58 protein-coding genes and 1 rRNA gene (1 of these 59 running past the window's edge) are annotated in these 55,274 nt (G+C 60.1%); 37 read left to right on the top strand and 22 right to left on the bottom strand.

Translation table 11 applies throughout. The annotated features are described in order from the left end of the window. Together QZ522_RS00680 and QZ522_RS00675 are read left to right on the top strand one after the other, a co-directional pair. Positions 1-151, top strand: the end of a protein-coding gene (locus QZ522_RS00680; RefSeq protein ID WP_294606433.1) for a methyltransferase. Its footprint begins 623 nt before the window's first position; 151 of the gene's 774 nt are visible here — the last part of the coding sequence; the start codon falls outside the window, past its left edge; the stop codon is at positions 149-151. Between the two features lie 114 nt (positions 152-265). Then, entirely contained in the window at positions 266-436 is a 171-nt protein-coding gene (locus QZ522_RS00675) for a DUF465 domain-containing protein (RefSeq protein WP_294606431.1), read from the top strand. A 178-nt stretch (positions 437-614) separates the two neighbouring features. On the opposite strand, the gene phbB is transcribed toward QZ522_RS00675, so the two are convergent. The 3 genes from phbB to QZ522_RS00660 all read right to left on the bottom strand — a co-directional run bounded on the left by phbB (position 615) and on the right by QZ522_RS00660 (position 3,675). After that, positions 615-1,337 (bottom strand): acetoacetyl-CoA reductase, encoded by a 723-nt coding sequence (gene phbB / locus QZ522_RS00670; RefSeq protein ID WP_294606429.1) that lies wholly within the window; start codon positions 1,335-1,337, stop codon positions 615-617. 186 nt (positions 1,338-1,523) lie between these two features. After that, complete coding sequence (locus tag QZ522_RS00665) at positions 1,524-2,699, bottom strand: acetyl-CoA C-acetyltransferase (RefSeq protein ID WP_294606427.1); 1,176 nt, start codon at positions 2,697-2,699, stop codon at positions 1,524-1,526. Between the two features lie 139 nt (positions 2,700-2,838). Further along, positions 2,839-3,675, bottom strand: a complete 837-nt coding sequence (locus tag QZ522_RS00660; RefSeq protein WP_294606425.1) for an EAL domain-containing protein — start codon at positions 3,673-3,675, stop codon at positions 2,839-2,841. A gap of 112 nt (positions 3,676-3,787) precedes the next feature. Here QZ522_RS00660 and QZ522_RS00655 point away from each other — a divergent pair, with 112 nt between their 5' ends. The 5 genes from QZ522_RS00655 (at position 3,788) to QZ522_RS00635 (ending at position 7,697) form a co-directional block, all read left to right on the top strand. Beyond that, a complete protein-coding gene (locus QZ522_RS00655; RefSeq protein ID WP_294606423.1) occupies positions 3,788-4,369 on the top strand; it encodes a DNA-3-methyladenine glycosylase I in 582 nt (193 codons plus the stop codon). Positions 4,370-4,472: 103 nt separating this feature from the next. Further along, positions 4,473-5,654 carry a 23S rRNA (adenine(2503)-C(2))-methyltransferase RlmN gene (rlmN, locus tag QZ522_RS00650; protein WP_294606421.1) on the top strand — a complete coding sequence of 394 codons (1,182 nt, stop codon included), beginning with the start codon at positions 4,473-4,475 and terminating at the stop codon, positions 5,652-5,654. A gap of 78 nt (positions 5,655-5,732) precedes the next feature. Next, on the top strand, positions 5,733-6,692 hold the full coding sequence (locus QZ522_RS00645; protein WP_294606419.1) for an amidoligase family protein: 960 nt from the start codon (positions 5,733-5,735) through the stop codon (positions 6,690-6,692). Further along, positions 6,689-7,405: a gamma-glutamyl-gamma-aminobutyrate hydrolase family protein gene (locus QZ522_RS00640; protein WP_294606417.1), complete on the top strand. Its 717-nt coding sequence runs from the start codon at positions 6,689-6,691 to the stop codon at positions 7,403-7,405. The genes QZ522_RS00645 and QZ522_RS00640 overlap by 4 nt, the downstream gene beginning before the upstream one ends. A gap of 103 nt (positions 7,406-7,508) precedes the next feature. After that, positions 7,509-7,697, top strand: coding sequence for a hypothetical protein (locus tag QZ522_RS00635; RefSeq protein ID WP_294606415.1), 189 nt, complete (start codon positions 7,509-7,511; stop codon positions 7,695-7,697). Between the two features lie 223 nt (positions 7,698-7,920). Here QZ522_RS00635 and rpsU read toward each other — a convergent pair whose 3' ends face one another. After that, positions 7,921-8,127, bottom strand: a complete 207-nt coding sequence (gene rpsU, locus QZ522_RS00630) for a 30S ribosomal protein S21 (protein WP_092835189.1) — start codon at positions 8,125-8,127, stop codon at positions 7,921-7,923. Positions 8,128-8,236: 109 nt separating this feature from the next. On the opposite strand from rpsU, the gene QZ522_RS00625 reads away from it, so the two are divergent. From QZ522_RS00625 to QZ522_RS00610, 4 genes are read left to right on the top strand one after another with little or no spacing between them, the layout of a single operon-like run. Next, the gene (locus QZ522_RS00625) at positions 8,237-8,926 is read left to right on the top strand and encodes a COQ9 family protein (protein WP_294606412.1); all 690 of its coding nucleotides are present in this window, start codon (positions 8,237-8,239) and stop codon (positions 8,924-8,926) included. 18 nt (positions 8,927-8,944) lie between these two features. Further along, positions 8,945-9,928, top strand: coding sequence for an NAD(P)H-quinone oxidoreductase (locus QZ522_RS00620; RefSeq protein ID WP_294606410.1), 984 nt, complete (start codon positions 8,945-8,947; stop codon positions 9,926-9,928). A 1-nt stretch (position 9,929) separates the two neighbouring features. Then, positions 9,930-11,045 (top strand): exo-alpha-sialidase, encoded by a 1,116-nt coding sequence (locus tag QZ522_RS00615; RefSeq protein WP_294606408.1) that lies wholly within the window; start codon positions 9,930-9,932, stop codon positions 11,043-11,045. A gap of 8 nt (positions 11,046-11,053) precedes the next feature. Beyond that, positions 11,054-11,590 carry a hypothetical protein gene (locus tag QZ522_RS00610; protein ID WP_294606406.1) on the top strand — a complete coding sequence of 179 codons (537 nt, stop codon included), beginning with the start codon at positions 11,054-11,056 and terminating at the stop codon, positions 11,588-11,590. 66 nt (positions 11,591-11,656) lie between these two features. On the opposite strand, the gene QZ522_RS00605 is transcribed toward QZ522_RS00610, so the two are convergent. Further along, a complete protein-coding gene (locus tag QZ522_RS00605) occupies positions 11,657-12,292 on the bottom strand; it encodes a ribonuclease T2 (RefSeq protein ID WP_294606405.1) in 636 nt (211 codons plus the stop codon). A gap of 131 nt (positions 12,293-12,423) precedes the next feature. Here QZ522_RS00605 and QZ522_RS00600 point away from each other — a divergent pair, with 131 nt between their 5' ends. Both QZ522_RS00600 and QZ522_RS00595 read left to right on the top strand, forming a co-directional pair. Beyond that, entirely contained in the window at positions 12,424-13,182 is a 759-nt protein-coding gene (locus tag QZ522_RS00600) for a cell cycle transcriptional regulator TrcR (protein WP_294606403.1), read from the top strand. A 125-nt stretch (positions 13,183-13,307) separates the two neighbouring features. Further along, positions 13,308-13,898, top strand: a complete 591-nt coding sequence (locus QZ522_RS00595) for a LysE family transporter (RefSeq protein ID WP_294606401.1) — start codon at positions 13,308-13,310, stop codon at positions 13,896-13,898. Positions 13,899-14,082: 184 nt separating this feature from the next. On the opposite strand, the gene QZ522_RS00590 is transcribed toward QZ522_RS00595, so the two are convergent. Beyond that, positions 14,083-15,480, bottom strand: coding sequence for an aminotransferase class III-fold pyridoxal phosphate-dependent enzyme (locus QZ522_RS00590; RefSeq protein ID WP_294606399.1), 1,398 nt, complete (start codon positions 15,478-15,480; stop codon positions 14,083-14,085). 427 nt (positions 15,481-15,907) lie between these two features. On the opposite strand from QZ522_RS00590, the gene QZ522_RS00585 reads away from it, so the two are divergent. The 3 genes from QZ522_RS00585 to QZ522_RS00575 all read left to right on the top strand — a co-directional run bounded on the left by QZ522_RS00585 (position 15,908) and on the right by QZ522_RS00575 (position 19,065). Further along, positions 15,908-16,906: an ABC transporter substrate-binding protein gene (locus QZ522_RS00585; RefSeq protein ID WP_294606397.1), complete on the top strand. Its 999-nt coding sequence runs from the start codon at positions 15,908-15,910 to the stop codon at positions 16,904-16,906. 87 nt (positions 16,907-16,993) lie between these two features. Then, on the top strand, positions 16,994-17,803 hold the full coding sequence (locus QZ522_RS00580) for an ABC transporter ATP-binding protein (RefSeq protein ID WP_294606396.1): 810 nt from the start codon (positions 16,994-16,996) through the stop codon (positions 17,801-17,803). Further along, entirely contained in the window at positions 17,800-19,065 is a 1,266-nt protein-coding gene (locus QZ522_RS00575) for an ABC transporter permease subunit (RefSeq protein WP_294606394.1), read from the top strand. The genes QZ522_RS00580 and QZ522_RS00575 overlap by 4 nt, the downstream gene beginning before the upstream one ends. Positions 19,066-19,189: 124 nt before the next feature. Here QZ522_RS00575 and dapA read toward each other — a convergent pair whose 3' ends face one another. After that, positions 19,190-20,065, bottom strand: coding sequence for a 4-hydroxy-tetrahydrodipicolinate synthase (dapA, locus tag QZ522_RS00570; protein WP_294606392.1), 876 nt, complete (start codon positions 20,063-20,065; stop codon positions 19,190-19,192). A 110-nt stretch (positions 20,066-20,175) separates the two neighbouring features. On the opposite strand from dapA, the gene QZ522_RS00565 reads away from it, so the two are divergent. Beyond that, on the top strand, positions 20,176-22,173 hold the full coding sequence (locus QZ522_RS00565; RefSeq protein WP_294606389.1) for a lytic transglycosylase domain-containing protein: 1,998 nt from the start codon (positions 20,176-20,178) through the stop codon (positions 22,171-22,173). An 18-nt stretch (positions 22,174-22,191) separates the two neighbouring features. Here QZ522_RS00565 and QZ522_RS00560 read toward each other — a convergent pair whose 3' ends face one another. From QZ522_RS00560 to mnmD, 4 genes are all read right to left on the bottom strand, one after another. Beyond that, positions 22,192-23,331: a transporter gene (locus QZ522_RS00560; protein ID WP_294606387.1), complete on the bottom strand. Its 1,140-nt coding sequence runs from the start codon at positions 23,329-23,331 to the stop codon at positions 22,192-22,194. A 75-nt stretch (positions 23,332-23,406) separates the two neighbouring features. Then, positions 23,407-23,808, bottom strand: a complete 402-nt coding sequence (locus QZ522_RS00555) for a hypothetical protein (protein WP_294606385.1) — start codon at positions 23,806-23,808, stop codon at positions 23,407-23,409. A 151-nt stretch (positions 23,809-23,959) separates the two neighbouring features. Then, on the bottom strand, positions 23,960-24,826 hold the full coding sequence (locus tag QZ522_RS00550; protein ID WP_294606383.1) for a DMT family transporter: 867 nt from the start codon (positions 24,824-24,826) through the stop codon (positions 23,960-23,962). Further along, a complete protein-coding gene (gene mnmD / locus QZ522_RS00545) occupies positions 24,823-25,500 on the bottom strand; it encodes a tRNA (5-methylaminomethyl-2-thiouridine)(34)-methyltransferase MnmD (protein WP_294606381.1) in 678 nt (225 codons plus the stop codon). The genes QZ522_RS00550 and mnmD overlap by 4 nt, the downstream gene beginning before the upstream one ends. A gap of 62 nt (positions 25,501-25,562) precedes the next feature. On the opposite strand from mnmD, the gene QZ522_RS00540 reads away from it, so the two are divergent. Further along, positions 25,563-26,591 carry an FAD-dependent oxidoreductase gene (locus tag QZ522_RS00540; protein ID WP_294606379.1) on the top strand — a complete coding sequence of 343 codons (1,029 nt, stop codon included), beginning with the start codon at positions 25,563-25,565 and terminating at the stop codon, positions 26,589-26,591. A gap of 11 nt (positions 26,592-26,602) precedes the next feature. Continuing rightward, on the top strand, positions 26,603-27,007 hold the full coding sequence (locus QZ522_RS00535) for a VOC family protein (RefSeq protein WP_294606377.1): 405 nt from the start codon (positions 26,603-26,605) through the stop codon (positions 27,005-27,007). Between the two features lie 88 nt (positions 27,008-27,095). On the opposite strand, the gene QZ522_RS00530 is transcribed toward QZ522_RS00535, so the two are convergent. The 5 genes from QZ522_RS00530 to dctP form a co-directional block, all read right to left on the bottom strand. Next, entirely contained in the window at positions 27,096-28,613 is a 1,518-nt protein-coding gene (locus QZ522_RS00530) for a malonyl-CoA synthase (protein WP_294606375.1), read from the bottom strand. 16 nt (positions 28,614-28,629) lie between these two features. After that, a complete protein-coding gene (locus QZ522_RS00525; protein ID WP_294606373.1) occupies positions 28,630-29,871 on the bottom strand; it encodes a malonyl-CoA decarboxylase in 1,242 nt (413 codons plus the stop codon). Continuing rightward, a complete protein-coding gene (locus tag QZ522_RS00520; RefSeq protein ID WP_294606372.1) occupies positions 29,868-31,184 on the bottom strand; it encodes a TRAP transporter large permease in 1,317 nt (438 codons plus the stop codon). The genes QZ522_RS00525 and QZ522_RS00520 overlap by 4 nt, the downstream gene beginning before the upstream one ends. A 2-nt stretch (positions 31,185-31,186) precedes the next feature. After that, the gene (locus tag QZ522_RS00515; protein ID WP_294606370.1) at positions 31,187-31,765 is read right to left on the bottom strand and encodes a TRAP transporter small permease; all 579 of its coding nucleotides are present in this window, start codon (positions 31,763-31,765) and stop codon (positions 31,187-31,189) included. 70 nt (positions 31,766-31,835) lie between these two features. Then, positions 31,836-32,822, bottom strand: coding sequence for a TRAP transporter substrate-binding protein DctP (gene dctP, locus QZ522_RS00510; RefSeq protein WP_294606368.1), 987 nt, complete (start codon positions 32,820-32,822; stop codon positions 31,836-31,838). Between the two features lie 139 nt (positions 32,823-32,961). Between dctP and QZ522_RS00505 the strand changes: the two genes are divergently transcribed. The 7 genes from QZ522_RS00505 to QZ522_RS00475 all read left to right on the top strand — a co-directional run bounded on the left by QZ522_RS00505 (position 32,962) and on the right by QZ522_RS00475 (position 38,765). Next, positions 32,962-33,618, top strand: coding sequence for a GntR family transcriptional regulator (locus QZ522_RS00505; protein ID WP_294606366.1), 657 nt, complete (start codon positions 32,962-32,964; stop codon positions 33,616-33,618). Positions 33,619-33,701: 83 nt separating this feature from the next. Then, positions 33,702-34,178, top strand: a complete 477-nt coding sequence (gene smpB, locus QZ522_RS00500) for an SsrA-binding protein SmpB (RefSeq protein ID WP_294606364.1) — start codon at positions 33,702-33,704, stop codon at positions 34,176-34,178. A 27-nt stretch (positions 34,179-34,205) separates the two neighbouring features. Further along, positions 34,206-34,487 (top strand): hypothetical protein, encoded by a 282-nt coding sequence (locus QZ522_RS00495; RefSeq protein WP_294606362.1) that lies wholly within the window; start codon positions 34,206-34,208, stop codon positions 34,485-34,487. Positions 34,488-34,576: 89 nt separating this feature from the next. Further along, entirely contained in the window at positions 34,577-35,434 is an 858-nt protein-coding gene (gene sseA / locus QZ522_RS00490) for a 3-mercaptopyruvate sulfurtransferase (protein WP_294606360.1), read from the top strand. Then, positions 35,434-36,618 (top strand): amino acid aminotransferase, encoded by a 1,185-nt coding sequence (locus tag QZ522_RS00485; protein ID WP_294606358.1) that lies wholly within the window; start codon positions 35,434-35,436, stop codon positions 36,616-36,618. The genes sseA and QZ522_RS00485 overlap by 1 nt, the downstream gene beginning before the upstream one ends. Positions 36,619-36,842: 224 nt before the next feature. Beyond that, a complete protein-coding gene (locus QZ522_RS00480) occupies positions 36,843-37,685 on the top strand; it encodes a hypothetical protein (RefSeq protein ID WP_294606340.1) in 843 nt (280 codons plus the stop codon). Positions 37,686-37,802: 117 nt separating this feature from the next. Then, complete coding sequence (locus tag QZ522_RS00475) at positions 37,803-38,765, top strand: glycosyltransferase family 2 protein (protein ID WP_294606338.1); 963 nt, start codon at positions 37,803-37,805, stop codon at positions 38,763-38,765. A 2-nt stretch (positions 38,766-38,767) separates the two neighbouring features. Here QZ522_RS00475 and QZ522_RS00470 read toward each other — a convergent pair whose 3' ends face one another. Genes QZ522_RS00470 through QZ522_RS00460 form a run of 3 tightly spaced genes read right to left on the bottom strand, consistent with a single transcriptional unit; the run spans position 38,768 to position 42,843 of the window. Then, a complete protein-coding gene (locus QZ522_RS00470) occupies positions 38,768-39,814 on the bottom strand; it encodes a hypothetical protein (RefSeq protein ID WP_294606336.1) in 1,047 nt (348 codons plus the stop codon). Between the two features lie 19 nt (positions 39,815-39,833). Next, positions 39,834-40,859 carry a glycosyltransferase family 2 protein gene (locus QZ522_RS00465; protein ID WP_294606334.1) on the bottom strand — a complete coding sequence of 342 codons (1,026 nt, stop codon included), beginning with the start codon at positions 40,857-40,859 and terminating at the stop codon, positions 39,834-39,836. 4 nt (positions 40,860-40,863) lie between these two features. Beyond that, positions 40,864-42,843 (bottom strand): glycosyltransferase family 2 protein, encoded by a 1,980-nt coding sequence (locus QZ522_RS00460; protein WP_294606332.1) that lies wholly within the window; start codon positions 42,841-42,843, stop codon positions 40,864-40,866. A gap of 151 nt (positions 42,844-42,994) precedes the next feature. Between QZ522_RS00460 and QZ522_RS00455 the strand changes: the two genes are divergently transcribed. Further along, the gene (locus QZ522_RS00455) at positions 42,995-44,947 is read left to right on the top strand and encodes a hypothetical protein (RefSeq protein ID WP_294606330.1); all 1,953 of its coding nucleotides are present in this window, start codon (positions 42,995-42,997) and stop codon (positions 44,945-44,947) included. A gap of 12 nt (positions 44,948-44,959) precedes the next feature. On the opposite strand, the gene QZ522_RS00450 is transcribed toward QZ522_RS00455, so the two are convergent. Beyond that, positions 44,960-45,637 carry a class I SAM-dependent methyltransferase gene (locus QZ522_RS00450; protein WP_294606327.1) on the bottom strand — a complete coding sequence of 226 codons (678 nt, stop codon included), beginning with the start codon at positions 45,635-45,637 and terminating at the stop codon, positions 44,960-44,962. Between the two features lie 304 nt (positions 45,638-45,941). Here QZ522_RS00450 and QZ522_RS00445 point away from each other — a divergent pair, with 304 nt between their 5' ends. The 3 genes from QZ522_RS00445 (at position 45,942) to QZ522_RS00435 (ending at position 48,113) form a co-directional block, all read left to right on the top strand. Then, a complete protein-coding gene (locus tag QZ522_RS00445; protein WP_294606324.1) occupies positions 45,942-46,616 on the top strand; it encodes a class I SAM-dependent methyltransferase in 675 nt (224 codons plus the stop codon). 35 nt (positions 46,617-46,651) lie between these two features. Next, positions 46,652-47,311 carry a class I SAM-dependent methyltransferase gene (locus QZ522_RS00440; protein ID WP_294606322.1) on the top strand — a complete coding sequence of 220 codons (660 nt, stop codon included), beginning with the start codon at positions 46,652-46,654 and terminating at the stop codon, positions 47,309-47,311. An 85-nt stretch (positions 47,312-47,396) separates the two neighbouring features. Further along, the gene (locus QZ522_RS00435) at positions 47,397-48,113 is read left to right on the top strand and encodes an FkbM family methyltransferase (RefSeq protein ID WP_294606320.1); all 717 of its coding nucleotides are present in this window, start codon (positions 47,397-47,399) and stop codon (positions 48,111-48,113) included. Positions 48,114-48,118: 5 nt separating this feature from the next. Here the strand turns inward: QZ522_RS00435 and QZ522_RS00430 are convergent, their stop codons facing one another. Then, the gene (locus tag QZ522_RS00430) at positions 48,119-48,922 is read right to left on the bottom strand and encodes a hypothetical protein (protein ID WP_294606318.1); all 804 of its coding nucleotides are present in this window, start codon (positions 48,920-48,922) and stop codon (positions 48,119-48,121) included. A 122-nt stretch (positions 48,923-49,044) separates the two neighbouring features. On the opposite strand from QZ522_RS00430, the gene QZ522_RS00425 reads away from it, so the two are divergent. Then, positions 49,045-49,782, top strand: coding sequence for a hypothetical protein (locus tag QZ522_RS00425; protein WP_294606317.1), 738 nt, complete (start codon positions 49,045-49,047; stop codon positions 49,780-49,782). A gap of 60 nt (positions 49,783-49,842) precedes the next feature. Here QZ522_RS00425 and QZ522_RS00420 read toward each other — a convergent pair whose 3' ends face one another. After that, positions 49,843-50,322 (bottom strand): fasciclin domain-containing protein, encoded by a 480-nt coding sequence (locus QZ522_RS00420; RefSeq protein ID WP_294606315.1) that lies wholly within the window; start codon positions 50,320-50,322, stop codon positions 49,843-49,845. Positions 50,323-50,709: 387 nt separating this feature from the next. Between QZ522_RS00420 and QZ522_RS00415 the strand changes: the two genes are divergently transcribed. The 6 genes from QZ522_RS00415 to QZ522_RS00390 all read left to right on the top strand — a co-directional run. After that, complete coding sequence (locus tag QZ522_RS00415) at positions 50,710-52,203, top strand: FMN-binding glutamate synthase family protein (protein WP_294606314.1); 1,494 nt, start codon at positions 50,710-50,712, stop codon at positions 52,201-52,203. Positions 52,204-52,280: 77 nt separating this feature from the next. Beyond that, on the top strand, positions 52,281-53,189 hold the full coding sequence (msrP, locus tag QZ522_RS00410) for a protein-methionine-sulfoxide reductase catalytic subunit MsrP (RefSeq protein ID WP_294606311.1): 909 nt from the start codon (positions 52,281-52,283) through the stop codon (positions 53,187-53,189). 2 nt (positions 53,190-53,191) lie between these two features. Next, positions 53,192-53,404 carry a hypothetical protein gene (locus QZ522_RS00405; RefSeq protein ID WP_294606310.1) on the top strand — a complete coding sequence of 71 codons (213 nt, stop codon included), beginning with the start codon at positions 53,192-53,194 and terminating at the stop codon, positions 53,402-53,404. Then, positions 53,389-53,598: a GDCCVxC domain-containing (seleno)protein gene (locus QZ522_RS00400; RefSeq protein ID WP_363319803.1), complete on the top strand. Its 210-nt coding sequence runs from the start codon at positions 53,389-53,391 to the stop codon at positions 53,596-53,598. Before QZ522_RS00405 ends, QZ522_RS00400 begins: the two co-directional genes overlap by 16 nt. Further along, complete coding sequence (gene msrQ / locus QZ522_RS00395; protein WP_294606307.1) at positions 53,595-54,203, top strand: protein-methionine-sulfoxide reductase heme-binding subunit MsrQ; 609 nt, start codon at positions 53,595-53,597, stop codon at positions 54,201-54,203. The genes QZ522_RS00400 and msrQ overlap by 4 nt, the downstream gene beginning before the upstream one ends. A 762-nt stretch (positions 54,204-54,965) precedes the next feature. Beyond that, positions 54,966-55,274, top strand: a 16S ribosomal RNA gene (locus QZ522_RS00390); the annotation flags it as partial.

Raw genomic sequence — 55,274 nt, 5'->3', positions numbered from 1 at the left:
GCGCGGGCGCAAGGGGGGGCGCGCGGGCTTTCGTCTGCATGATGGCTGGCTCTTGCATGAGGGGGCAGAGCACGGGCAGGACGGTGAAAATTACACGGCTGCAACGGCTTCGGTGCTGAGAAACGCTGGGGCCCTGCCTTTCCCCAAATGATTTCGGGAAAATTCTATCGGAAAAATCCCGCTTATTTTGCGTGCGCAGCGTGACAGATTTGTGAAACTGTGATGCAGTGGGGGTGTTCATTTCAAACCGAAGAGGAGACGGCCCATGAGCTTGAGTTCACATATCGAGGAACTGAAGAAAAAACATATGACTCTCTCGGAACAGGTGGAAGCGGCACAACGTGCCCCAGGCACCAGCAATTTGGAAATTGCGGAACTCAAGAAACAAAAACTGCGATTGAAGGAAGAGATCGAAAGGCTGTCTGAGACCGCCTGATCGCCGCGTCGCAACATCGCTTGCCTTGCCCTGCTGTCCGCTATTGGTCGGCAGGGGAGTGAGGAGTATAGCCGATGATCACGCAAGAGCGACGAAACGGGTAATTGCTTTGATGAAAAAGGGCCGGTCGCATGGACCGGCCCTTTTGCATGTTACGTTGCGGTGATCGTCTGGCGTATCAGACGAAGAATTGTGCGCCGTTGGCCGAAATGGTCGACCCGTTGATAAAGCTGGCATCATCCGACGCAAGGAAGGTGACGCACCGTGCGATTTCCTCGGGTTCGCCCAGACGGCCCGCCGGGATGTTGCCAATGATCATGTCACGCACTTTTTCAGGCACGGCCATGACCATTTCGGTCGCGATGTAGCCCGGGCAGACGGCGTTGGCGGTGATGCCTTTGGCCGCGCCTTCCTGGGCCAGGGATTTGACAATGCCAAGATCGCCGGCCTTGGTGGCGGCATAGTTGACCTGGCCGAACTGACCCTTTTGACCGTTGATCGAGGAAATTACCACGATCCGGCCAAAGCCGCGCTCGCGCATGCCCGGCCAAACCGGGTGAACGGTGTTGAAAACGCCGGTCAGATTGGTGTCGATCACCTGTTTCCACTGATCCGGTGTCATTTTGTGGAAGGGTGCATCGCGCGTGATCCCGGCGTTTGCTACAACCACGTCGATCGGGCCAAGTTCGGCTTCGACCTTTTCAATTCCGGCCTTGGAGGCGTCATAATCGGCGACGTCCCATTTGTAGGTCTGAATGCCGGTCTCGGCAGTGAAGGCTGCGGCGGCCTCATCATTTCCGGCATAGGTCGCGGCGACGGTATAGCCTTCGGCCTTGAGCGCTTTTGAAATCGCGGCGCCGATCCCGCGTGATCCGCCGGTGACGAGTGCAGTTCTTGCCATGGTGTCCTCCAATCTGGCTTATGTATCGGTAACTTGATTACTATTGTGCGGTCAGGTGCGCAACATTATTGCGCGATAAAATCTGCGTGATCCGTTGAGCTTCGCTTGGGGGTTGTTTGGGATCTTAAAAAAGGGGCGCCGTTTCAGGCGCCCCGTTCAATGCGAATCGCAAGCCGGACCTGCGGCTCAGGGGCGTTCGACACAGAGCGCGACACCCATGCCGCCGCCGATGCATAGCGTGGCGAGGCCTTTTTTGGCGCCGCGACGCTTCATTTCGAACAGCAGGGTGTTCAGAACCCGACAGCCCGAGGCGCCGATCGGATGGCCAATCGCAATCGCGCCGCCATTGACGTTCACGATCGCCGGATCCCAGCCCATCTCTTTGTTGACGGCGCAGGCCTGTGCGGCAAAGGCTTCGTTGGCTTCGACGAGGTCCAGATCGCCAACCGACCAGCCTGCTTTGTCCAGGGCTTTGCGCGAGGCATGGATCGGGCCCACGCCCATGACCGACGGATCAAGGCCGGCGGTGGCGTAGGACGCGATGCGTGCCAGCGGTTCGATGCCGCGCTTTTCGGCTTCATCCGCACTCATCAACAGGGTGGCGGCGGCGCCGTCATTCAATCCCGACGCATTGGCCGCAGTGACGGACCCGTCCTTGGTAAAGGCCGGACGCATTTTCTGCATCGCTTCCAGAGTGGCGCCGTGGCGGATGTACTCATCCTTGTCGACCACGATGTCGCCCTTGCGGGTCTTGACGGTAAAGGCGATCACCTCTTCGTCGAACTTGCCGGCCTTCTGTGCGGCTTCGGCCTTGTTCTGGCTGCCGACGGCGAATTCGTCCTGCATGTCGCGGGTGATTTGCCACTGATCTGCCACGTTCTCGGCGGTCTGGCCCATGTGATAGCCATTGAAGGCATCCCAAAGCCCGTCGCGAATCATCGTGTCGATATATTTCATGTCGCCCATCTTGTGACCCGCACGCAGGTTGGCGGCATGGGGGCTCAGCGTCATGTTTTCCTGACCACCGGCGCAAACGATGGCGGCATCGCCAAGCTGGATGTGCTGGGCGCCAAGCGCCACGGCGCGCAGGCCTGAACCACAGACCTGATTGATGCCCCAGGCAGAGCTTTCGATCGGCAGGCCAGCATTGACATGCGCCTGACGTGCGGGGTTCTGGCCCTGGGCGGCGGTCAGGACCTGACCAAGAATTGTCTCGGAGACTTCGGATTTGTCGATCCCGGCGCGGGCGACGACGGCCTCAAGAACGGCAGCCCCCAGATCATGCGCGGGTGTGTTGGCGAAAGCGCCGCCAAATGACCCGACAGCGGTACGTGCTGCGGATGCGATTACTACGTTGGTCATGTGTTTCCTCCACCAGGATATGCCAGGGCAGAGGGGGGGCGCGGGACGTCACATCAACTGTGCCGCCCGTAGCTGTCTCTGCCTTTACGCGGCGTCATATCGTAAATGCCGCATTGCGGCAACGGACGGAGTGTCACATTCAAGCGCTGGCCTGGTCAAGGGCACTATCAAGCCAGGGCGGCCTTATCGTGGGGGCGCCAAAGTAATACCCCTGAAGGCAATCAATCCCAAGCGCAGTCAGGTAATCCGCATCGGCCGGTTTCTCGACGCTTTCCGCGACGGTGACCATATCGAATTGCTGACCCACACTGGCCAGGGCGGCGGTCAGCACCTGATTGTCGGCATCATTCGCGATATTGCGGATGAACTGTCCGTCAATCTTGAGAATGTCGAAATAGAAATCCTTGAGATAGCGGAACGATGTGTATCCGGCGCCGAAGTCATCCAGCGCAAAGCTGATTCCCTTGCGCTGCAACTCGTTCATGAAGCCGATCACCAGTTCCGGTATCAGCATCGCCGAGCTTTCGGTGATTTCGAGGATAAGCCGTTCGGCTATTGTCGGATCTTCACCCAGCCGGCGCTTGAGAATACGCATCCAGCGGGAATACCCGATAGAGCGCGCCGACATATTGATCGCCAACCGCAGGTCTGGGTATTCCGTCAGCGTCTTGAGACCCATTTCCAGGGCGAGACAATCGATGATGCGACCGGTTTCTGTCACTTCTATCGCATCAATGAATTCCCGCGCCGGGATGATCCGGCCGGTTTCGTCAAGGACGCGAATCAACCCCTCGTAAAAGGCGGGTTTGCCTTGCCTGCCCGCAGGCACAACCGCCTGATAGGCGAGCATCACCTGTTTGTGCTGTACCGCCTCATTGACCATATCTATGACCGACCGGTCCCGCGTCGTAACGGCATAGGTCAGCGGGTTGTCCTGTCCGATCGGAACGTCAGCCCATTTTTTCTTTTGCCCCATGCTTTTCTCCGAATTAGCGTGCTTCACAAGCTGGGGTATTTCGATTAAATAAAACTTAATGGATTGATTTTAAACGTATTTGCTTGGGTTTCATCAAAGGGGTGTGATCGCGATGGAAAGATGCGGCTGGGTTGGGATGGATGCGCTCTATGAGGCGTATCACGATACCGATTGGGGCGTGCCCGAATATGACAGCCGCGCCCTGTGGGAAAAGCTTATCCTCGACGGGTTTCAGGCGGGATTGAGCTGGATTACCATTCTGCGCAAGCGGGAAAATTTTCGCCTGGCTTTTCAAGGGTTTGATCCGAATGTCATTGCCACCTGGGGCGAGGAGGACGTGCTCCGCCTGCTGGCTGACCCCGGCATCATTCGCCACCGCGGCAAGATCGAGGCAACGATCGGAAATGCCCGCGTCTGGCAACAGATCGAAGCCGAGGGCGGGTTCGACCGCTATCTCTGGGATCATGTCGGCGGCAAGCCTGTTCAGAACGCATGGAAAACCCTGTCAGAGGTCCCTGCGCAGACCGATCTTTCCGTGAAAATTTCGAAAGATTTGAAGAAACGTGGATTCAAATTTTGCGGGCCGACCATCGTCTATGCCTTCATGCAGGCGGTAGGCATGGTCAATGACCATCTGGTCACCTGTCCCTGTCACGCACCGGTGGCGAAGCTTGGAGAGCTGAAGCGCCCCTGATGCGGCACCGGCCGTAATCCGCAGGCGAATCCCCGGAAAGGTGTGTAATTCCCGCGCGAATCCTATATGTGGATGCATCCTCACCCTAATCGCGCGAATGACCATGACCCAGACTGCCCCGATCACACAGGATGTGCTTACCATCCCCCGCAAGCTTCCCGAAGGGCCGAAAAACCTTGTCGGCCTGACCCGCGATCAGATGCGCGAGGTTCTTATCGCGCATGGTACGCCCGAAAAGCAGGCCAAGATGCGCGTCGGCCAGATCTGGCAGTGGATCTATGGCTGGGGCGTGCGTGATTTCAACGAAATGACCAACCTGTCCAAGGCCTTCCGCGCCGAGCTTGCCGAGAGTTTCGTGATCGAAATCCCCGAAGTGGTCAGTAAGCAGGTCAGTGAAGACGGCACCCGCAAATACCTTGTGCGCATTGCGGGCGGTCACGAGGTCGAGGTGGTCTATATCCCAGAGGACAGTCGCGGCACGCTCTGCATTTCCTCGCAGGTCGGCTGTACCCTGACCTGTTCGTTCTGCCACACTGGCACCCAGAAACTGGTGCGGAACCTGACTGCCGGGGAAATCATCGGCCAGGTGATGATGGCGCGCGACGACCTGAACGAGTGGCCCGAGCCGGGCGCGCCCAAGGATGAAACCCGGCTGTTGTCTAATATCGTCCTGATGGGCATGGGTGAGCCGCTTTATAATTTCGAAAACGTTCGTGATGCGATGAAGATCGCGATGGACCCCGAGGGCATACAGCTCTCGCGCCGCCGCATCACCCTGTCGACCTCGGGTGTGGTGCCGGAAATTGCCCGCACAGCGCAGGAAATCGGCTGTCAGTTGGCGATTTCCTTTCACGCCACCACCGATGACGTGCGCGACCGCCTTGTGCCGATCAACAAGAAATGGAACCTCGAGGTTCTGCTTGAGGCGCTGCGCAGCTATCCTAAGGTCAGCAATTCCGAACGGATTACCTTTGAGTACGTCATGCTCAAGGGCGTGAACGACAGTGACGCCGATGCCCACCGCCTTATCCGGCTGATCGACGGTATCCCGGCCAAGATCAACCTTATCCCGTTCAACGAATGGCCCGGCGCTCCCTATGAGAGATCATCCAACAACCGTATCCGCGCCTTTGCCGACATCATCTACAAGGCCGGTTATGCAAGCCCGATCCGCACCCCCCGTGGCGAGGATATCATGGCCGCCTGTGGTCAGCTCAAGTCAGCCACCGAACGCGCCCGCAAATCCCGGCGCGAAATCGAGGCGGAAACAGGCCAAGGCGGCTAGCCAAACTCGGCTCAGTGTCCCAGAGCTTTGGCTGGCCTGTTAGGCCCCTCTCTCGTTATGTGAAAGGTGACACCCTTTATGTCCGATTTTGCCCGTCTGCCCCAGCCGCTGAACGCTAGGGGAAAACCTCGTCTTGTCGGCGTAGAGATCGAGCTTGGCGGCATGGACGAGGCCGACGTTGCCCGCACCTGTGCCGACACATTGGGTGGCAAGGCACATCAGGGCGACGGGCCGTTCTGGACGGTTGAAGATAGCGATGTCGGCCAGATCGAAATCTATCTTGATATCTTTCTGCGCAACGCCCAGCAAAGCAAACTGCGTGATCTGGCACTTGATATCGGCCGCGAGGTGGTCCCGGTTGAAATCGTGACAGAGCCGCTGGATCATGCGGGGCTGTGCCGTCTTGATGACCTTCGGGCCGCTCTGCGCGAGGCGGGTGGATTGGGAAGCGGCGCGGGTTGGTTCTTTGGCTTTGGCCTGCACCTCAATATCGAGATCGCCAGCGAAGAGGACAAAGATATCGTGCACCCGCTTCTGGCCTATGCCCTGATCGAGGATTGGATGCGCAGCGCCAGCCCGATTGATGAGTCGCGCAGGGTGTTGCCCTTCACCGATCCCTACCCGACCGAATTCGTGCGCGCACTTATCGCCGCCGGGCCGGGGGCCAGTCTTGATCAGGCTGTCGGGCTTTATCTCAAACACACGCCAAGCCGCAATCGCGGCCTCGATATGCTGCCGGTCTTTGCGCATTTCTACCCAGACCGGATAGCGGCGGCGATTTCCGACAAGACATCGGCCCGCCCGACCTTTCATTTCCGCCTGCCGGATTGCCGCATCGACGAGGCTGGTTGGTCCATCGCCGACGAATGGAACCGCTGGCTTGTGGTCGAGCGCGTGGCGCAGGACGCTGACCTCCTGACCGAACTGGCAAGGGCCTGGGACGATGACCACGGCCTTGTCACGCTGAGCCGCAAGCGCTGGGCAGAGCGCTGCGGCACGATCCTAGGGGTGGCCGGTCTGGACATCCTCACCGCATGAGCACGCGCAAACCTCTGATCGGGGTGACCACATCGCGTCGCTCGGGATGGCGAATCTATCCGCTGATCGCGCTGAATGTCAGGCTGGCGGGCGGTCGCCCGCTCCGCTGGATGGCCGGGCGTGCGGCGGATATCGATGCTGTGGATGGCATCATCATCGGCGGTGGCGATGATATCTCGCCCGATCTTTATGGCGGGCGGATTGTCACCTCGGCGCGGCTTGACCCGGATCGCGACAGGCTTGAACGCGATATGGTGCTGGCGGCATTCGAGCGCAACAAACCGGTGCTTGGCATTTGCCGCGGCAGCCAGATGCTCAACATCGCGCTTGGCGGATCGCTGCATCAGGATGCCTATGCCACCTACGCCGCAAGCGACCATATACGCACCATCCTGCCGCGCAAAACCGTCTGTCTTGAACCGGGCACGCGACTCGCCGGGGTGGCGGGGGCGGCACCGATGAAGGTGAACGCGCTGCACTCTCAGGCGGTCGACCGGCTTGGCCGTGGTTTGCGGGTGGCGGCGCGCGACACCGGCGGTATGATCCAGGCGATCGAAAGAGTGTCAGAGCCCTTCGCCATAGGCGTCCAATGGCATCCCGAACACCTGTTCTATGCACACCGTCAAATGGGTATTTTCCGCGCTCTGGTGGCCGCCGCCGCCGCACGGCGCGATGCGGCACCGCAATTGCCCGGCGTCGATGCGACCATGTGACCGGCCGCAGGAATACCCTGACTGCGCCACAATTCAGCACAATTGCCGCCACAAGCGTAAACTATCCCTGCATCAAAGGTTAATTGTAACGAGGCAGGAAACGATGGAACATTTGAACACCGAAAACCCGGCAAGCATCCGCGACATGGTCATGCGTGAGCGCCACCTGGCGGTCTCTGAACGCGAATGGAAGCACCGTCTTCGTGGCTATGGTTATGCAATCCGCGACACGGCAGAGGGGCGCTTTGTTACCTCTTTGCTGCGCGGTGCGCCGATCTGCCAGCTGACTTGAGACCGGCCAAAGCCACCTGGTTTCTTCTTGCACCAAATATCCCGGGGGAGTCGCGCCTCGCGCGACGGGGGCAGGGCCCCCGGTGACGTTGGCCCCAAAACGACAAACCCCCGAAGCATAGGCCCGGGGGTCGTCAAAAAGTCTTACGCATCGGATCCGAAAACCGATAATCTTTTTTCGGGATGCAAAAACCCCGTGTCGGCAAAAACTGCCTGCGCGGTACTTAGACCATACCTTCGCGCTGAGCTTTCTTACGCGCCAGCTTACGGGCACGGCGAATCGCTTCAGCTTTCTCGCGCGCTTTTTTCTCGGACGGTTTCTCGAAATGTTGCTTGAGCTTCATTTCGCGGAATACGCCTTCACGCTGCAGCTTTTTCTTCAGGGCACGAAGCGCCTGATCGACATTGTTGTCGCGAACACTAACCTGCATGTGGTGTCACCACCTTCCTAAGTTAAAGTTGCAATAGATTGCAGGAAGGCGCCGTATAGCAAAGCACCCCGGTTTTGTCTAGTGTGCGCTCAGCAAAGAGGAAAAGCCGATGGATGACCCTGATTTGATGACCCGATTGCTCGATGCGGCCAAGATGCATGTGCCGTTTGACGGCTGGAGCGAGGCCACATTGCGGGCCGCCGCGCAGGACGCCGATATTGCACCGGGGCTGGTCGCGGCGATCTGTCCGCGCGGTGCCGTCGATCTTGCGTTGGCTTATCACGAGGCGGGTGATCACGAGATGCTGGCCCGCCTTGAGGCCGCCGATCTTGACGACATGCGGTTTCGCGACCGGATCGCCTTTGCGGTGCGCGCCCGCCTTGAGGCGGGCGAGGACAAAGAGCTCGTGCGCCGGGGCATGACCCTGTTTTCCCTACCGAGCCATGCCGCCGATGGCGCCCGCGCGATCTGGCAGACCTGCGACCGGATCTGGCTGGCGCTCGGCGATAGTTCGGACGACGTGAACTGGTATACCAAGCGCGCGACGCTCTCGGGGGTTTACGGCGCGACGGTGCTCTACTGGCTTGGCGATGACAGCGAAGACAACGCCCGGACCTGGGAGTTTCTGGATCGCCGGATAGAGGATGTGATGACGATCGAGAAAATCAAGGCGCGGGCGCGCGGCAATCGCCTGGTGGCGGGGCTGATGGCCGGCCCGCTTGGCGTTTTGGGCCGTATACGCGCACCGCAGACCGGGGCGGGCACTGGAATGCCGGGCCGTTGGAACGGCCCCACATAACCAAAAGGAATCAAAGACATGAGAAAGACGATGCAGGCGGTTGAGATTACCCGTGCAGGCGGACCCGAGGTATTGGTGCCCACAACCCGGCCCCGCCCCGAACCGGGTGCCGGTGAGGTGGTGATCAAGCTGACCTATGCCGGGGTCAACCGCCCCGATGCGCTTCAGCGTGCCGGGCTTTACGCCCCGCCCGCAACCGCAAGCGATCTGCCGGGGCTTGAGGGCGCGGGCGAGGTGGTGGCCCTTGGTGCCGGTGTAAGCGGGCTTGCCCCTGGCGATCAGGTCTGCGCGCTATTGCCCGGCGGCGGATATGCCGAATACGTCGCCACGCCCGCCGCGCATTGCCTTCCGGTGCCGTCCGGCATGGGCCTCAAAGAGGCGGCTTGCCTGCCCGAAACCTGTTTCACCGTCTGGTCCAACGTGTTCCAGCGCGGCGGCCTCAAGGCCGGTGAGCGTTTCCTCGTCCACGGCGGATCAAGCGGTATCGGCACCACCGCCATTCAGTTGGCGCGCGAATTCGGGGCGCGCGTTTTCACCACAGCCGGGTCGGATGACAAATGCAAGGTCTGCGAGGATCTCGGCGCCGAGCGTGCGATCAATTACCGTAACGAGGATTTCGTCGAGGTGATCCGCGCCGAGGGCGGGGCCGATGTCATCCTGGATATGGTCGGTGGGGATTATCTGCCGCGCAACGTCAAGGCCCTCGCCGATGACGGGCGGCTGGTGCAGATCGCCTTCCTGCAGGGGCCGAAGGTCGAGCTGAACTTTGCCCCGGTGATGATGCGCCGTCTGACGATCACCGGAAGCACCCTGCGCCCGCAAAGCGACCTTGCCAAGGCGCGGATCGCCGAGGCGCTGCGTACCCATGTCTGGCCACTGCTTGAGGCGGGCAAGATCGCGCCGGTGATGGATTCCGAATTTGCGCTGGCCGATGCGGCCAAGGCCCATGCCCGGATGGAAACCAGCGGACATATAGGCAAGATCGTTCTGAAGGTCGGCTAGGGTGACAGCGCCGTCTCTGGCAATTCTGGTGCTCGCGGGCCTGAGCCTGTGCCTGAGCCTCTGGGCAATCCGGCGCGATGTCGCGCTTGACTGGCGGTTCGCCTTGCCAGAGGCCATGCCCGAGGCGGGCGCGCCACGCTTTGAAACGGTATTGGACTACACCGCGCCAGAGGGGCAGGCCCACGCGCCCGCGATCCTACAGGATGCGCACGGCTTTTCGGTGATCTGGTTCCAGGGCTCTGCCGAGGCGCAGCCGGATGTCGACATCTTCGCGGCGCATATGACGCGTGAGGGTGACGGCTGGCAGGTCTCAGATCCCGAACGCCATCTGACCCGAGGCGCGCTTGCGCGGGCGTTCGAGCCGCGCCAGTTGGTGGTGACGCTTGGCAACACCATTCAGAACGATACTGCGCCGGGGCGCCTCTATGCCACTGCTGTTTCGGTCGGAGGCTGGGCCATGGCGGCAATCGCGGATGTCGAAATGGGCCCGCGCGGGCCGGTGCGGGCCAGCAAGCTCAACCTCTCGCCGATTCTCAACCGCTCGTTTCTGGTGAAATCGCCGATGGTGGCCTACGCCGATGGTAGCCACGCCTTGCCTGCCTATTTCGAAATGGGTCCGACCTATGGCGCGCTTGTGCGCTTTGACGCGCGCGGCCGGGTCCGCGATCAGCGCCGGATGGTCGGCACCGGGGTGAAGCCAATTCAGCCGATGATCGTGCCGCTTGATCAGAGCCGCGCAGTCGCCTTTCTGCGCGATTTTGACCGCAGCGGATGCCTCTGGCTTAGCCGGACCAGCGATGGCGGCCAAAGCTGGTCGCGCGCGCAAGCCCTAGAGATCGCCAATCCGAGCGCGCCGGTGGCGGCGCTGGCGCTTGGCGTAGGGCGGATCGTGATGGCAATGAATGACGAGGCCGATCGCTTTGATGCACTGACGCTGGCGCTGAGCGAGGATGAGGGCGAAAGCTGGCGCAGCTTGCACCGGTTCACCGGCGAGGGCGCGCTGCGCTATCCGATGCTGGCGCGGGTCGGGGACGAGATCGCCCTGACCTATTCCACCAATGGCAAGCGCGGCATCCGCGTGCATCTGTTCAACGCGGCCTGGGTGCTGGCGCAATGAGGGCGGTCGTGGAATGGATCGCGCTGGCGCTGGTTATGGCCTGGGTCGGATATGCCCTTGCGGGCCTCTTTGTCACGCCGATGATGGCGCTTGGGGTCGCAGGCCTGTTGGCGGTGGCGGTGCTGGTCTTGCGCGGCTCTTTGCCGGTGGCCGGGATGATGGCGCTTTTGGCCCCTCTGGGGGTGATGTTGCCTGCCTTGGCTCTGCGCCATATGGCGGCGGACCTCGGCATGGCTGTGGTGCCCTTTGGCAACCTTGAACTTTTGCTGTTCCTGCTGGGTTATCTGGTTTTCCTGGCCTCGGCCATGGGATTGGTGACGGTTGATCTTTACCGCCTCGGCTATGCGCCGGTGCCGGTCGCCGTCATGGTGCTGGCGGTCTGCGGGTACGGTGCGCTGAGCGGGACCGTCTTCTTGCCGGTCGTCGCGGTTTTGGGTCAGGCGTTCTGGGTCGTGGGGTGGGGCAGCAGCAACTGGTTTGACCATGTGCTGCATGCGGTTCTGGTTCCGGTGGTGGCCGTGGTGCTGATCCTGGGCCTGTTCTGAGTGGGGCCATGACGGAGTATTGAGTATTTTTGGAAAGATGAAAGACGGCTGTTGCGGCTTTCGGTGTTATCGGATTGGATCAAACAGTGCGTCTTTCATCGCGCAGTCACGGACCACATCGCGCCCGCAGGGCCGCGGGGCAAGATTCTTGGAGAGGCATAGCCGGGCCTCTTGGATACGGCCCGATTTGCAGGTGATGGTCAGCATATCGGGCTCCAGCCCCGGATTGGCCTTGAGAAACGCCTGTTCGACGACCGACGCAGGCAGCTTTACCGGTTTGGAGAGTTTGCGAAAAACCGGCGGGCGGGTGATGCCGTCATAGGCGCGGCGCGCCAGGGCATAGTAATCCGGTCCCGAGAGACCAGTGCAGGCACCGTGCTTTTTCCATTGATACCAGGCCAGAGCGGACGTGCCCATGATATCGGCCATGGCGTTTGCCATCTGGCGGGACGGCGGGCGCGCGGCGCTTTTGCAATGCGAGGGGAACCCGCGGCGATATTGCGGCCAGAGCCCGTGCAGCACCCAGCCATGATCGGCGGTCTCGGCGCATTGCGGCGAGCGGCGGGCATCGCCCACGAGGGCGCACCATGTCGGTGACCAGCTGAGCGAGAGGACGTAATAGTCAAACTCTCCCGGCCGATCCGACTGTGCCCGGGCGGGCGTGCTGAACAGGCTGATCAGGACGAGCAGAAGCACCGGCATTCTTTGGACTTTCATTTTGTATCAGAGGTCACTATATAACGGCCAAGTTCCCCGACAATGGAAACCCGTTCCGGCCAGTCCGGAACCGCCCCTCCAGGCGACGGGAAAGATATGCGTGAAGGAGACCTGAGATGTCCAAACCAATCATGGCCAAGGCCACCGCCGTCTGGCTGGTGGATAACACGACGCTGAATTTCAAGCAGATCGCGGATTTCTGCGGGCTGCACGAGCTTGAAGTGCAGGGCATTGCCGATGGCGATGTGGCCGCAGGGGACAAGGGTTTCGACCCGGTTGCCAACAATCAGCTGACCGAGGAAGAGATCGAGGCGGGCCAGAAGAACCCGCTGCACAAGCTCAAGCTCAAGTTCAACGCTGCGGCACAGGGCGAGGAAAAGCGCCGTGGCCCGCGCTATACTCCGCTGTCCAAGCGGCAGGATCGTCCGGCCTCGATTCTCTGGCTGGTCAAGTTCCACCCGGAACTGGCCGATAGCCAGATTTCGCGCCTTGTCGGCACAACCAAGCCGACCATTCAGGCGATTCGCGAGCGGACCCATTGGAACATTGCCAATATTCAGCCGATCGACCCGGTGGCGCTTGGGTTGTGCAAGCAATCAGAGCTTGATGCCGCCGTGCAAAAGGCCAGTGCCAAGAAGGCGCGCGAAGGTGCCGCGATGAGCGATGACGAGCGTCGCAAACTGCTTAGCACCGAGCAGAGCCTTGGCATGGAGTCAGAGCCCAAGATTCCGACCGCTATCGAGGGCCTTGAGAGCTTTACGCTTGGTCAGGATTACCAGCCTGAAGAGCGTGAAAAGAAATACGATGCCGAGAGCCTCTTCAATCTTCCCGATGCGTCGGACGATGACGATGAGGATGAGGACGACCGCGGCTAAGCCGACAGGCCAAGCGAGCGACGCGACATTGCCCGGGCTTCACGGCCCGGGCTTTTCTTTGCGCAGGAAACGGGTCGCGTGCCGGACAGATCAAGGCAATTGTTGCCGGCAAAAGGAGAGGTGCGATGACCCCCGCCATATTTGCCTTGCTGATCTTTCTGGCGCCGCTGGCCTATAGTCCGGGGCCGGGAAACATGATCTTTGCCGCCATGGGCGCGCGGTTCGGGGTGGCGGCGACCTGGCCCGCGAGCTTTGGCTATCACTTGGCGACATGGGGGGTGACGCTGGCCATCGGGCTGGGCTTTGGCGCTGCAACGCAGGCCGCGCCGGGCGTGGCGCAGGCGGTAAGGATCATCGGTGCGGGCTATGTGATGTGGCTTGCGCTTGGCCTGTGGCGCGCCGGGGCGGTCGAGGACGGTGTTCTTAGGGCGGCGCGGCCAATGGGCTTTGGCGGCGGTATGGTGCTTCTGATCTTCAACCCCAAGGCCTATGTGATCATCGCCCTGATGTTCAGCCAGTTTGCAAATGCGCCGGGGCTTGGCGTGGTCGGCGTTGCGACGGTGTTTACCCTCAACAACATGCTGGCCTTTGCCCTTTGGGCGGCGATCGGCACACGGCTGGCGCGGATATGGTCGCGCCCGGATCAGGCGGCTTTGCTGAACCGGGGATTGGCGGCAATGCTTGGCGCTGTTGCGGTCTGGATGGTGCGGGCCTAGCGCGTGTCGCGTTCATCCGCATTCACGCGCCCCTCACTCACCGATTGGTTTCGCCTATGCGAGAGGCACAAAACAGAGGCCCGCTTTTGTGCAATATGCTCTGGCGCTCCATGCACGGACCATGAAAAAGCCCCGGCGCCAGTTCCGGCGCCGGGGCTGGTCACGCAAAGCGCGAAACCGGAGTCTAGCCGAACACGCGGGTCAGCGCGGCGTCGGTTGCCGAGACGATATGATTGATATCGTCCTTGGTAGCGATCAGGGCAGGCGAATAGCACAGCGTGTTGTTGAAGCCGGGAATCGAGCGGTTGGTCGCCCCGATGATCACGCCCTGCGCCATGCAATCGGCCACGACCGCCTGAACCTGTTTCTCACTGGCGGGCTCTTTGCTGGTGCGGTCGCTGACAAGTTCGGCGCCAAGGAACAGGCCCTTGCCGCGCACCTCGCCGATCACCGCATGCTTGTCCTGAAGCGCGCGCAACTGGTCGAGCATGTAATCGCCCATTGCCACGGTGTTGGCCAACAAGTTCTCTTCCTCGATGATCGACAGGTTTTCCAGTGCCGCCGCCGGGCCGGCCGTACAGCCGCCGAAGGTCGAGATATCGCGGAAATAGCTCATCGGATCGCCGGATTCGTCGCGGAACATTTCGAACACCCGCTCGGAGGTCACGCAACAGGCGATGGCGGCATAGCCCGAGGCGACACCCTTGGCCATGGTCACGAAATCCGGCTCGATGCCGTAATGCTGATAGCCGAACCATGTGCCGGTGCGCCCGACGCCGCAGACGACCTCGTCGATATGCAGCAGGATATCATACTTGCGGCAGATTTCCTGAACGCGGGGCCAATAGCCCTTGGGCGGGACAATCACGCCGCCACCGGCGGTCACCGGTTCGAGGCAGAGCGCGCCAACGGTATCGGGGCCTTCGGCAAGGATCACCTCTTCGATCGCATTGGCGGCGGCGATGCCGTATTCCTCGCCCTCAAGGTCCCATTGCGCGCGATATTCAAGGCAATGCGGGACGCGGACGAAACCGGGGGTATAGGGGCCATATTCCGCGTTGCGCTCGTCCTGGCCGCCGGCCGAAAGACAGGCGATGGTGGTGCCGTGGTAATCACGCTCGCGATAGAGAATCTTGTGCTTCTTGCCGCCAAAGCGCTTGTGGGCGATCTGGCGCACCATCTTGAAGGCTTTCTCGTTCGCCTCGGATCCCGAGTTTGTAAAGTAAACCCGCGTCATGCCCGGCATTTTTGAGATCAGCCGCTCGGAAAACTGCGCGCCGGGAATCGAGCCGGCGGACCCTGCGAAATACGGCAGCTTGATCAGCTGGTCGCGCACGGCATTGGCAATCCGCTCGCGGCCATAACCGACATTGACGGTCCAGACCCCGCCCGAGACGGCATCAAGATGCTCTTTGCCCTTTTGATCCCAGACCCGCATGCCGCGACCCTCGACGATAATGCGCGGGTCGCCTTTGGGGGCTTCGCCGGTCCAGGCGGCGTGTTGGATAAGGTGATGCCAGACGTGGGCGCGGTCGGCCTCGACCACGTGGCTGATGTCATTGTCGAGAATTTTGCCGTCCATCGGTATGCTCCATCGAGTTGGGGCCCGGCGCAACGCGCGGGCCTGTGATCTTTGTCCATTTCGTTCTGGCGTTATATCAGCCGTGAAATGCGGCGGGCTGATAGGGCCAGATGGTTGCAATAACTAAGGCCAGAAAAGCGTATCATTATAAAATTTTTTGCATAATTATCTGGTATAAAACGGTTTTTCAACACTGGCCTGTGGCGCAGGCGATATTTGAGCCTATTCAAAAACCTCTTTTCGGAAATGCTGAAATGATCGTAGGTCTGTTATTATTGCGTTGATCGGTTCTGTTGGATCGGGTTCACTCTTGAACGGTGTCTGTCGTCAAGCATGCTGATCTTATCACGGGCCGGGCGCATCCAAATCCGCCGAAAAGTGCGGTTTCAAGAATAAAAAGTAACGCAATCAACGGGAGATGAAAAATATGAAATTGAAATCCAAGCTGATGACAGCCGTGGCCGGTGCGGCGTTTCTGGCGACTGCCGGGGCCGCAACCGCACAGGAAATCACCGTTGCCTATTTCCTGGAATGGCCGATGCCGTTCCAATATGCCAAGGAAAAGGGCACCTATGACGAAGAAATGGGCGTCAAGGTCAACTGGCGCGCATTTGACACAGGCACCGCGATGAGCGCGGCCATGGCCAGCGGCGACGTGCATCTCTCGGTCAGCCAGGGCGTGCCGCCTTTCGTCGTGGCCGCAAGTGCCGGTCAGGACATTCAGGTTCTCGATGTGGCCGTGTCCTATGCCGACAATGACAACTGCGTTGTTGCCGAAGCGCTTGAGATCGACAAGACCAACGCGGGCGAGCTTGCCGGCAAGAAAGTGGCCGTGCCGCTTGGCACCGCCGCACATTACGGTTTCCTCAAGCAGATGAGCCATTTCGGTGTCGATATCGCCAGCATGGACGTGGTCAACATGGCCCCGCCAGAGGGCGCAGCAGCCATCGCGCAGGGCGCGGTTGACATGTTCTGTGGCTGGGGCGGAAGCCTGCGTCGCGCCAAAGAGCACGGCAATGTCCTGTTGACCGGCGCCGAAAAAGAAGCGCTTGGCATCCTGGTCTTTGACGTGACCAGCGGGCCCGCAGGCTTTGTTGCGGAAAACCCCGATCTGGTGGCCAAGTTTCTTAAAGTGACCGCAGACGCAAACGCGATGTGGGCCGATGCGGCCAACCGCGACGAGATGCTGCCGGTCATCGCCAAGGATAGCGGCATGGATCTGGAGGCCACGGCCGCGACCATCGACACCTTTGTGTTCCCGCCTGTCGAAGACCAGCTTTCGGCCAAATGGCTGGGCGGCGGCGCGCAGGAGTTCATGAAAGGCGTGGCCGATGTCTTTGTCGAAGCCAACAGCATCGACGCGGCGCTTGAGACCTACGAAAACAACGTCAACACGGGTCCGCTGGCCGCTGCCAACGGGATGTAATCCCACCCGACATGACAGAAGACAGGGGCTCGTCCGTGCCGCGGGCGGGCCCCTGCCCAATAAATCCAGGATAAACAGGGGGTGGGGATGTCTACACTTTCCATCGAAAATATCTCGATGCGGTTCGACCTGCCGAATGGCACGCATGTACAGGCCCTGCAGGATGTATCGCTTGAACTGAAGACTGGCGAATTGATGAGCGTGCTTGGCCCGTCAGGCTGTGGCAAGACCACGCTTTTGAACATTCTGGCCGGTTTTCTGGCCCCGACCGAAGGGCAGATCACGCTTAACGACCATCGCGTCACCGGTCCGGATGCCGAGCGCGGTATGGTCTTTCAGCAAGGCGCGCTGTTCGAGTGGATGAGCGTGCGCGAAAACGTAAGCTTTGGCCCGCGCATGAAGGGCCAGCGAGAGGCGGAATTCGCCGGTAACGTCGATCATCTGCTGGATGTCGTCGGCCTCAAGGATTTCAAGGAAAAGGCGGTTTACGAGTTGTCCGGCGGCATGCAGCAGCGCGTGGCACTTGCGCGCTGTCTGGCCAATGATCCGGACGTGATCCTGATGGACGAACCGCTTGGTGCGCTTGATGCGCTGACCCGCGAAAAGATGCAGGGGCTGGTTCTCAAGCTGTGGAAAGAAACCGGCAAGACGATCGTGCTGATCACCCACTCTGTCGAAGAGGCGCTGCTGCTTGGCGAACGTCTTTTGGTGATGGCCCCGCGACCGGGGCGCATTCACAAGGAATACCGCCTGCCCTTTGCCGAAATGGGCGTCGGGCAAGACCTTCGCGAAGTGAAAAAACACCCTGACTTTGCGGCAAAACGCGAAGAAATCCTGTCGATGATCTGGGATATGGAAGAAGAGATCATGGGCCGTACCGAGGAGGCAGACGCATGATCATTCTCATAATCTACGTGGCCATTTTTGCCGCTGCCTTTTTCGCTGTGCGCAAGGGTGTCAGCAAGTTCCGCCAGATGAACGATTATACCTCGCTCAAGACGGTGACCTTTGGCGATGAAAGCGCCGTGCGCCCGGATCGTTGGGCCAGCGTCATTTCGGTCGTGACGATCTTTTTGCTTTGGGGCGCCTTTACCGGAAGCAAATGGGTGCCGATCCATGCACCGGGGCCATTCATCGGCGATACCGAGTTCGTTTATACGCTTGAGGCCCCCGACGGCACCCGCGACGACGCCACGGTCTACGCCCGCGTCTTCAAGGTTGGCGAAGAGGTGACGGATCGCGAGGTTGAGCCCGGCGATGGCTTTGCCAAGAACGACGTCATCACCGTGGGCGCCTGGCGCTCGTCGCTTTTGCTGATGGACAAGAACGACGAGGTGACCCGCAAGGAGGGGGCCAAGGTGGTGGCAATTGACGGCCAGCCCGTTGCTCCCGGCCAGGCCGCGCAGGTGGCGAATGGCACGGTTGCCATCACCGCCAAGGGATCGCTGAATTTCGCGCCCGCGAAGGGCATGCAGATGGAGCCGATCTGGCTTCCGCCGCCGGAATCGGTGGTCTCGCGCGTTGCCGAGATTTCCGAGCAGGGTTATCAGAACTTTACTCTGTTCGAGCATCTCTACTGGTCGCTGTTCCGGGTCATCGTCGGCTTTGCGCTTGGCGCATTGGTGGGCATCCCGCTTGGTTATGCCATGGGGCTTAGTGACTGGTTCCGCGGCTGGTTCGACCCGATCGTCGAATTCATGCGCCCGGTGCCACCGCTGGCTCTTATCCCGCTGGTGATCATCTGGGCGGGGATCGGCGAGAGTGGCAAGATCATCCTGCTGTTTTTGGCGGCGCTCTGGATCATGACCATTTCGGCGCGCGCGGGTGTGTCCGGCGTGGCGATTTCCAAGGTGCATGCAGCCTATTCGCTGGGGGCCAGCAAATGGCAACTGATGCGCCATGTGATCGTGCCCAACAGCCTGCCCGAAATATTCACCGGCGCACGGGTCGCGATGGGGGTCTGTTGGGGCACGGTTGTCGCCGCAGAGCTTGTCGCGGCCGAAAAGGGTGCGGGCATGATGATCATGGTCGCCAGCCGCTTTCAGCTTACGGATATCGTGATCATGGGGATCATCCTGATCGGGATCATCGGCTATGGTATCGATATCCTGATGCGCAAGGCCGAAACCTGGCTTGTGCCATGGAAGGGCCGCGTCTGATCCGGCAGGGGTGAAAAGGGGGCGCTGCCCCCGTCGCCGCAAGCGGCGCCTCCCCCGGAGTATTTTTGCCAAGAAGAATGGGATGAAGCAGGCGGGCCTTGCTTCATCCTTTTTCGTTTAGGGCCTAGTTGAGCAGACCGGCGTGGCGCAGGCCCGCCTCGACCAGCGCCCTGGTCGGAGCGGTCAGCGGGGTCAGGGGCGAGCGGACCTCGGGGTCGCAGAGGCCAAGGCACGACATCGCGTATTTGACGCCGACGACACCGGGTTCGGTGAAGATCGCCTGGTGCAGCGGCATCAGCCGATCCTGAATCTCGAGCGCGGTGGCGTAATCGCCTGCGAGGGTTGCCTTTTGCACCTCGGCCACGAGTTTGGGGGCGACATTGGCGGTGACCGAGATCACGCCTTGCCCGCCTTGGGCGTTAAAGCCATGCGCGGTGCCGTCTTCGCCGGAAATCTGGGCGAAATCCTTGCCGCAGGTGATCCGTTGCGCGCAGACGCGGGCCAAATCCCCGGTGGCATCCTTGACGCCGACAATGCGCGGCAGTTTCGCCAGTTCGCCCATGGTGTCGGGCGTCATGTCAACGACCGAGCGGCCGGGGATGTTGTAGATCACGATTGGCAGTTCGCAGCAGTCATGCAGCGCCGTGAAATGCGCGACCAGCCCGGCCTGTGTGGGCTTGTTGTAATAGGGCGTCACCACAAGGGCCGCATCGGCCCCGACCGAAAGGGCATGACGCATCAGGCGCATTGATTCGAGCGTGTTGTTGCTGCCGGCACCGGCGATGACCGGAATGCGCCCTGCGGCGGCCTTGACCACCTCTGCGACGACGGTTTCATGTTCGGCATGGGTCAGCGTCGGGCTTTCGCCGGTGGTGCCGACCGGCACGAGGCCGTGGCTTCCCTCGCTTATATGCCATTCGACGAGTTTCTTGAGCGTATCCAGATCCAGCTCGCCGTCCTTGAACGGCGTGACCAAGGCAGGAAAAGATCCTTTGAACATGACACGCTCCTTTCGACTTCACGTGATGGCGGGCGGCGCCCGGTGTGATCAGGGTTGCCTGAGCGGTTCGGCGCGCATGGTCCGGTGGTTGTGAATGGACGCGGGCGCGCGTGACGCATAGGCTGGCGCCTGTCTATCCTTCGCAATGGCGGGAAATGCAAGAGATGTTGCGCGTCTGCATGTTTGTTCTGGGTGTTCTTTGCCCGGTTTTGGCGGCACATGCCGCCGATTTGCCACGCATTGCGCCGCGTCCTCTGGCCAGTGCACTTGAGGCGGTTCAAGGCGGGCGATGGGACGTCGCGGCACAATTGGCCCGGCGCGACGGGCCCGCGGCGGGCGATCTGATTGAGTGGTATCGCCTGCGCGAGGGGCTTGGGACACCTGCCGAGATCCTGGCGTTCCTGCGGCGAAACGGCCATTGGCCGGGACTTGAACGGCTGCGCCGTCAGAGCGAAGAGGTGATGACCTCTGCCGGGGTCGACGATGTGCTGGCGTTTTACGATGGGTATAGACCACAGACCGGTATCGGAGTCTTGACCCATGCAAGGGCGCTTGCTGCGCGCGGTCGCATTGGTGATGCTGAGGCCGGCGTCGTTCTGGCCTGGCACACGCTTGATCTGTCTTCGGAGGAACACGCGGCATTCCTGGCCGGGCACGGCGCGCTTTTGGCGCCGCACCATGCCGCGCGTCTTGATATGGCGCTTTGGCGGGGCCTGCGAGATGTGGAGGAAATGTTGCCGCTGGTGAGCGAGGGCGACCGCACCCTGGCCAAGCTTCGCCAGAGGGTGGCGAAAGAGGGCGCAAAAGGGTTGAGCGAGGCGCAGGAACGGCATCCGGGCATCGCCTATGAGCTTTTCACCAGACACCTGAAAAATGATCCCGACAAGGCCATCGAGGTGATCCTGCGCCAAAGCCGGATCAAGGGCGGCCTGGGTGAGGCGGACCGTTGGGCCAGTTGGCGGCGTGCCCTTGCGCGCCAGAAGATGCGCGAGGGCAAGGCGCAGCTTGCCTATGATCTGGCCTCGGTGCATCAGCTGGTCGAAGGGTCGAACTATGCCGACCTTGAATGGCTCTCGGGATATCTTGCGCTTCGCTATCTCGACGCGCCTGAGCTTGCACTTGACCATTTCCAGCGGTTTCGCGCGTCGGTGGAAACACCGATTTCGCTTGGGCGGGCGGGGTATTGGATCGGGCGCGCGCAAGAGGCGCTTGGCGATGCACAGGCGGCCCAGGTGGCTTACGGCGAAGGTGCCGCCTATCAAACCAGCTTTTACGGATTGCTGGCGGCGGAAAAGGCGGGGCTCGCAAGTGATCCGATGCTTGCGGGGAAGGAAATGTTCCCACCCTGGCGTGCTGCGGATTTTGCGCAAAGCGACCTGAAAGAGATCGGCACGCTGGCGCTTGCGATGGGCGACATCGGGCTTGCGCGGCAGTTTTTCATCCACCTTTCCGAGGCACAGGATCGCACCGGTCTGGGCCAGATGGGCCAGATGCTGGACGCGCTGGATCAGCCGCATTTGCAGGTCATGCTTGGCAAGGCCGCGGCACAGCGCGGTATCGTGATCGAGGCGCCCTATTATGCACTGCATGGCGTGGCCGGGTTGACCCTTCCGGTGCCGAGGGAAATGGCGCTGGCGATTGCGCGGCGCGAAAGCGAGTTCAATCACCTGGTGGTCAGCGGTGCGGGCGCGCGTGGCCTGATGCAGGTTATGCCCGGCACCGCGCGCGACGTTGCGCGCGATCTCGGGATTCAGCATGAGGCGGGAAAGGTGCTGGGCGACTGGGCCTATAATGCGCGGCTTGGCGCGACCTATCTGGCCCAGTTGGCCGCCCGGTTTGACGGCAATGTCGTGCTGGTCGCCGCAGGGTATAACGCGGGACCGGCGCGGGCGGCGCAATGGGTGGAGGAATTCGGTGATCCGCGAGACGCCAAGGGCGATGCAATTATCGACTGGATCGAACACATCCCGTTCCGCGAGACCCGCAATTACGTGATGCGCGTGTCCGAGAGCCTGCCGGCCTATCGCGCCCGGTTGGGAACCGAGCCATTGCCGCAACCCTTTTCGCAGGAATTGCGCAGAAGCAGTGTCGCCCCCCTTGGCGATTAGGCCAAAGGGGGCCTCTGCCTAAAAGGGCTTGCGCCATGCGACGGCCAGCGACCAGTCGGTTTTGGACTGCACGCCATTGAGGTTCTGATAGACCGGCAGGCCAAGTTCGACGCCCAAAAGCTGTCCCTTGAGAAGCCCGCGGCGCGGGGTCATGTCGGCGCCCGCATAAAGCGTGATGTAATCGCCGCCATAGTTGCGTGGGTCGGCCCCAAGCGAGGGACCCGCAATATTGGCGTCCTGCCCCTTGATCCGACCCGCGTGGCGATATTCGGCGCGGCCCGAATAGCTTATCCATGGCGCGGTGCGATAGCTGATCCAGCCGGTCAGCGCGGCCTCGTGCCCATGGCGATAGCCCTCGTCATTCTCGCCCAGGCGGAGGATGCCACGCAGCTGGCCGCCCCAGTTCAGCGCGCCACGTCCCGATTCCACGGTCAGGCTTGGGTGAAGGTCAAAGGTGCCCGAGCCAAGCTGCATCGAATAGGCCAGCCGTCTGGTCGGCCGGGTGTTCATCGGCGAAAGCATCTGCCCGGTTTCAGTGATCGACCCCGTTGGCAAGCTAAGGCCAAGCCCGACGCGAGCGCCGCCTTTCCGGGTCTTGTTCAGCGCCAGCAAAGCCCCAAGCCGGATATCGCCAAGCCCGTTCGAGGTGGTTGTATTGTCACCCAGCACCGTGGTGCCCGCAGGCCCCGCATAGGTGCGCATGGTCATGGATTTTTCCACATAAGGCAGCATCCCCATCAGGGTCAGCCGTTCGCTCGGCGCATACAGCGCGCCAAGCATATGCATGTCCATGCTCATGCTGACCGGGGCGACGCGGATGGTGGGCGGCTGACCGGGCAGGGCGGCAAAGGCGTTGGGAATGGTGGTGACAAGGGTATTGGCGTCCATGTCATCGGTGCCCTGGCGGATACCCGACATCTCCATTGTGCCATAGCGATAGGTGAGCACCAGCTTGCCCTTGGGCAATTGATGGCGACCCGGCACGCCGATCGGGCCATGGTTGTGCATCTTGTGGTGTTTCATGGCATGAGACATGCCGCTCGTTGCCGGTTGGCCCGTCGTCATGTCGTCGCCCTGTGGCATCATGTGCTGGGCGCTGGCCATCGGCGCCAGTAGCCCGGCGCAGACAAGAGCCGCGCCAAATGTTCGGTTGATCATCGTTGTATCTTTCAGATCGGGCACGCCCTTGGGCGGCCCGTTATTTCGGTCTTGGAACGTGGAAATGTCAGGTCTTCAGAGCCGAAGGCGCGGTGGTGCGCGCGACTGATAGGGGCCTTGCCCGTCCGCACTGGCCCAAAGCGAGGCCATGGGCGCGATCTGCGCGGTGGTGGCCAGGCGGCCGGGCAGGATGATCGGTTGATCGGGGGCAAGCAGGGCGGCGGTGATGCCAAAGGCCGGGCAGGGATCGTGCCGGGGGTCGCCCTCGTCCGTTGTGCCCTGTTCGGGGATGCTCTGGCTGCCGATGGGGATATAGATGATCTCGGCGCCGGTACAGATCGCCATCATGCCGGGGCCGGGGGCGCCATCGGCCATCACCATCGGCAAGGCCGCCACGCGCAGCGCCAGAAGGCATGCGATCAGGATCGCGGCAACTCCGCGTGCGCCTGTCTTTAGCTGTGAAAAGGTGCGCCGCATGATTGTCCTGATACTCGTTTCAGGACGTTATATTCGCGATCACGAATTTGTGAAGCGCGGTCTGGCCGACTGGCCCGTTTTGCCGCAGGGCCGCCTAACCACAAGCCTTCCCCCCAAAGGGGGATGCTTCAGCCTGTGACGGAAAGCAGGATTACCCGGCGCGGCGTTGCCGCCACAGGGTGAACAGCCCGGCCCCGACAATAAGAGCGCCGCCAAGCGCCACATTCAGGCGGATCGTTTCGGAAAAGGCGAGGATGCCGATGGTGCTTGCGAACAGAAGTTGCAGATAGGCAAAGGGCTGTACCGCGCTTGCCTCGGCAACCTCATAGCATTTGATCAGCGTCCAGTGCCCCGCCGCCCCGGTGATGCAAAGCGCCCCCATCCAGACCCAGTCAGAGGCGATCATCGGTTCCCAGAACCACATGCCGACCGCGGTCATCGCCACAGACCCGACTGTGCCGGTCCAGAAGAAGCTTGTTGCGGCGGTATCGCGGCGCGCGACATAGCGCGTCAAAAGGCCGTAAAGCGCGAACATCAGAGCGGCAATCAGCGGTACGATGGCCTCCGGCTTGAACACGCCAAAGCCGGGTTCGAGGATGATGATCACCCCGACAAAGCCGACCCCGATCGCCACCCAACGCCGCCAGCCCACCTTTTCGCCAAGAACCGGTCCCGACAGGGCGGCGATCAACAGAGGATAACAGGCAAAGACCGCATGGCTTTCGACAAGACCCAACAGGGTAAACCCAAGGATCATCACGCAGATTTCGGTCACAAGCAGAAGCGAGCGAAACGCCTGCATCACCGGTTGGCTTGTGGCGGCGGCGGCGCGCAGACCGCCCGCCTTTCGGCTGGCGATGGTCATCACGAAGGCGGCAAAGAACCAATAGCGGATCATCACCACCATGAGCACATTGTATTCGCCCGCCAGATGGCGCGAGATGCCGTCCTGCACCGCGAAGATAAATGTCGTGGCGATCATCAGCCAGATACCCAGCCGGGTGTTTTGCGCGTTCATGTCTTGCCCTTTGTGGCGGTGGTCATATGGCGCTTGCGCCCGAACCCTGGCTGACGGGTAACAGAAAATCCCGCCGCCTCAAGCCCCCGGCGCACGAAACCTGCCGCAGTATAGGTGGCGGCGGTGCCATTGGCGCTTGTATGCCGGGCGACCTCGGCCAAAAGAGTGTCTTGCCATAGTTCGGGGTTCTTGGCCGGGGAAAACCCGTCAAGGAACCACGCATCGGCCCGACCCGGCCACTCGGCAAGTGTCTGGCGCGCATCGCCTTCGATCAGGGTGAATGTCAGGTCGGGCAGGGTGATCACCTGTGCGCCGCCCTGCCAGAGCGGGGCAAGTTCGGCGGCAATATCCGACAGTTCGGGAAAGGCCGACTGTGCGCGGCGCATCTGTTCGGGGCTCATCGGGTAGGCCTCGAATGTGGTGAAATGCAACCGCCCGCCGACATTGGCCCCGCGCCAGGCCGCCAGGCTGGCCAAAAGGTTCAATCCGGTGCCAAAGCCAAGTTCGGCAATATGAAACCCGTCACGAAACCGCGCCGGCAGGTCATTTCCTTTCAGAAACACATGCCGCGTTTCTGCCAGCCCGTTCTCGAGGCTGAAATAGGGATCGTCGAACCGGGTCGAGACGGGAATATCGCCGTCGCGCCAGAGGACATCGGCCTGCTGGCTCTGCATGCTGTAATCCTTTAAAGCGGGGTGGACTGGCGGGACCATGCAGGGGAACAGGCGCTTTGGCAATGGCCGATATAACGGTGATGGGGGCAGGGATTTTCGGCCTCTCGGTGGCGTGGACCTGCGCCGCGCGCGGCGCGCGCGTTCGGGTGATCGGCCCGGGCGGTCCCGGTGCTGGTGCCTCGGGCGGCGTCGTCGGGGCGCTTGCACCGCATGTGCCGGAAAAGTGGAACGACAAGAAGGCGTTTCAATTCGACAGCCTGATCATGGCCGAGACATTTTGGGCCAGCGTTGCCGAGGTCTCCGGGAAATCGCCGGGCTATGGTCGTCTTGGGCGCCTGCAACCGATCGCCGATGAGGCGGCCCTCGGGCTTGCCACTGCACGGGCGGCCACCGCGCGCGATCTCTGGCAGGGCAAGGCGGAATGGCGCGTGATTCCCGCCAGGGAGGGCTGGGCGCCGTTTTCCCCGACCGGATATCTGATCGAAGACACGCTTAGCGCGCGGTTGCACCCGCGCCGCGCCTGCGCCGCGCTTGTGGCGGCGATCCGCGCAAAGGGGGGCGAGGTGGTGACATCGGGCGCGCCCGAGGGGCGGGTGATCTGGGCCACCGGCGTGGCCGGGCTGCAAGAACTGAGCGCCGCCCATAGCCGCAGCGTCGGCGCGGGCGTCAAGGGGCAGGGTGCGCTTTTGGCCTATGATGCCGCCACCCTGCCACAGCTTTTTGCCGACACGTTGCATGTCATTCCGCACGCAGATGGCACCACGGCCATCGGATCGACCAGCGAGAATACCTATGACGACCCTGACAGCACCGACGCCCTTCTGGACGCGGTGATCGCACGCGCGCGCGCTGCGGTGCCTGCGCTGGTTGATGCGCCGGTTCTTGCGCGATGGGCAGGCGTTCGCCCCCGAAGCCGCAGCCGCGCGCCGATGCTTGGGGCGCACCCCTTGCGGTCCGGGGAATTCATCGCCAATGGCGGCTTCAAGATCGGCTTTGGCATGGCGCCCAAGGTCGGACAGGTCATGGCGGATCTGATCCTTGACGGGGTGGATGCCATCCCCGAAGGCTTTCACCCCGAGGCGTCATATTGAAGGGACAGACCATGCAACCCAAGGTGAATGCGCTTGACCATCTGGTGCTGACCGTGGCCGATCTTGACGCGACCATTGCGTTTTATCGCGATGTTCTGGGGATGGAGGCACAGGCGTTTACGCCCGCTGACGGAACCGCGCGTTGGGCGCTGAACTATGGCGCGCAAAAGATAAACCTGCATCTTGCGGGCGCCGAGTTTGAACCAAAGGCACAGCGCGCCACCCCCGGATCGGCGGATTTGTGTTTCCTGAGCGATGTGGCGATTTCGGAATGGCTGGGGCATTTCGCGCGCTGCGGCATCAGGGTTGAGGAAGGCCCGGTGAAACGCACCGGCGCGACGGGGCCGATCCTGTCGCTGTACCTGCGCGACCCGGATGGAAACCTGATCGAGGTGTCGAACCCGCTGGAAGGGTGAAGTCAGGGCGCCGCGTACATCCGGCAATACGAAACCGGTCCGGCGCAGGGTCTGCGCCGGGCCGCCAAGACGATCGCTTTACCGTCGATCAGTTGGATTTGAACAGATCGCCGTATTCGGCGCGCAGGATGTTTTTCTGAACCTTGCCCATGGTGTTGCGCGGCAATTCATCCAGCATGATAAGCTTGCGCGGATGTTTGAAGCGCGCCAGCGAGGCGCCTGCCGCCTCTGCAATCGCGTCAAGATCGGGTGTTGCGCCCTTTTGCGCCACCAGAAAGCCGACCACTGTTTCGCCGAAATCGGGATGCGGCACGCCCACGACAGCACTTTCAAGCACGCCGGGCTGTTCATCCAGCAACAGTTCGATTTCCTTGGGATAGATGTTGTAGCCGCCCGAGATGATCAGATCCTTGTTGCGCCCAACGATCTGGACATAGCCCTGCTCGTCGATCAGCCCCAGATCGCCAGTGATGAAGAACCCGTCGCTGCGCAACTCTTCGGCGGTTTTTTCGGGCATGTTCCAATAACCTTTGAACACGTTCGGACCGCGGACCTCGATCTGGCCGATCTCGCCTTGGGGCAGGGTCTTGCCGCTATCGGGATCGGTGATCTTGAGGTCCACCCCCGGCAGCGGGAACCCGACCGTGCCGGCGCGGCGTTCGCCCTCGTAGGGGTTCGAGGTGTTCATGTTGGTTTCGGTCATGCCATAGCGTTCAAGAATGCGGTGGCCGGTGCGCTCTTCGATCGCCACATGGGTTTCGGCCAGAAGCGGCGCGCTTCCCGAGATGAAAAGCCGCATATGCCCGATAAGCTCGCGATCAAAGCGCGGGTCGTCCAGAAGGCGGGTGTAAAAGGTCGGCACGCCCATCATGCTTGTGGCGCGCGGCAGGTTTTCGATCACCTTGTCCTGATCGAATTTCGGCAGGAAGATCATCGAGGCCCCGGCCAGCAGGATCACATTGGTCGCCACGAAAAGCCCATGCGTGTGAAAGATCGGCAGCGCGTGAAGCAACACGTCTTTTTCGGTAAAGGCCCAGTAGTCGACCAGCGTTTCGGCATTTGACAAAAGGTTGGTCTGGGTCAGCATCGCACCTTTCGAGCGCCCCGTCGTACCAGAGGTATAAAGGAACGCGGCAAGATCATCGCTGCTGCGCGCGGTTGCCTCAAAGCTCTCCGGTTGATCCTTGGCGGCGTCGGGCAGGCTTCCGCTGCCATCGGCATCGAGCGTCATCAATTGGGCGTCGGCGGATTTGGCAACGCTCGCCAGAGCATCGGCCTTTGATCCGTCGCAGAGCAACAGGCGCGCGCCGCTGTCGGTCACGAAATACCCAAGTTCATCTGCCGTATAGCCGGTGTTGAGCGGCAAGAAAACGATCCCCGCCTGTACGCAGGCCGCATAAACCGCCAGGGCCTCTGGCGATTTTTCGATCTGCGCGGCAAGCCGGTCACCGGGGGCAAGGCCTGTGCTGAAAAAGCTGTTGGCGTATTGCGCAGTCAGCCGCAAAAAGGCGTCATAGCTTACCGTACTGCCATCCGAGAGGTGGAGAAACGGCGCGGTTCGGCCCGCATGGCGACCAAAAAGCGTGTCGTAAAGGGGGTTGGCCATGGCAATATTCCTTGTATCAGTCTTTGGTGGCGCGGGCGGCGCTCAGGGCGGTAACTTCGGGCGAAGCGGCGATTTGGGCCGCAGTCGCAAACCGTTCGTGGTTTTGCGAAATCAGCGCAAGATCGTAAAGGTAATTCACCATCATGCCGCCCGATTGCGCGAGTCCATTGGACGACAGGTCGGCGCCCGCATGGATGGCATGCACCGAGGCCCCGTTGCCAAGGTGAAACCGCGCGACCGGATCGAACGGGCTGCCCTCGGGGCGCTTGGCGTTCAACAGGTAGTCGGCGGTGATCTGGCGACGCTCTTCGGGATCGTCCGGCAGGGCAATGCCTTCGGCCGTCAGCCATTTGGTCAGCGCCGGGATCGGTGATAGCGTCACGAAGGTCTTGAGATTGGGAAGCTCCTGCGAGAGGTCGGCAACGACTTGTTTGATCAGCGAGTTGCCAAATGAAATCCCGGCAAGCCCCGGCTGACAGTTCGAGATCGAATAGAACACGGCGGTGTCGGCCGCCTCGGCGGTGATCGCCTCGCGGTTCTCGGCCAACAGATCATGGATCGCCCCCGGTGTGCCGCGTGTCAGCGCCACCTCGACGAAAATCAGCGGTTCGTCGGGCATGGCCGGGTGGAAAAACCCGAAACACCGCCGGTCGGCAGGTTGCAGCCGGAGCCGCAGGTCATCCCAGCTGTCGATGGCATGCACCGCCTCATAGGCGATGATTTTTTCAAGGATATCGGCCGGGCTGCTCCAATTGATCGGGCGCAGCACCAGAAAGCCACGGTTGAACCACGACGAAAACAGGTGCCGCATGTCAAGATCGACCACCCCAGGCGCGGAGTTGGTTTTGGTCAGGCGCAAGAGGTCGCTTCGCATCGCCACCAGCTGTGCGGTGGCGCCGGGCACCTGATTGAGACGGCGCGCCAATTCCTGGCGCGGCGGCTCTGCGGCGGCAAGGAATGTCCGATAGCTGTGCCGGTCAGGTGAGGCCTCGAAAGCATCAAGGGCGTTGCGCACGGTTTCTGGATCAACGCCAAGGTCGTTGGTCAGAAAGGTGAAGAACCCGAGTTTGGCTTCGTCATCCATCCCGGCATAGCGATCAAGAATAAGCCGCGCCAGGGCCATGCCCGACACCTCGCCCGAGCTGCCAAGCAGGTCACGAGAAAGGTCTTCGATGCTTCGGTTCTGCTTGTCCGGTTCGGTTGCGCCACGATAGCGGCGCTCGAAAACCGTTGCCAGAAGATCGGCGAGCACGCTCATACCGCACCCCCCATCACGACATCAGGTAGCCATGTCGCCAGCCCCGGAAACAGGCAGAGCAGGATGATCGCGAGGATCATGCAGGCCACATAAGGCAGCGAGCCAAGCAGGATCGTCTTGAGCTTGATATCGGGTGCGATGCCGTTGATCACATAAAGGTTAAGCCCAACCGGCGGAGAGATAAGGCCGATTTCCATGTTGATCGTCAGGACCACGGCGAACCAGATCGGATCGAAGCCGGCTGTCAGGATGATCGGCAACAGGATCGGCGCCGCCATCAGGATCACCGCGACCGGCGGCAGGAAAAAGCCCGCGACCAGAAGGAACAGGTTGATTGCTGCCATCAGAACCCAGCGGTTCACATCCAGCGTACCGATCCATTCGGCAATCGACTGGGTGATGAACAGGCTCGACAGCATGTAGGAAAACACACCGGCCGCGGCGATGATGAACAGGATCATCACGCTTTCACGGGTGCTGTCGCGCAGCACGACCCAGATCGCCTTGGGGCTCCACATCTTATAGATGATGACCGCCATCAACAGGCAGAGAAGCGCACCGATCGCGGCGGTCTCGGAGGGGGTCGCGACACCGCCGTAAAGCGCGTAGAGAACGCCGAGGATGATCACCAGGAACGGCAGCACGCGGGGCAGGATTTCAAACCGTTCGGCCCAGGAATAGCCGCGCCCGCCCAGAAGGGCGATATTGCCGGACTTCCATGTCGAATAGAGCGACCAGGCCATGAACAGCCCGACAAGCATCAGCCCCGGAATGACGCCGGCCAGAAACAACCGTCCGATCGAGGTTTCGGTGGCGATGCCGTAAACGATCATCGTGACCGAGGGCGGAATAAGGATGCCAAGCGTACCGCCCGCCGCGATGGAACCCGCAGCAACGCCATCGGGATAGCCGCGCTTGCGCATTTCCGGGATGCCCATCTTGCCAATCGCCGCACAGGTGGCGGGCGAAGAACCCGACATTGCCGCGAACAGCGCACAGGCCCCGAGGTTCGAGATCACAAGGCCACCGGGCACCCGCGTCAGCCAGCGTTCGAGCGCCTCGTAAAGATCGGCCCCCGCGCGCGTAGAGGCAATGGAAGAACCCATGATGATGAACATCGGGATCGACAGCAGGGCAAAGTTGTCAAGTTTGCCGAACAGGATTTCCGGCATCAGTTCGAGCGAGCGCATCCCGTCGAATGCGATCAGAAAGCCGGCCGAGACGATCAAGAGGCCGATGGCCACCGATACGCCAGAGAACAGCACGAAGATTGTCATGAGGGCGACAAGCCCCCCCAGTACGAGCGGATCCATGATCAGAGATCTCCTGCTGCGCGGGCGGCAAGGCCCTCTTGTTCAATTCCAAACGGTGCATCGACGCCGATGATCACCGCATAAAGGTCTGCGATCAGTTGCAGCAGCAAAAGACCAAGGCCGACCGGGATGGCCAGGTACGGCTTCCACAGCGCGACACTCCATACGGTGTCGGATTTCCAGCCGCGCGAATAGGCGACATGCCAGAATTCATATCCGTACCAGAGCATGACGCCGATGATCAGCGCCGAAATCGCCAGCGTGACCACTGCCAGGACCCGGCGCGCACGGATCGGAAGGGCGATCGGAATGAGATCGACGTTCACGTGACCACGCAGGCGCTGCACATAGGGCAGGCCGACCAGCGTGGCGGCGATCATCAGGTAAATCACCGCTTCGGTCTGCCATATCGTCGACCCGTTGAGGATAAAGCGGATAAAGATCATCTGACAGGTAATGAGCACGGCCAGCGTGATCATCCCCGCCGAGACCCAACCGGCAAGGGTTGAAATGGCCGCGACGGCTTTCAGAAAGAGGCTGTTGCCGGTGTTTGCCACACCGGAGATGGATTGGCCCGACATCGGCCCTCCTTTCGGGGTAAGTCTTGGGGGTGCAGGGCGCCGCACCGGGGCGCCCTGCGATCAGGTCAGATCACTCGACGGCGAGTGCCATATCCAGAAGCGCCTGCCCGTCGGGCACGTTTTCGACAAAGGCCTTGTAAGAGGTGCCCTTGGCGATTTCACGCCAGGCTGCGAAATCCTCTTCGCTCATCTGTGCGATTTCGACGCCTGCGGCCTTGAACACTTCGACCGAGTTGGCATCTTCTTTTTTGGCTTCTTCAAGATAGAAGGCTTCGGCCTTTTCGGCACCGGCCAAAAGTGCGGCTTGCTGTGCTTCGGTCAGGCCTTCGAAGGTGGATTTGTTCATCAGCAGCGGCTGATACATGAACCACAGGGCAACATCGCCCGCAGGAGTATAACACTTGACCTGTTCGTAAATCCGGTAAGATACGAAGGACGAGGACGATGTATTGGCCGCATCAAGAACGCCCGTTTGCATGGCGTTATAGATTTCCGAGCTTGCCATCGACGCGATCGAGGCACCGGCACCGGCCAGCATCTGTTCGAACGCCTTGCCCGCCGCGCGGGTTTGCAGGCCCTGGATGTCATCGGGCTTGGTGATGCATTTATCCTTGCCGGCAAAGCCGCCTGCCAGATAGCCATGCACCAGAACCATCACGTCATCCTCGGCCATTTTGGCCTCGAGAGCCTCCATGAACGGGCTGTTGGACAGGCGTGCGGCGTGGTCGTGGTTCTTCACAAGGCCCGGCATCAGCGTCAGGTTGTAAGACGGCTGCTGTCCGCCTGCATAGCTCAGCGGCAGAACCGTCATGTCAAGCTGGCCACGGCTCAGGGGTGTGTATTGCTCGCGCGGTTTGAACAGCGATTTCGAGCCGAAGATCTTGATTTCAAGATCAACATCGGCTGCGGCGACCTCATCGGCAACGATCTGGGCAACCTTGTGGCGCACATCGCTGTTGGACCACTGGTGCGACAGGCGCAGGTCGGTGGCATTGGCGACGCTGCCAAGCAGCATAATCCCGGCAGTAACGGCTGCCGTGAACGTAGATTTTCTCATGTCTTCCTCCCATTTTGTCCGGACAAGATGGCCCGAACGCGTGCTGGACAGTCTTTTGGGTTTTGAATTCAGAGTCAAGTTTTTTGTATACAAGAATTTCTACCTTGCGCACAAATCAAGCGGGCGCTAGGTTTTTCCAATGGAACTTCGTCGGGCAGATATTATCGCGGATGCGCTGGAAGAGCTGGTTTTTACTGGCGATTTCCACGATGGCGATCGTCTTGACGAGCTGCGCCTTGCGCGTCAGTTCGAGGTTTCCCGCACCCCGATTCGCGAGGCCTTGCAGCGACTTGTCGCCTCTGGGCTTGCCGAACAGATCCCGCGCCGCGGCGTGTTTGTCCGCCAGCCGGGGCCGGTCGAGTTGATGGAAATGTTCGAAACCATGGCCGAGATCGAGGGCGTCTGCGGGCGTCTGGCGGCGCTGCGAATCTCCGAGGCTGCGCTTGAGGAACTCGATATGGCCAACGCGTCATGCTGTGCGGCCGTCGCGGATGGTGATGCCGATGCCTATTACCGTGAGAATGAGCGGTTTCACCACGTCATCTACCATCAGGCGGGAAACGGATTTCTCGAACACGAGGCATTGCGCCTGCATCGGCGGCTCAAGCCGTTTCGCCGGTTGCAATTGCGGCTGCGCGGGCGGATGTCGCAATCCATGTCCGAACACAAGGCGATCGTCGAGGCGCTGCGCGCGGGCGACGCGGACCGCGCCGCAGAGGCATTGCGCGGGCACGTGGCGATTCAGGGCGAAAAGTTCCATCTTTTGATGTCGAGCTTGCGCAGCGCCGCAGAATAACCACATACCACCAAGTCACAGAGCCGCGCGCCAGCCGACGCGCATCGCTGGACAGTCGGCGCAGGCATCGGTAGGACAGCGAAATGGCCAAGGTAAAGGAAAATCCGAACTACAAGGTGATCGCCGAGAATCGGCGGGCGCGGTATGACTATGCCATCGAGAATGACATAGAATGCGGCATCATCCTTGAGGGGTCCGAGGTCAAATCCCTGCGTCAGAACGGCGGCAATATCGCCGAAAGCTATGCCATCGTCGAAGATGGCGAGCTGTGGCTGGTGAATTCCTATATCGCGCCCTATCTTCAGGCCAAGACCTTTGGTCACGAGGAAAAGCGTCGCCGCAAGCTCCTGGTGTCGCGCAAGGAACTGGCGCGGCTTTGGAACGAGACTCAGCGCAAGGGCATGACGCTTGTGCCGCTGGTGATGTATTTCAACCATCGCGGGCTGGTCAAAATGAAGATCGGCATCGCCAAGGGCAAGAAAAACCACGACAAGCGCGCCACCGAGGCCAAGCGCGACTGGAGCCGTCAGAAACAGCGGCTGTTGCGCCACGGCGAGTAAGGCCCGGTTTTCCCGAGGAAGCGAACGATGGAACTATTGCTGAGTTTGATTGCGGGCGCGGTCGGCGGCAATGTTGCCGGTGGTGTCATGAAGGCCGCAAGCCTTGGGTTTCTGGGCAATTCGCTGGTCGGGATCGCGGGCGGAGGTCTTGGCGGGCATGTCCTGATGATGCTCGGTGTGGGCGGGCTGTCGGTCGGTACGGGTGGCGGTGATTTGGGGGCAATCATTGCTCAGGTCGTCTCGGGCGGGCTTGGCGGCGGCGTATTGATGATCGTCATCGGCCAGATCAAGAAAATGGTGCTGAAATAACCGGTGTGGCGGGGGTGCACAGGCGGTGCCCGGTCTTGCCCTTTTCCCCCTCAGACTGTACTCAAGTCAGGTCTTAAACGGGGGCCCCCATGGCACATGATGATCCTAAAACCGTCGTTTCAACCGACTGGCTTGCCAGCCACCTGAAAGACCCGGATTTGCGGGTTCTGGATGGCACGATGTTCATGGCTGCCGAAGGGCGTGATGCAAAGGCCGAATATGACGCCGCGCATATCCCCGGCGCGCGCTTTTTCGATATTGATGACATCAGCGATAGCCGCTCCGAGTTGCCGCATATGGCGCCCCCGGTTGAAAAATTCATGTCCAAGCTGCGCGCCATGGGCGTTGGCGACGGTCATCAGGTGGTGGTTTATGACGCCAAGGGCCTGTTTTCCGCCGCCCGCGTCTGGTGGCTGTTTCGCCTGATGGGGCAGGAGAACATCGCCGTTCTCGATGGCGGTTTCCCCAAGTGGCAGGCCGAGGGCCGCGAGATCGAAGATCTGCCGCCGATGATCCGCGACCGGCACATGACGGTGCGCCGCCAGAACCAGATGGTCAAGGATGTGACACAGGTTTCGGCGGCCTCCAAGCTTGGCGATTACGAAATTCTCGATGCCCGATCCGCGGCCCGCTTTCGTGGTGAGGCGCCTGAACCGCGTCCCGGCCTGCGCGGCGGCCACATTCCTGGCTCCAAGAACGTACCCTATACCGATCTGTTGAATGACGACATGACCATGAAGGACCCCGACGAACAGCGCGCGGTGTTCAAAGCCGCCGGTGTCGACATGAGCAAACCGGTGATCACCACCTGCGGCACCGGTGTGACGGCGGCGATCATCAGCCTGGCTCTGGAGCGGATCGGCAAGCGCGACCACGCAGTTTATGACGGATCATGGACAGAATGGGGCGCCTTCCCGACCCTGCCTGTCGCCACAGGAGAAGCCTGATGTTCAGCAACCTTAAAGAAAAGCCCGCAGATAAAATTCTGGCCCTTGCCCAGGCCTTCCGCGAAGATCCGCGCGACACCAAGATCGACCTTGGCGTCGGCGTTTACAAGGATGCAGCGGGCAAGACCCCGATCATGCGCGCCGTCAAGGCCGCCGAACAAAAGTGGTGGGGGCAGGAAGAGACCAAGGCCTATACCGGGCTTGCCGGTGATCCGGGGTTCTCTGACGTGATGATAAATCTGGTGCTTGGCGATGCGGTTACCCGCGATCAGGTGGCAGCGGTTGCCACCCCCGGCGGCACCGGCGCGGTGCGTCAGGCGTTTGACCTTGTGCGCATGGCCAACCCCGATGCGCGGGTCTTCGTGTCTGATCCGACATGGCCCAACCATCTTAGCATTCTGGCCTATCTTGGCGTTGAAACCGTGATGTATCGCTATTTTGACGCCGAAACCGTCGGCGTTGATTTCGACGGCATGATGGCCGACCTTGATCAGCTGCGCGCGGGTGATGTGGTGCTGTTGCATGGCTGCTGCCACAACCCGACCGGCGCCAACCTGAACCTGCGCCAGTGGCAGGAGGTGATCGACCTGATGAACCGCAAGGGCGCGATTCCGATGATCGACATCGCCTATCAGGGCTTTGGCGACGGGCTTGAGGAAGACGCCAAGGCAACCCGGCTTGTGGTTAAAAGCTGTCCCGAGGTGTTGATCGCGGCAAGTTGCTCAAAGAATTTCGGCATTTACCGCGAACGCACCGGCATCCTGATGGCCGTGGCGCAGGACCGGGGTTTGCAAAAGGTGGCGCAGGGCAATCTGGCCTATCTCAACCGGCAGAACTATTCGTTCCCGCCCGATCATGGCGCGCGGCTTGTGACCATGGTGCTGGGCGATGATGCACTGCGCGCCGACTGGCAGGCAGAGCTTGAAGAGGTCCGCCTAGGCATGCTGCGCCTGCGTGAAGAACTTGCAGGCGAGTTGCGCCGTTTGTCCGGGTCCGACCGGTTCGGGTTTCTGGCCCAACATCGCGGCATGTTCTCGCGGCTTGGCGCGACGCCCGATCAGGTGGAAACCCTGCGCAAGGATCACGGCATTTACATGATTGGCGACAGCCGGATGAATATTGCCGGACTCAACAGTCAAACCGTACCGGTTCTGGCGAAAGCAATCATCGACGCGGGCATCTAGGCCCTGCCACCGGCGCGCCACCACCCCTGCGCGCCGGTTTCCTGTAAAGAGGGTGACGTGCTTTTCAGGTAGAGAATTTCGTTCTTTTCACAGCGATGATGTGACCGTGCTTCGGCCCTCTCATGCGTCTTGTTCGCGGATCGGAATTAAGTTAAAAATTTTTTATACTTATGATGCAGTTAGCGCGCTGTGGCGGGGTATGGAAACTTTCAGGGGCAGACGGCGTGGGTAAAGAAATCGAAATCGCGATGCTTTGGGTTGAAGGCCCGCTTTCGTACATGGAACAGCTTTGCGCGGTGTCTTTTCGCGACGCCGGTCATTCGGTTAGGCTTTATCATTACGGGCCGGTCGACAATGTTCCTGACGGGATCGAATTGGCCGATGGCAACGAGGTGCTGAATGCCAAGAGCTTTCTGACCCATGGCCGCACCGGAAGCCCGGCATTGTTTTCGGATGTGTTCCGCTATCATCTTCTGAAGAAAGGCGATCGCGTGATCTGGGCGGATACGGATGCCTATTGCCTGCGGCCGTTCAAAACCGAGACCGGGCATTTCTTTGCCTGGGAATCCGCGCAGCATATCAACGGGGGCGTGCTTGGCTTGCCAGCAGATAGCGAAGCGCTTGATCAACTGCTGGAAATGACCAGGGACGAGTATGCCATTCCCGAATGGTATCAGGGGCGCGAGCGTGCGCAGCTTGAGGCGAGTGCCGAAGCTGGCACCCCGGTGCATGTCAGCGAATTGGCCTGGGGAATCTGGGGGCCGCATGCCATCACGCATTACCTGCAAAAGACCGGCGAGGCGAAATACGCGCTTCCTGTTCAGGGGCTTTACCCGGTGCCCTTCAAGCATCGCCGGAAAATGTGTTTTACATCGAAACGCGAACGCATCGAAGGCTTTATCAAGCCCGATACCTATTCGGTCCATTTTTACGGGCGTCGGATCAAGCAATTCCTCGCCGGCCTTGGCGGCAGGCCGGAAGAGGGAAGCTATGTTCACAGCCTCCTGGAAAAGCATGGCATCAACCCCGAAGCGGCGCCGGTGCCACCATTGGCGAGCGGGGCTTAGGATCAGGGTGTATGACGGCCCGCAAGGCGCCGGAGGGGCAGTCGCATCGCCGCTTTCCTTATTCCGGTCGGTATTCTACGCTTTGCAGGTGATCAATCCAATCCGGGAGATATGGTCTTGAAAGTTGCGCTTGTTGCAACCGCGAAAGATGAGGGGCCTTTCGTGCTTGAATGGGTCGCCTATCATCGCCTTGCCGGATTTGATCCGATCATAATCTATCAGAATGACAGTACCGATGGCACTGCGGATATATTGACCGAACTCGACCGGCTGGGCGTCATTTCCTATTTCGACAATCCCGCCAGACGGGGACGCCATCAGATACAGGCCTATAGCCGATCGGCCGAACTGGACAGCTATCGCGCCTCGGACTGGGCAATGGCGATTGATCTTGATGAGTTTCTCAACATCAAATGCGCAAACGGCAGGGTTCAGGATCTGATCGCGGCAGTGCCGGGTGCAGATCGAATTCTGGTGAATTGGCGGCTGTTTGGTGCGGGCGGCTATTCGTCATTGTCTGATCGGCTGGTGACGGAAAGGTTTTTGCGCTGCGACAGGGTGACGGACATGGCCGAAGGGTTGAAGGCCTATAAAACGCTCTATCGCACCGAGCTTTTCCAGCGGCCCGGCGTGCATAAAACGCACCCTCTGGATGGGCTCGCCGATCCGATACGGACGGTCAATGGCTCGGGGTTGGGCGATGGCGATTTTACGATCAAGAACCACCGTTCCACGGATCCGGGAATGTTGAAGCTGGCGCAGGTCAACCATTATGTCCTCAGGGATGCATCAAGTTTCCTGATAAAGGCGACGCGCGGAAGTGCGCACCAACCTGACCGGGACCTGCGAGAGCATTTCTGGAACCGGCGGCAGAAACGGTCCAATCTGGAAACAGACGTGGCGCTGCGTGACCGGGCACCAGAGATCATTGCGGAAATGGCGGCATTGGACGCGCGCAGTGACGGCAGGCTTGGGCGTATGCGAAAGACGGCCTTGCGGCATTACGAAGCCCGCCTGAAAACATTGCTTGAAAATCCGGCCAACCGGGAACTGTTCCTGCACTGTGCGCTGACGGCCTGAGGTCAGCCGCGAAACAGTTTTGCCGGATTGCGCCGTGTGATCCGCCCGATGGCAGCGGCAACTTTTTCCTGCGCTTCGGCGTAAAGCGCGATCTCTTCCTCGGGGTCAGGATAGCGGTCGGGCATATCCGGTGCGAGATCCTGAAGATCGAAAAACGGCGAACTGTCGTCTTTCAGGTAACGCCTGGCCAATTCGGCATTGCTTGCCTCGAAAAGCGCCATGATCTCAAGGCGTTGGTCCTTGGTGAAGACATCACCCGACCGGCGCGGGGCGGCGTTGGCCGGATCGCGCATCATTTCACGGGCCAATTCGCGCACGTTCAGTCTGGAATGGCGTGCCAGTGCGCCCATCTGCTCTGTCACGGCGCGCGACAGGGATTGGTTGGCCTCATGCACGGGTTGAACGAATGAGCTGTCTGCGGCGTCGAGCCCGAGGCAGCCCAGGAAATCGGCGACGACATCACCGCCTTTCATCGCCGAACGCTCGAATCTGCGCAGGATGACGTTTTCATCACCTACCGTATCGGCAAAAGCATCCAGAACCGTTTGATAATTGCCGATTTCGACATGCTTTTTGACGAACTCCAACGGCAGGCTGTGTTCGCGGCCATTCTTTGTCTTCTGCTTGTAAAGCGCTTCCAGATACGCATCCTGCCGCCTGACATAGGCGATGAAGCGGGTCGTCTTGCGAAGACTCTCGGGCATGTGCTGCGCGACCGAAGCGGCAATTGTGGGCGAGAAGAAGTTCTCGCTCGACATGATCGAAAGGCTTTCCGGATGACTTGCGGCTTCGTCCGCGATGTCAGACCAGATCGCGGCGGCGTCCGGGCCGCGCAGTGGGTTGAACAGGTTGTTATGCGAGATATTTGTACGCCCGCTTGCCAAAAAGCATATGCCTTTCGCAGCCAATGGCGCTTCGTTGGTAAGCAGGAAGTTCTGGAGCGCGGTGCTACCGGTTTTCGGCGCGCCGATATGGATCAAAAGGCCCTTGGGGGCCCTGCCGGTCTTTGTGCCGCTCGTCCGCTGTTTTGTCGTCTTCCTTGCGGCCATGTGCCGGAGATCCCCGTCTTCAAGTTTCGTAATCCAGAGTGGCAGGCGGTTCGGCTTTCATCTTGTGCGTCACAAGCCACCGACGAAACTCTGCCCAATCCTCGCGTGCCTTGAGTTCGGCGATCTTCTCGCGATGCCAGGCAACCGCCTCGGCGTGAAGCTGCTTCAGGACAGGATCGGACATCAACCCTGACAGGACCGGGCGCATGCGATCGACCAATGGAAGGATCGAGCGGTCTTCGGTGAGGTTCACGTTCATGTCAGCCCAGTAATGCTCGGTCTGGTCGCGCTTGATGTGATTGGTCCGGCCCCTATCCCTTTTGACCAGGAAATTCTCGACCGAACGAACAGAGTAATGATGCAGCCGGGCATAGTCATGGCTAAATCCGTGCCATGACCGCCAGCCGACCTTGTCCATCGGCCGCAGATTGCCGCCGCAATCGGACCAGCGCACATCGGCTTCGGATTTGTCGGGGCTTACATTCTTGGGGCGGTGCGGATTGAACCGTCTGAAGGTACCGTTGTTTCTGAACATGGTCTTGAAACCATGCGCCCGGCCCGACGATGGTTTTTCCTCTTCATCGGCAAGAAAAAACTGGCTTGTGACCGGGCTGTCTTCAAAGGCTTCGATCCCGCCACATCCGAAAAGCTTCCAGGTCAGGGACACCGCATCGACATCGCCGATGGCATCAATGAAATCGTCCAGCGTGCGGTTCCCGACCCTGATGTTCAGAAATTCGTCGACGTCGATCCCAAGAAGCCAGTCAGCCTCCTGAACCCAAGGGTGGAACTGGACGCGGCCAAGCGCCTTGTGCTGGGGGTTGTCGCCGGGCCTGATGCGGTTCGGGCGGTGGCTGGCCAATCCCAGCTCCTCAAGCCTCTCGATGATCTGGTCGGTGCCGTCGGCACAGTCGTTGGTGCAGATGACGAAACCGGTGAACCCCAGCGAAAGGTAATAGGCCACCCATTCCAGAATGAACGGGCCTTCGTTCTTCATTGTCGTGAAGACGACGCGCTTGGGCGTTTGCACGGACAGTCGGGTCATGGCGCTATGCCTCCTGCTGTGCGTGTTTGCGAAGCTGCCGCCGCAGGTGATCGAATGCGGGGCCGACCCGTTTGGCAAGCGTATCATGCCCGGTTTCGATGGCACGCTGTTCAAGCGACTTGCGATACCAGGCAAGCGACCGCCGCCCGCGCAAGAGCCGATAATAGGCATCCTCGGTCAGGGTTTCGTCAATCACCATCTGGAAAAGCGGCTTGATAAGATTGGCCCGCCGGATGAACACCGCCGAGAAATGCCCTGCAAACCATGACTTGAGCAGCACCACGTTGTCGCCCTCCAGCCGCTCGATATGCAGCTTGTCAGGTTCAAAGAAGGGGTCGTAGATCACATAGACCTTTTTGGCGCTCTGGATTTCGAAAGAAGCGTCGGAATGGGGCAGGCTCCAGTTGCGCTCGCGGCCCATGTCGAACCGCTCTTCCCATGGCACCAGTTCCCGGTCGAGCGTGCTTTGGGGCGAATAGGCGAGGACAATGCAACCGGGCACCAATGACGAAAACGCCATGGCAGCGAAGCCGCCCATCGACGTGCCGGCCATGACCACCTTCTTGTAGCGGGAAAAGAAACCCTGTTCGGCCCGTCTGCGCAATTCGTCGATGATCTGCGGATCGCGATACCAGTCCTTGCGGCGACTGATGACCGAGAAATGAGAATAGCCCCCGCCGCGCACGAAGTCATAGGCCCAGGGTTTGCGCCCATACGAGATATCGTTGACGTTCGAGATATTGTCGAAGGTGACGATCAGGGTGTCGGGATCGCGTTCGATATGGATAAGTGCGTGATGTTCCAGTCGTATCAAAAAGCCCTGCCTGTCGCCGCCGGGATAGATCTCATGGAACCAGCGCGGTGGCGGGTCGGTGGCGACACGGGCGAATTCATCCGGCACGCGGGGATGCACTTTGACAGGCGCGACCGGGTCCGGATGTGGCGCCGCGGGGGGGATCGGCAAGGCGGCAACCTGTGGTGCGCCGTTCACAGGCGGCACTTCGTCCAGATGGGCCAGCACGGCGTTCCACAGGCCGTGCCGCTTTGTCTGAACCTTGATCCGGGCGGCCTCTTCTTCGCATTGCGCATGATAAGCCTGTGCGACGGACGGCGTTTTGAGGATGCGTTCGATCTCTGCCTGACGGGCCTTGGCCGCCCCTGCAAGCGCATTATCCTTGATGTGCTTCGACCGGGCCTCATTCAGGATCGCGATAAGATCATCGGCCATGGCCTGTGCCTTGCCGGGCTTTACATAGGCCGCCCGCAAAAGGAGCGTTTCAATGCTTGGGGCGGGCACGCGCCCAATGGCGGCAAGCTCAGAGCCAAAGGAATCGTCGTCGTGTTGCCATGTTCGGTTGGCATGCGGCTTTGGCATAGGCTTGCCGGCGCCATTCAGCCAACGCACCTTGCTGAGGCCGGTCTTCATCTTGCCAACCGGATAGCCGGGCAGGCGGTCGGGCCATAGGCCCAGTTTCACGATGCTGCGCCATTCGCGCCCCCCGGTCCCATCCGCGACCGGATCGGCGCCTCTGTGGGAAACGTCGCCCAGAACCGCGCCCGGCGTATGCGTCCGCTCCAATGTCTTGCTATAAAATCGCCGCACCGGCGCACTGAGCGCATGGACCGTTTTCAACGCGTTCATCATGTCCGGCAATGTGTCGTGCCGTGATAAGGTCAGATATTCATCCGGTGCCAGAAACAGTCCCCACCCCGAAGTTTCAGAGGCCTCGATCCGTGCCGCGTGGATCGCCGCATTGCGGATTTGTTCCGATGCTTCTGACCGGTCGAAGGCGATGAAACTCGTCTCGATCAGCCCTGCACTTTCCAGCGCCGCAGCGAGGGGGGGCACCTCGGTCAGGGTGTCCGACAGAAAGACATGAATCCGGTTGACCCCAAGGGCGCGATGATGCGCGATCCATTCCACGAAATCGGCTGTCGGATGGTCTAGCCATGTCGTCAACAAAACCTGCGAGTGCTTGGCCATTGGACAGTGTTCCGGTCGTTTGGGGGTTTGCTTCCCCATATCTTCTTGTATTTTTAACAGCATATAACCGCTAGAGGTGTTTATGGCCAGTTCACAGCCCAATGGGCGAGGGTTTTTTTTAGGCCAGCGTCGCGATCAGCTTGGGGCGCGTGTGCTGATTATCCTTTCGTCCATCCGCCTGGCACAGGATTACCGCACCGATTTCAGGTTCAACTGGTTTCCGCCGGGGGCCGATGCGCCGACGCTGGCCAATCCGGGCGATCTGTTTTCCACGGCCTTCATGGCCCGGCACTTTGTCGACAATGAAGGATTTGACGCCCTTCAGGCCCAGGCCGAACCGATCTGGAAGTTCCTCGAGGACAAATCCCCCGATGCCCTGAACGCCCACCTCGAGGGTGGCGGCCATGTCATTATGGACGAAGGATTTGATATTGCCGCCTTCCCCTGGGAGGATCCGGATAAGTTGCGCGGAAGGTTCCCCGAGCTGATCCGTGAGGTCGAATTCAATCCCCTGGTCGCCAAAAGGATCGACCAGATCGACGGCGCCCTGGCCGATGTCGGGGAGCCAAGCGTTGCCTATCACATCCGGCGCGGGGATATTCTGAATTCCGATCCCTGGATGCACAAGCAATGGCCCTCCAAGATCGAACCGGACGAATTGTATTCCGCCCATCTTGAAAAGGAAAAGCCGGGTGTGGCCCTGGTGTTCTCGGACCAGCCCGAAAGCCGGGCGCGGTTTCAAGCTGCCCACCCCGAGGTCAGGGGCGTCGAGGACATCGTTGACCTGGCTAACTGCACCGTGGCGCAACGCGATTTCCTCGAGCTTTATGCGATGTCGCGCGCGGATCAGATCGTCGCCCCGCCAATCAGCGCTTTCAGCCGTGCTGCGGCTCTGATCAGCGGACGCGAACGCAAGCGGTTCATAGATGTGCTGGACAGTCCCGAGCGGGACGCAGCCTATGAGACCCTTCTGGCGCGGATGAAAACGGGCGTTGATTCATTTGTCACCCCAAGCGAGGCGGCGCATCTTTATGCCAAACTTGCCGCGCGTCTCCCTGTGCAGGATCGGGACGACGAAGCATGGGAAATCGGTCAGATCGTCAAGGGCAGCGGCGCGACGAACGCCTTTGTACCGCTGTTCCACGCGATCAACTGTGTCTATTTAAACCGCTGGGACGAGGCAAATACGAACATCAAGCAGGCCTTGAACGATCCAAACCTCTGGCAGGAGTCGCATGCGGCGGCGACGGTCATTCACGCCCTCATTCTGGGCGCCCTCGGCAAGGCCGTCCGGTGCCACCGGACGTTCATGCGGGCGTTTTGGCAAAAGCCCTTTCTGCCGGACGTGACGCTTGTCGGCAGCTTCATGATAAATCGCCGTCGCCTGAAACCTGATCATCCGCTACCGTTCAGCCTGCCCGTAATACAGTCCATGCGCGTGCCCTATATGCGGGCGAACATGTTCCTTGTGCAAAACAAGTTTATCAAGCGCCGGGCGTTTGATTTTTCCACTCTGGTGGTCGAATGGCCGTATTTCGTCATGGACGGCAAGGCCGAGCGTGTTGTCGAAAACAACAATGCCTTGCAGAATATCCACGACAAGGTGATCGCGGCCAACGACGAGGCGGGCCTTGCCCAGCGGGAAAGTTATTGCGCGCTCGTGCAGGCGCGCATGGGGGATGTGGACGGGGCCCTAAAACGGCATGCCAGGAGCCTTGCGGCGATGCCCGGAGACATTCTGACAATCAAACGTCAGGCTGAAATCCTGGCGATGGCGGGGCGTCCCGACGAAGCTGTAACACTGATTGAGCCGCTGGCGGAGAACAGCCTTAAACAGCCCTATTGGCATTATCTGCGGGGCAAGTTCCTGCGCGAAAGCGACCGCCTTTCAGAGGCGCGGCAAGCCTGGGAAATGGCGGCGGAAATCGACTCTACGACGGCACTTATCCATTCCGACCTGGCAGAGTTATGCCGGGACATGGGCGATATCGAAGCGGCGGCCGTATCACTGGACCGCGCCGCGGAACTGGCGCCGACGCAACAGAAATTTGTCAATCGCAAGGAGCGGTATCTTAAAAAAAGCCCAGTGAAAGCCGCCCGCTGAAGGCCGGAGACGTCAGCGTTTGCGCATCACAAGCACATGCGCCGGATAGTCGGGATTGGCTGTGGTGAAATCCAGCGGATCCATCGGTTCGGCGGTCGCGCCAAATTCGGTGCGCAGCAAGCGCTGGAAGCGGCCGCGTTTGATACCGAAAGAGTCAAGCTGATTGGCCTTGCGGGCCACATGCCCTGCGGTGTGATCAAGTAGCATGACCCCGCCGGGCCGCAGGCTTTCCAGCCAGCTTGAAAAGGCGCGCAGGGGTTCAAACGCGTGATCCCAGGAGTTTGAATAAACGAAATCCGCCTTGCCCTTCCAGTCGGGGTTGGCATCGTGGAAATCCCATTGCACAGTGTTGGGGAAATCCTTGGCGGTGTCCGATATTTCGGTCCCAAGCACTTCCGGCTTGCCGGAAAGCGCCTCGGAGAACCAACTTTGTTCCGCGCCCGAGCGCGTGCCGTGACACAGGCCGAAACGCACAGGGCCGACCGTGTCCTCGACGAATTTCGCACAAAGCGCGATATGGCTTTGGGGAACGAACTGCCAGTCGATCTTGCGGCGATTGCCTTCTTGCTGAATTTCCTTGTAGGTCTCGTAATCCGGATACTGGTACAGATTGAAACCGTCACCGTTCAGCTTGCGGATCTGACCATCCATCGTGAAGCTTGGCGAGCTAAGAACCTTGTCTGTCGACATGCTCGTTTCCTCTCTTTTTATTGGCCTGTATGGCTTTGGCTTGACCGAGGGCTGACTATACCGTTTTGCGCGACCTTACCGAACTCATTGGGCTGTTGATAGGGTTTGGGCCCCATGTTTTTGTCCCCTCCGCTGTGCCGGGCCAATAAATTCAGGCAGCGTTGCGAAAACCGACACCCGTTTATCACAGGTGTTTTGAACCTTTTGGGGATGTTGAAGTTCATTCTTACGCTCGCGATGAAAATGGGTAGAATAACCCAGAAACGTAAAAGCGTTCGGTATCGGGGCAGGCAGGAGAGTGGGTATGCGGGCAAAACTTCAAAACACCTTTGAAGACCGGGATTGGTCTGCCGGTGGTAAGTGGCCGGTGTCCGGATTTGGGTCGACGCTTGAAAATACGGAAAGATTACGGGCGGCGCTGCCTGATCTTTTCAGGCGCTACAAGATCAAGACTTTTGTGGATGCACCTTGCGGCGACTGGTTCTGGATGCAGCATGTCGATCTTGACCGAGTGCAATACATCGGTGCCGATATTTCCTCGCAGATCATCGAGGCCAACAAGACGAACCATTCAGGCCCGAACCGTACATTCCTGCATCTCGACATCACATCGGACCCGTTGCCGGATGGTGATCTGTTGATGTGCCGCGATTGCCTGTTTCATCTCAAGACGTGGTTGCGGTGGGAGTTTTTCAGAAACTTTGCCAAATCCAACAACAAGTACCTGCTGACAACCGTCGTACAGACGCCCCAGAACCGCAATCTGCGCAATAACGGCAAGTTCGCGGCATTCAACCCGATGAACGAACCGTATAATTTCCCGAAGCCCAAGGAAATCATTCCTGAAACTGCGGATCATCTGGATATCGAAGAGATGACAAAGGAAAATACGGAATACCGGCATCGCGCCTCTTTCCTTTGGAGCCGCAAACAGATTGCCGATAGTGTCGCCGCCCATGATGCGGCGAACGCGAAATGAGCCTGAAGGCCCCGGAGACGGGGAGGGAACCGGCAATGCGCACGCAACCCAAGGATACGGACCTGGCCGAACGTGCGCCCAAACGCCATCAAACCCGGCTCAAGTTGCTGGGCCTTATTCCCAAGCAGGGCCGCGGAGTGGAAATCGGGGTTTGGGACGGTAAGTTTTCTCAGGTCATCCTTGATGAAACCAACCCCACGCAACTTGTTCTGATCGACCCTTGGGACATGCTGTCGGACGATACCGAAGACACCTTTGTGCATTCCAGGTGGGGCGATACCGATTACATGGGTGCGATGTATCTCAACGTGGCGCGCCTTTATGCCCACCTGCCGCAGGTCATTCTGTGCAAGGGCTTTTCCGTCCCTGTTCTGGAAACCTTTCCGGACAACTATTTCGACTGGATGTATATCGACGGCAATCATCGGTACGAGCATGTGCTGGCTGACCTGAGGGTTGCGGCGCGCAAGCTGCGCGTCGGGGGGCTGATTGCGGGGGATGATTTCTTCTGGAAACAGGATGACAGGCAACAGGTGCGCGAGGCGGTTCTTGATTTCCTCGGAGAGGTCGGTGCGGGGCGCAAAGTGACGCCGCTTGCGCAGGACAAGCCCTTGCCCGGCCTGATCGAGCACCCGTCACGGATAGGTCAGCAGTTCCTGATCCCGGTCACCGACGCGATTAAATCGGCGCTGTGACCTCGGCCAGGACAGCCCCGGTGCCGGATTTTTGTAGCTGGTCGTTCAGGACCTTATCCAACAACATGAACGCAGCGAGGCAGATATGAGCGACACCACAAGCCAGGCGATGATCCGGTCCAACGGGCTGTCGTTCCCTGACGATCCCGATATCATGACGGATCGCCTGCGCAGGCTTTTGTCCCGCGGAAACTATGAATCCAGTGAATCGAGAGCTCTCAAGACATTTATCGGCGCCAATTCCTCGGTGGTAGAGTTGGGCGCCGGCATCGGGTACATCTCGACCAGCGCCGTCTGTCACCATCAGGCCCGCAAGGTGACCTGTATCGAGGCAAACCCCCTGCTTTGCGACTATATCCGGCAGGTTCACCAAGTGAATGGCGTGACGGATAGCACGGTCATTAATGCTATTGCGCTTTCGGGGCCGAAATCGGCCGCGACGCCCAAGGCCCTGCCGTTCTATGTCGCCCAACCCTTCTGGTCGTCATCCATGGAGCCGCCTGCGAACCTGCCCTTTGAGGAAATCGAGGTGCCGACCGTTTCGCTTGACGAGGTGCTGGCAGAGGCGAAGGCCGATGCACTGATCTGCGATATCGAGGGGGGCGAGGCCGTCCTGTTCGATGATGTGGATCTGACCCCCGTGCGCTATGTTCTGGTCGAGCTGCATACCAACCGGATCAAAGCCGATGGTGTCGTGAACCTGTTTGAAAACATGCACCGCCATGGCTTTTTCTATCATCAGCAGGCTTCGGGTGAGGGTGTCGTGCTTTTCAAGAGGTTCCGGGCTGCGCAGCCACGCTGACCGGATCAGGGGTCGTTGTCCCGCAGTCTGTCCAGAAACCTGAAAATCCGGCCATAGGCCTCTCGGGGCGGTTCGTCGGGGGCAAGGCGCACACGCCCATGCAATTGGCGGTCTGACGTCACCAGCTCTACCGCATCGCCGCCAAGGGCTTCGATCCTGCGGATCAAGGCGATATCGACACGATCGTCGGTGGGGTTGTGCAGTGCATGCACAGGCGCCAGCCCCGGCGCGTAGAGAGCGGGGTACGCGAACCCGCCCGAGATGCTGACAATCCCGCGGATGGCCGGGCGGGACAGGCCAAAGAAACCAGTCAGGTAGGCCGTGTTGAACGCGGTGATCGCCCCGGCGGAATTGCCGCCAAGGGCAACCCAGCCCGACAGGTTGAACCCCGCGCGATTGTCCTGAAGCCAGGTCAGGGCGGTCAGCGCATCTTCCATCGCGGCTAGGGCCGCAGCCCCGGCCAGGTCTTTGCGAAATTCCGGGTCGCAATGCTTTTCCAGCGCGGTCATGCGTTGCCGCACCGGATCCGAGAGGTCTGATCGTTCCGCCTTCAGGCGGTAGTCGATCGAGGCAAAAGCATAGCCCGCCTTGGTGAACCAGCGCGAATCCGTCATATGCCCGGCCCAGTCTTTATGACCGTTGCGAAATCCGCCGCCATGTATCCACATGATCAGGGGCACCGGATTTCGTGCCGCTTTCGGCAGACTCAAATCAAGCCGCAACGCGATGTCCTGACCGCGACAGACGGCCCGACCGTATTCGAGATCGTCGTGCCGAATGTAATGGTCCGGGGCTTTTTTCTGCGTCATTCCCACATCCAGCTTGCCAAGAAACCCTGTCGGAATCATAGTCCTGCAAAAGCCTTGTGTCTCAGGTTTTTACCGGCTGTGCCACGACAGCATTCGGCAGAAAACTACAAAAAGGGGATTTGATGTCCGCCGCCTCAGACAAATTCGACTACATCGCAGGATTTCTTCGCCCCAAGTCGATCACGACGCCGCTGATCCGTGTCGGGGCGTTCGGTGATGGCGGATACCTCGTGCCGAATGACTTTGAGGGAATTGCCGCCTGCTATTCGCCGGGCATATCGAGGCAATCCACCTTTGAACTCGATCTGGCAAAACACGGCATCCCGTCTTTCATGGCAGATGCATCCATTGATGGCCCCGCGATAGATATTCCGGGCGGGTGTTTCATCAAGAAATTCGTAGGCCCCGAGGATAACGAGGACAGGTTGTCCATCGCGTCATGGGTCGCCCAGACCGATACCGCACCCAATGCGGATCTGCTGCTTCAAATGGATATCGAGGGGGATGAATATGCAACGATTGCAGCCATCCCGACCGATCTTCTCAAGCGGTTCAGGATAATAGTTCTGGAACTTCATCGTTTGCCGTCGGTCCTGTGCAAGGAACCGTTCTTCAATCGCGCCAGGGCGGCAATCGACAAGATGCTGCCCCTGTTCGAAACAGTACATCTTCACACCAACAACGCCTCGGGGACTGTCGATGTGAATGGGGTGGATATTCCGCGCGTGGTCGAAGTGACCCTGCTTCGCAAGGATCGCGCGACAGTGAGCGGCCCGGTTACACAATTGCCGCACCCGCTTGATTGCAAACACAAAGCCGGTCAGCCGGATATACCTGTGCCCGCTGCCTGGTTGGGGTGAATTTTAATCGAATACAGGGAAAAGGGGCGGCCAACGTGACCGCCCCCGTTGAGGCCCCCGTTATTGCGGCATGATCACCGCGTCGATCACGTGGATAACGCCATTGCTGGCCTCGATATCGGCCGCAGTGACATTCGCGCCATTCACCGTGACGCCACCTGATGTCATGATGGTCACGTCGCTTCCTTCAGCGGTGGTTGCAGCCATACCATCGGACAGATCGCCCGACATCACCTTGCCCGGAACCACGTGATAGGTCAGGATTGCGGCAAGCTGATCCTTGTTCTCGGGCTTGAGCAGGGTTTCGACCGTGCCCTCGGGCAGGGCCGCAAAGGCCGCGTTGGTCGGCGCAAAGACGGTGAACGGCCCGTCACCCTTGAGGGTCTCGACAAGGTCGGCGGCCTTGACGGCGGCGACGAGGGTCGAGAAATCCTCGTTCCCGGCGGCGATATCGACGATATTCTTGCCATGGCCATCGGCAAAGGCTGGACCAGCCATAAGGGCGGCGGCGGTCAGGGCAAGATAAGTTCTGCGAAACATAGATGTATCTCCTGTTCTAGCATCAGTCGTGACGATGCCTCATCGGGCATCACACATAGGGCTACGGTGCCAGGCCGGCTTTGGTTCACCGGGGATTTCTGCCGACGGGAGTTGACGAAAATGCGAAGCCGACTAAGCCGGGGCGATCCGTAACATCCAATCACGTTTTTGTGACAAGCCGGGAAATCTCCTGCCCTGTGGCGGGGTTTTCAGGCCGCTTTCCCGTGGCGTTTGCGGCGGGCGGGTCGATGTCCTGCGGGATGGGGGATTGCGCCCCGCGCGCCGCCCATGATCGCGGTTTAGTGGGTTGTTTGATGGTCTCGAAAGGCGCAGGTTGCGCCGCGACGGCCCCAAACGGGTGAGGGCCGATGACCTTGGAGTTTTTCGATGATTTACGTGATGCAGATCCTGCAGGTTCTTGCACTCTTGTTTGTTCTGATGCTGGGCGCGATTGTCCTGATGGCGATGCTGTTTTACGTGCTGGACAAGAGCCAGCCCGGCGATGCCATCCGGCGCAATTATCCGGTTATCGGACGTTTTCGTGGGCTGTTCACCAAGCTGGGCGAATTCTTTCGTCAGTACTTTTTCGCCATGGACCGCGAGGAAATGCCGTTCAACCGCGCACAGCGCGATTGGGTGAGCCATGCGACCAAGGGCAAGGGCAATACAATCGCCTTTGGATCGACCCGCAACCTTGGTGTGCCGGGCACGCCGATCTTCGTGCCGGCGGTCTTTCCGCCGCTTGATGATCAGTTCGCCGTGACTGCGCCGATGGTGATCGGGCCCACGGCGGCGCTTCCCTATAAAGCCAAGTCGATCTTCAACATTTCCGGCATGAGCTATGGCGCGATTTCACGCCCGGCAGTCGAGGCGCTAAGCCGGGGGGCGGCAAAGGCGGGCATCTGGTTGAACACCGGCGAGGGCGGGCTGTCGCCGTTCCACCTGACGGGGGGCTGTGATCTTGTCTATCAGATCGGCACCGCCAAATACGGGGTGCGCGACGAGGACGGCAATCTGAGCGACGAAAAGCTGCGCAAGATGTCGGAAAACCCGCATATCAAGATGTTCGAGCTGAAGCTTGCCCAAGGCGCCAAGCCGGGCAAGGGCGGCATCCTGCCCGGCGAAAAGGTCAGCGCCGAGATCGCCGAAATCCGCGGGATCAAGCTTGGTCAGGACAGCATCTCGCCCAACCGCCATGCCGATATCAACGATTACGGCGAACTTCTGGATATCATCAGCCATATCCGCAAGGTGACGGGCCGCCCGGTCGGGTTCAAAACCGTGATCGGCTCGTCCGAGGCCTGGGAGCCGCTGTTTCAGATGATCAACGAGCGCGGCCCCGATTGTGCCCCCGATTTCATCGCCATTGATGGCGGCGAAGGCGGCACCGGCGCGGCGCCGATGCCCCTGATGGATCTGGTCGGCATGCCAATTCGCGATGCCCTGCCGCGGATGGTGGACCTACGCGACCGTTATGGCCTGAAAGAGCGGATCAGGATGATCGCGGCGGGCAAGCTTATCAATCCCGGCGATGTCGCATGGGCACTTTGTGCGGGGGCTGATTTTGTCACCTCGGCGCGTGGCTTCATGTTCAGCCTCGGCTGCATTCAGGCGCTCAAGTGCAATCGCAACACCTGTCCCACCGGGATCACCACCCACGACAAACGCCTTCAGGCCGGTCTTGTGGTCGAGGATAAATATATCAAGGTCGCCCATTACGCCACCTCGGTGATCAAGGAGGTCGAGACGATTGCCCATTCCGTCGGCGTTGCCGAGCCCCGTCTGATGCGGCGGCGCCATGTGCGCCTTGTGCAGGCCGATGGCACCTCGGTTCCGTTCAATAAAATCCGCCCGAGTTACAACGCGGACGCGGCATTGTGATTGCGGCTTGCTGGCTGAATTCTGGCGATAGGCAAATGTTTCTCTATATATAGGTGTGAAACCTACAGGAGAGACCAATGGCCTATCGCTGGAAAAACACCCTGTCCGACTGTGATGCGACACCAGAGGCGGTGTTTCTCAATCGCCGCCAGCTAATGGCGGGGGCGGCGGCCGGGATCGGCCTTGCCGGGGCAGGACTGCCCGCGCGCGCGCAAGCGCAGGAGTTGACGGCCAATAGCTGGGAGGAAATCACCGGCTATAACAACTACTATGAGTTCGGCACCGACAAGGCCGATCCGGCGCGCTATGCCGGTGCCCTCACGACCAGCCCCTGGAGTGTCGAGATTGACGGGCTTGTCGATCGCCCCGGCCCCTATGATTTTGATCAGATCATGGACAAGATGACGGTCGAAGAGCGGCTCTATCGGTTTCGCTGTGTCGAGGCCTGGTCGATGGTCGTGCCTTGGAACGGATTCGAGCTTGCCGATCTGCTGGCGCTTGCGGGGATTCAGGCCGATGCCAAGTATATCGCGTTTGAAACCGCCCTGCGCCCCGATGAAATGCCAGGCGTCACCTACCCGGTTCTGGACTGGCCCTATGTCGAGGGCCTGCGGCTTGACGAAGCGATGCATCCGCTGACTATCATGGCCACGGGTATCTATGGCCGCGACATCCCTAATCAGAACGGTGCGCCGCTGCGTCTGGTGGTGCCGTGGAAGTATGGCTTCAAGTCGATCAAGTCGATCGTGCGCATCACCGCCACCAAGGACGAGCCGCCAACGTCCTGGAACAAGGCCAATGCGCGCGAATACGGCTTTTACAGCAATGTGAACCCGGAGGTCGATCATCCCCGCTGGAGCCAGGCGACAGAGCGCGCGATTGGCGGCGGGTTGTTTTCGGCGCGCAAGCCGACGCTGATGTTCAATGGCTATGGTGACGAGGTTGCCTCGCTCTATGCCGGGATGGACCTGAGAAAGAACTTCTGAGCATGGCCCGGATGATGACATGGGTGGGCGGTATCGGGGCAGGCTTTGCCGCGCTGTGTTGCTTTACCGGTCTCTTGCCGTTTCTTTTGATGGCGCTTGGATTGGGGTCGCTGATCGACATCGTTTACCGGGACAGCCTGCTGTTTCCGGTACTGGGTATTTCCTTGATCATTATGGGAGCAGGCCTGTGGCTGACGAAATCGAAATCAAACTGACATCGACGCTGACATGTCCCGAGTGCGGGCAGGCAAGTCTCGAGACCATGCCAACCAATGCCTGCCAGTTCTTTTTCGAATGTCCCGGCTGCGGCACGGTTTTGCGGCCCAAGCCTGGTGATTGCTGTGTCTATTGTTCTTACGGTGATGTGGCCTGCCCGCCGGTTCAAAAGGCGGAGTGCTGTTGCGGATGAGCCTTCTGGTCGATCAGATCAACGCGCTGCTGCGCAGGGTGCCGACATGGGCCGTGTATATTCTGTTCGCTGCCCCGGCGCCTTACTTCTTTTATATGGGGGCGACAGGCGGCCTTGGCATCGAGCCGATCAAGGCGCTCGAGCACGAGTTGGGGGCGCTCGCCCTCAAGCTGCTGGTCGCGGGTCTTGCTGTCACGCCACTGCGCCGCCTTGCCGGGGTGAACCTTTTGAAGTTCCGGCGCGCGCTTGGCCTTCTGACCTTTTTCTATGTCGTGCTGCATCTTCTGGTCTGGCTGCTGCTGGATGTGCAGATTCCGGCGCAAATCTGGGCGGACATCCTGAAGCGCCCCTATGTGACCATCGGCTTTGCCGCCTTCCTGTTGCTGGTGCCGCTGGCGGCGACCTCTAACAATTGGTCGGTGCGCAAGCTGGGGCCGAAATGGCGCAGGCTTCACAAGCTGACCTATGTGGCGGCACTTCTGGCGGCGTTGCACTTTGTATGGCTGGTGAAGGGCTTTCAGATCGAACCGCTGATCTATCTGGCCGTGATTCTGGGTTTGCTGGCGCTGCGGTTGCGACCGTCGCGCAAGAAACAGGCAGTTTAAGGCGGGATTGCTCCGCTACGGGCAGTTTGGGAATCGGAAAATCGGCGGATGAGTCGGCATTTCTTCAAAAACCGACTCGCCTGATTTGCCAGGCAAAGGTGATTCCACCGCCGCGACACGTCCGAGTCGCCCCAAACGGCCCCCGCTTCGCCACTCTTTGCCATCGCTCTTGGGGGTAAGTCTGTGGATAACGCAAGATGTAGGGGGAGGGCACCATGCGCCCCGCTAATATTATTGCGCAAACCGCTGCATTTGCTTGGCGATAGTGACTTAACTCATTAATTTTGCACTAAAATTCAGGTTTTTGAAGAAAAAGTGACAAAAGCCAAAAAAAGGGGTTGCGGGTTTTGGGCAGTAACCTTAGAACCCCCTTCACCGGCGGCGCAGAGATGCACACCGGGACGCCAGACGGACCAGACGGGCAGTTGCCTAGACGGGAAGCGCGGCCAAGAATTTTGAGGTAGATGAGGCGGGTCGCGCTAGAAGATTTAGCGCAGCCGGTTGATTTTGTCTCTACGCTCTTTGAAAATTAGATATCTGAAGAGATATGTGGGCGGTTTGGTTCAGTTCGATGGATCAACGTCTGTATATCGCGCTAGTAGGGGCAACCCGATGATCTAGTGTCAGCTTCACTGTTTGAACGGCTTTCGGTTTTCTGATGAAAACCAGAAGTACATCAAACAGAAGACTGTTTCTGTCCTTTGCAGGGCAGGAACGATGTGCAGAGGTTCGAACGTCAAGGTTAAGCGCGCAAGTGCTTTTCAACTTGAGAGTTTGATCCTGGCTCAGAACGAACGCTGGCGGCAGGCCTAACACATGCAAGTCGAGCGCACCCTTCGGGGCGAGCGGCGGACGGGTTAGTAACGCGTGGGAATGTGCCCTTCTCTACGGAATAGCCTCGGGAAACTGAGAGTAATACCGTATACGCCCTTCGGGGGAAAGATTTATCGGAGAAGGATCAGCCCGCGTAAGATTAGATAGTTGGTGGGGTAATGGCCTACCAAGTCTACGATCTTTAGCTGGTTTTAGAGGATGATCAGCAACACTGGGACTGAGACACGGCCCAGACTC

The organism is uncultured Roseovarius sp., from assembly GCF_913054395.1.
In the GTDB taxonomy this organism is placed as follows: Bacteria; Pseudomonadota; Alphaproteobacteria; order Rhodobacterales; family Rhodobacteraceae; genus Roseovarius.
The sequence above is the reverse complement of the archived record's forward strand: the minus strand, read 5'-3'. Positions and strand labels throughout refer to the sequence as shown.

Excerpts from the sequence above, each read along its gene's own strand:
- QZ522_RS00555 (WP_294606385.1), bottom strand. The coding sequence starts at position 23,808 with ATGCGGCGCACCTTTTCACAGCTAAAGACAGGCGCACGCGGAGTTGCC.
- QZ522_RS00600 (WP_294606403.1), top strand. The coding sequence starts at position 12,424 with ATGTCCAAACCAATCATGGCCAAGGCCACCGCCGTCTGGCTGGTGGAT.
- QZ522_RS00655 (WP_294606423.1), top strand. The coding sequence starts at position 3,788 with ATGGAAAGATGCGGCTGGGTTGGGATGGATGCGCTCTATGAGGCGTAT.
- QZ522_RS00665 (WP_294606427.1), bottom strand. The coding sequence starts at position 2,699 with ATGACCAACGTAGTAATCGCATCCGCAGCACGTACCGCTGTCGGGTCA.
- QZ522_RS00540 (WP_294606379.1), top strand. The coding sequence starts at position 25,563 with ATGGCCGATATAACGGTGATGGGGGCAGGGATTTTCGGCCTCTCGGTG.
- QZ522_RS00420 (WP_294606315.1), bottom strand. The coding sequence starts at position 50,322 with ATGTTTCGCAGAACTTATCTTGCCCTGACCGCCGCCGCCCTTATGGCT.
- QZ522_RS00535 (WP_294606377.1), top strand. The coding sequence starts at position 26,603 with ATGCAACCCAAGGTGAATGCGCTTGACCATCTGGTGCTGACCGTGGCC.
- QZ522_RS00595 (WP_294606401.1), top strand. The coding sequence starts at position 13,308 with ATGACCCCCGCCATATTTGCCTTGCTGATCTTTCTGGCGCCGCTGGCC.
- QZ522_RS00625 (WP_294606412.1), top strand. The coding sequence starts at position 8,237 with ATGGATGACCCTGATTTGATGACCCGATTGCTCGATGCGGCCAAGATG.
- QZ522_RS00425 (WP_294606317.1), top strand. The coding sequence starts at position 49,045 with ATGTCCGCCGCCTCAGACAAATTCGACTACATCGCAGGATTTCTTCGC.
- QZ522_RS00675 (WP_294606431.1), top strand. The coding sequence starts at position 266 with ATGAGCTTGAGTTCACATATCGAGGAACTGAAGAAAAAACATATGACT.
- QZ522_RS00640 (WP_294606417.1), top strand. The coding sequence starts at position 6,689 with ATGAGCACGCGCAAACCTCTGATCGGGGTGACCACATCGCGTCGCTCG.
- QZ522_RS00460 (WP_294606332.1), bottom strand. The coding sequence starts at position 42,843 with ATGGCCAAGCACTCGCAGGTTTTGTTGACGACATGGCTAGACCATCCG.
- QZ522_RS00470 (WP_294606336.1), bottom strand. The coding sequence starts at position 39,814 with ATGGCCGCAAGGAAGACGACAAAACAGCGGACGAGCGGCACAAAGACC.
- QZ522_RS00645 (WP_294606419.1), top strand. The coding sequence starts at position 5,733 with ATGTCCGATTTTGCCCGTCTGCCCCAGCCGCTGAACGCTAGGGGAAAA.
- QZ522_RS00405 (WP_294606310.1), top strand. The coding sequence starts at position 53,192 with ATGGCCCGGATGATGACATGGGTGGGCGGTATCGGGGCAGGCTTTGCC.
- QZ522_RS00485 (WP_294606358.1), top strand. The coding sequence starts at position 35,434 with ATGTTCAGCAACCTTAAAGAAAAGCCCGCAGATAAAATTCTGGCCCTT.
- QZ522_RS00415 (WP_294606314.1), top strand. The coding sequence starts at position 50,710 with ATGATTTACGTGATGCAGATCCTGCAGGTTCTTGCACTCTTGTTTGTT.
- QZ522_RS00585 (WP_294606397.1), top strand. The coding sequence starts at position 15,908 with ATGAAATTGAAATCCAAGCTGATGACAGCCGTGGCCGGTGCGGCGTTT.
- mnmD (WP_294606381.1), bottom strand. The coding sequence starts at position 25,500 with ATGCAGAGCCAGCAGGCCGATGTCCTCTGGCGCGACGGCGATATTCCC.
- phbB (WP_294606429.1), bottom strand. The coding sequence starts at position 1,337 with ATGGCAAGAACTGCACTCGTCACCGGCGGATCACGCGGGATCGGCGCC.
- QZ522_RS00465 (WP_294606334.1), bottom strand. The coding sequence starts at position 40,859 with ATGACCCGACTGTCCGTGCAAACGCCCAAGCGCGTCGTCTTCACGACA.
- QZ522_RS00635 (WP_294606415.1), top strand. The coding sequence starts at position 7,509 with ATGGAACATTTGAACACCGAAAACCCGGCAAGCATCCGCGACATGGTC.
- QZ522_RS00620 (WP_294606410.1), top strand. The coding sequence starts at position 8,945 with ATGAGAAAGACGATGCAGGCGGTTGAGATTACCCGTGCAGGCGGACCC.
- rpsU (WP_092835189.1), bottom strand. The coding sequence starts at position 8,127 with ATGCAGGTTAGTGTTCGCGACAACAATGTCGATCAGGCGCTTCGTGCC.
- QZ522_RS00590 (WP_294606399.1), bottom strand. The coding sequence starts at position 15,480 with ATGGACGGCAAAATTCTCGACAATGACATCAGCCACGTGGTCGAGGCC.
- QZ522_RS00440 (WP_294606322.1), top strand. The coding sequence starts at position 46,652 with ATGCGCACGCAACCCAAGGATACGGACCTGGCCGAACGTGCGCCCAAA.
- QZ522_RS00575 (WP_294606394.1), top strand. The coding sequence starts at position 17,800 with ATGATCATTCTCATAATCTACGTGGCCATTTTTGCCGCTGCCTTTTTC.
- rlmN (WP_294606421.1), top strand. The coding sequence starts at position 4,473 with ATGACCCAGACTGCCCCGATCACACAGGATGTGCTTACCATCCCCCGC.
- QZ522_RS00605 (WP_294606405.1), bottom strand. The coding sequence starts at position 12,292 with ATGCCGGTGCTTCTGCTCGTCCTGATCAGCCTGTTCAGCACGCCCGCC.
- QZ522_RS00525 (WP_294606373.1), bottom strand. The coding sequence starts at position 29,871 with ATGAGCGTGCTCGCCGATCTTCTGGCAACGGTTTTCGAGCGCCGCTAT.
- QZ522_RS00660 (WP_294606425.1), bottom strand. The coding sequence starts at position 3,675 with ATGGGGCAAAAGAAAAAATGGGCTGACGTTCCGATCGGACAGGACAAC.
- msrQ (WP_294606307.1), top strand. The coding sequence starts at position 53,595 with ATGAGCCTTCTGGTCGATCAGATCAACGCGCTGCTGCGCAGGGTGCCG.
- QZ522_RS00445 (WP_294606324.1), top strand. The coding sequence starts at position 45,942 with ATGCGGGCAAAACTTCAAAACACCTTTGAAGACCGGGATTGGTCTGCC.
- QZ522_RS00435 (WP_294606320.1), top strand. The coding sequence starts at position 47,397 with ATGAGCGACACCACAAGCCAGGCGATGATCCGGTCCAACGGGCTGTCG.
- msrP (WP_294606311.1), top strand. The coding sequence starts at position 52,281 with ATGGCCTATCGCTGGAAAAACACCCTGTCCGACTGTGATGCGACACCA.
- QZ522_RS00530 (WP_294606375.1), bottom strand. The coding sequence starts at position 28,613 with ATGGCCAACCCCCTTTACGACACGCTTTTTGGTCGCCATGCGGGCCGA.
- QZ522_RS00450 (WP_294606327.1), bottom strand. The coding sequence starts at position 45,637 with ATGTCGACAGACAAGGTTCTTAGCTCGCCAAGCTTCACGATGGATGGT.
- QZ522_RS00520 (WP_294606372.1), bottom strand. The coding sequence starts at position 31,184 with ATGGATCCGCTCGTACTGGGGGGGCTTGTCGCCCTCATGACAATCTTC.
- QZ522_RS00560 (WP_294606387.1), bottom strand. The coding sequence starts at position 23,331 with ATGATCAACCGAACATTTGGCGCGGCTCTTGTCTGCGCCGGGCTACTG.
- QZ522_RS00505 (WP_294606366.1), top strand. The coding sequence starts at position 32,962 with ATGGAACTTCGTCGGGCAGATATTATCGCGGATGCGCTGGAAGAGCTG.
- dctP (WP_294606368.1), bottom strand. The coding sequence starts at position 32,822 with ATGAGAAAATCTACGTTCACGGCAGCCGTTACTGCCGGGATTATGCTG.
- sseA (WP_294606360.1), top strand. The coding sequence starts at position 34,577 with ATGGCACATGATGATCCTAAAACCGTCGTTTCAACCGACTGGCTTGCC.
- smpB (WP_294606364.1), top strand. The coding sequence starts at position 33,702 with ATGGCCAAGGTAAAGGAAAATCCGAACTACAAGGTGATCGCCGAGAAT.
- QZ522_RS00580 (WP_294606396.1), top strand. The coding sequence starts at position 16,994 with ATGTCTACACTTTCCATCGAAAATATCTCGATGCGGTTCGACCTGCCG.
- QZ522_RS00515 (WP_294606370.1), bottom strand. The coding sequence starts at position 31,765 with ATGTCGGGCCAATCCATCTCCGGTGTGGCAAACACCGGCAACAGCCTC.
- QZ522_RS00550 (WP_294606383.1), bottom strand. The coding sequence starts at position 24,826 with ATGAACGCGCAAAACACCCGGCTGGGTATCTGGCTGATGATCGCCACG.
- dapA (WP_294606392.1), bottom strand. The coding sequence starts at position 20,065 with ATGTTCAAAGGATCTTTTCCTGCCTTGGTCACGCCGTTCAAGGACGGC.
- QZ522_RS00495 (WP_294606362.1), top strand. The coding sequence starts at position 34,206 with ATGGAACTATTGCTGAGTTTGATTGCGGGCGCGGTCGGCGGCAATGTT.
- QZ522_RS00430 (WP_294606318.1), bottom strand. The coding sequence starts at position 48,922 with ATGACGCAGAAAAAAGCCCCGGACCATTACATTCGGCACGACGATCTC.